We start from the raw sequence: 47,676 nt of genomic DNA, 5'->3' as shown, positions 1-47,676 counted from the left end.
AGCACCCTAACTTCACCAGAGCGAACCTTTGAAAATAGTTCATCTTTAGCTTTATCAGTGTTTGCATCATGTATAAATGATATTTCTTTTTCAGGAATTCCTTTTTCAAGTAGCTTATCTTTAATAACGTTATATACACTAAAACCTTCTTTTTTAGGAGTAGAAAGGTCACAAAAGATTAGTTGGGTAAGTTTTTCTTCCCTATGTTTATCCCAAAGGTTGAAGGTATTTTCAACGCAGTGAGCTATTTTTCCATTTGGATTATCTGGAAGAGATTCATCTATAAGTCTTTGGTCCATAGCAAGTTTTCTACCATCATTTGTTATGTTTAGCATATTATCAATACTAGGGTCTACTACTTTGTTTCTAACTTTTTCAGCTCTTTTAGCAAGCTGATTTACAAGCTCCACTTGTATTTCACTAGCAGGGACAGTAACGTTATGATAATTGGCTTTAGGTACTGGAAGGTTTAAAGATTCTCCTGTTTTAATGTCAGCAACTTCTTTAAAGAGATTCATAAGCTCAGGAATATTTGAAAACTTGGAAAATCTTGTTTTCATTCTATATCCAGTCCCTTCGGGAGCAAGTTCAATAGCCGATACAGTTTCACCAAAAGTTGATGCCCAGGAATCAAAGTGGGCAAGTCCAGCTTTTTGAAGGGTATTATATTGTAAATATCTTTGCACTGTATAAAGCTCGCTCATTGAGTTTGATACTGGAGTTCCTGATGCAAATACTATCCCTTTTCCTCCTGTTTTTTGGTCTAGAAATCTACACTTCATATACATATCACTAGACTTTTGAGCTTCTGTAGTGGTAATTCCTGCTACATTTTGCATTTTAGTGTATAGAAATAGGTTTTTATAGTAATGGGATTCATCAACATAGATTTTATCTATTCCAAGTTCTTCAAAACTTACAGTATCGTCCTTTCTTTCTGTAGACATTAGTTTTTCAAGTCTTGTTTCTAATTTCTTTTTAGTCATTTCCATTTGCTTTACAGTGAACCTTGCACCACTTTCAGCTTTTATATCTTTTATAGCACTTGTTATTTCATTTATTTCTTTTCTTACTGTTTCTTCTTGAAACTCTCTACTCATTGGAATTCTCTCAAACTGAGTATGTCCAATTATAACAGCATCATAATTTCCTGTAGCAATTCTACTACAAAACTTTTTACGGTTATGGGGGTTAAAATCTTCTTTTTTAGCAACAAGAATCTCAGCAGAAGGGTATAGCTTTAAAAAATCATTTCCCCATTGCTCAGTAAGATGATTAGGGACAACAAAAAGACTCTTGTTTGTTAGTCCTAGTCTTTTGCTTTCCATAGCGCTTGCCACCATTTCATAGGTTTTGCCGGCTCCAACTACGTGGGCTAAAAGAGTATTTCCTCCAAATAGAGTCCTTGCCACAGCATTTTTTTGATAGTCCCTTAATTTTGTTTCCGTATTCATTCCTGGAAAGGTTAGATGGCTACCATCAAATTCTCTAGTTACTATATTATTGAATCTATCATTATATATCTTAGTGAGCCTATACCTTCTGTCTGGATCATTCCATACCCAAGATGTAAATTCAGATTTTATTTCTTCCTGCTTTTGCCTCGCAAGCATTGTCTCTTTTTGATTTAGTACAGACTTTTCAGCTCCATCAATCACAACTCTATCGTAGATTTTCACATCTTTTAGGTTAAGAGTATCTTCAATAATGCTATATGCATTTATTCGCTCTGTCCCATAGGTTTTATGAACAAAAACATTATGATAATCCTTGTTTTTTCCTGATATATTCCATTTGGAAGTATATTCACTATATGAAACCTCTATTTCAGACTTTACAAAATAACTAGGCTTTAAAGTATCTGTTATAAAGTCCTTTATAATGCTAGGTGGAATCCATATACTACCAAGCTTTATATATATTTCATCAGCAGTAAGGTCTTTAGGCTGCACCTTTTCAAGAGCTGCCTTACTTCTTTGAAGCAGAGGAATTATCCTTTCTTTATTAGGATAATCTTCTTTTGAAAGCTCCGTTGATATCCTGCCGGATACAATATCTAATTTTTCTTTAACATCTCCAGAAAGATATTCATCAGCAGTTTTAAAAGCATTGTCATAGATATTTTCATTAATTGAAGTAGGGTCTAAGAATATGTGATTACTTAAATCTTCGATTATTTTTTCTTTAGGGTAAGAAGTTAGGCTCTGCATATACTCTAGATCTACTTTTCCTTTTTCAGTCATTGAAATATATAGAGCTTCATTAGAATTATCAGCCTTAGTAGGCTCTATATGTGGCTTTATAGTTCTTTTAGAAAATATGTCAGCCTTTGCAGTATAATTTCCATCATTATCAAATTCTTCTAAAGAGCAAAGAAGGGGATAAGCAGAATCATCTTTGAAAATCTTTTTATTGGACCTTGAATTTATATATCCATGTTTTTTAGAAAAATCATCATAAAGCTCATTTAATTCCTTTTGCTTATATAGTATATCAACCTCACTATAATCATTTTTTTGATACTCTATTAGTTCCCTTAAAGTATCTCTAATATCAATTAATGACTTTAGTTTCCTAATATCTATATCCTCTACAGGTATAGCTTTATTATTTTCTTTGAAAAATGCTTCACCATTTTCCATAAAATAGCTATAGTTCCTTATGTTTTTAAAATCAATTTTTTCTGTTATAACTTCATTTTCTGCAATTTCATCTATACTTTTGTTTTCAAATTCATTATCAAGACTTAGAAAACTAATAGCTGCCGACAAGGATTTTTTCAAATCCTGGCCATCAGGTGCAATGCAAGCAGTATCAAATCCAAATTGAGAGGATATTTCCTTCATTTCACCAAGAATCATATGGGGATTATCTACAAAATACTCATTCATTAAGATTCCATTTTCATCTGATTTAAGATTTATAAAGTTATTCTTTCCTTCATTCATTCCTATCTCTTCATCAGTTTTCTTTTGAAGAAAGATTATATCTGAAGTTACTTTAGTTCCAGTATTTTTAAAGGCATTATTAGGAAGCCTAACGGCTCCAATAAGGTTAGCTTTTTCAGATAGAAGTTCTCTAAGTTTGCTATCTTGTTTATCAAGTGTTCCTTTGGAAGTTACTAAAGCTACAATTCCACCAGGCCTTACCTTATCAAGTGTTTTAGATAAGAAATAGTCGTGAATAAAGAAGTTCAAATGATTATATTCTTTATCATTTACTTTGTATTGCCCGAAAGGGACGTTTCCTATAGCTAAATCAAAGGTATTATTTTCAAATCTTGTATTTTCATATCCTTTTATTTGAATATCTGATTCTGGATAGAGATAACTTGCTATTTTTCCAGTGACTTCATCAAGCTCTACACCATAAAACTTGCTATTTTTCATACTTTCAGGCAAATGTCCTATAAATTTTCCAGTTCCACAAGAAGTTTCTAAGATTTTTCCTTCCTTAAAACCAATATTCTCAAGAGCTTCATATATAGGAAGGATTACATCTGATGGAGTATAAAAAGAGGTTAAAACAGAGCTTCTAAGATTTTCATACTCAGTAGGGGAGAGTAGTTTAAGTAGCTCCTTATATTCTTCTCTATAGTTTTTAGAGTCAGGATCAAAAGCATCAGAAAGACCACCAAAACCGACAAATTTCGACAAAGCGTTCTTTTCTATATCACTTGGAAGTCTTTCTTCATTTTCTAATGCTTTAAGCACCTTAATAGCTTCTATATTATTTCTTAGATGCTCTTTAGGAGATAGGGAAGTATCTTCAGTAAGAATATAGTTTTTAAGATTTTCTTTAGGTTCTATATCTTTAGAATCTATAGGCTTATCTAGATTTATTTCCTTATTGTTCTCATTATTTGATATTTCCTCTAACGAATTCTCTTCATTTATATCTATATTATCAATATATTTATCAAATGCTTTTTCATCTATAAGTCTATCAATTCTTTTAATAACTTCATTCCATCTTAAAAGCCTTTTATCATCAGGGTTTAAAATGCCACGAGAAAGTACTAAGCCATTACTTCTGTAATCTGCATAGGTATTATCAGCATGAGAAAGGGCATAGTTGTGGCCACCAGTTCCAAATGTATCTTTAATAAATTTTTCTTTTTCTGATGAGTCAATGTTTTCAATGTAGAAGTCAATAATGTTAAAGGTGGATACTTTATCAACTAAATATTTATCTATTTCATCTTCTGTAACAAACATTTTTATTCTTTCTGCTTTTTCTTTATTTGATGAAAAATCTAGTTGGGTAAGAGTAAGTCCTTTTAGGTTTTCAACAAGGTTTTTATGGGAAGTATAGTTGTCATATTTTCTAGGATTCTTTATTTTTTCTTCTTCAAGTTTTATTTCTAAGTCTGATATTATGTCATTTACTTTTTCAGTATCTTTTAGTTTTTCCTTAATATTTTCTATAGCATTAGGGAAGTTATTTAGTAAACTACCTAAAAACTCAGGTTCTTCTTCTAAATAGTCACGATATGTGAAAAATAGCTTACTTGATATTTTCTCAATTTCATAGGTATCAACTTTTTCAAGGTCTTCTTTAGGTAGAAAATCTCCTTGAATAAGCAGCTCTTTGATTCTTTTGTCAGCTTCGCTCCATGAAAGACTAATTTTAGATGATACTAAAGCTTTATTTCCATAAGCTATATCTATTCCAGCTTCGCTGTACCAAACAGCTATTTTTTGATTATCAATAACTAAGCCTTTACCGCCTTTGAATTTCTCTTTTAAATACTCAATATTTCTTTCAGATGGGTAGTCTTTTTTATAAAAGGCACAGATATCAAAAGTTGATTGTTTTTCGTTATATCCAGTAGATAGCACCTTATCAATAATATCTTGAGACATAGAAAAAGCAGCAGGCTGTATGCCTACTGCTTTAATTTTATCTATTATAAAACCTATTTGCTCAGGTTCAGATTTTATCTGTAAACCATCTCGTCCCTGATTATTTCTTCCACTGTATCCTTTATATTGTTCATTTCTTGTACCCAAAGCATCTGGTCTTTCTTTTTGAGATGCTCTGTTATCTCTCTCTTTTTCTTGAGCTGCTCTATCATTGTCTCTTCTATTTCCTCGCAGCTCTTGTTGAACTCTGCCATTTTCGGAATCAGATTCCCATCCAGAAATAGTGCTGAATAAAGTGCTTTCTTGTTGCTCTTTATATACTCTAGTCTCATTCGTCCCCATTTCCCTATATCTATCTGCTGCTCCTCTTCCAGAAACTCGTTGGGAATCAGAAAATCTCCCACTAGAGAGTATGTCCCCCCGTCCTTCTCGAATAGGGACTCCTTCTCCAACGGAGTGTAAATCTCGTCCTCTAGATAATATTTCTTCCCTGTTTCCATCTCTACTATTTTCTTCTCTGACATTTTCTATTCCTCCCTTTTCTCTTTGAGCTTTAAGGTTAAGTAAATCAATCCTTTGAACTTCTTTTGCAATATCTACAAGGATATCTTTTGTGATTGAATGAATATGATTATTTACATATGTTACTGATTTTTCAGTATCAAAAGATGTAATATATGAAAGTTTTTGTTCTAATAGATAGTCAAAAGGTTCATATCCAAGTCTTTTTAATATCATATATGAAGAAGATTCTTCTATTAATTCTTTTAATGCATCTTTGTCATAGTTACTAGATAAACCTAAGTCTTGATGTAGAAAGGTAAATATTTCATCAATTTTTCCTTCAACTTCTTTTGATACAATTTCAATTACTGATTTAGGGATAGTTTTAGTAGGCACTCCATATTTTTTATTTATATTAAGGATTGCTTTTTTATGGATATCTTCGTCAAATTCCCATAGTTTAAAAGGTGTATTAGTTAAAGATCTTGTATCAGAAACATCAAACACATATCTTAATTTCAACTTCCCATTTTCTTCTTTAAGAAGGGGAATTCCTTCTGTTCCTTTTTTTACATACCTATTTACTTTTTCATTCCATAAACTGTACTCTGCACAAGCTATTGCAGAGGGTTTCTTAGCATATATTAAGAGCTGCTCTTCAAAAGAATACTTATATAGATTTGATGCAGTATCTAAGAATTTTTCAAACTCATTAGAGCTTGAATATATAGAAACTTTTCTTTTTTTCAGTTCCTCAATAGTTTTTTTCAGCTTATCACTCATATATTCCCTCCTGAAAAACACTATATTTAGTTAGTGACATTATAGTGTTTTAGTGTCTTAATGTCAAATGCTTGTATGGTTATTTTTTAAAGAATTTTAATATAGGAATTTTTTTGATTTTCTTTTTATTAAAATCCTATAAACTAATCTCTGTTTTTTTATTTTCTTTAGTTTGATTTTTTTCACTTTTATTCAAATCACTTTTATTTTTTCCATTAATATTTTCTTTTTCTACATCCTTTTTTTTATCATTAGAAAATAGTCTTTCAGCTGTTTCTATTAATGAATCAATTTTTTCATCAAGAAGGGTTATAGAATCATCATCCATAAATCTTTTAAAAACTTTATCCAAAACATTAAAATCATCTATTCCCTTTTCTAGTGAAATAACTGCTTTTACATAATTTTCATAATTACTATATATCATGTTTGATATATTTTTTTTAGCATCTTCAAAATCTGAATTTTGTAATGCTGAATCATCTATATTATTTTTATCTAAAGCTTTATCAAATCTAGCTTTACTATTATCTTCATTCCAATATTGATTTTCTATTCTTATAGAAGAATTATAATCATCCCAAAAATCAATGTAGGATTGTAAATCAGATATTGGAGTAGTTTCTTTAAATTTTTCATATTGTTTTTCAAATTTCTCATATTCTATTTCATAATTTAATTTAAGATCATCACAAAGCTCTTCAAACTCCTCATTAAACATGTTTTCTTTTTCTTCGAATTCTCTATATTCTCCTTTATAGATGCTATCTGATTCTTTTGCATTTACAACATCTATAGTGTAGTCAATGTTATTAAATAGCATTGAATCAACTTCTTTAGCAAAAGAAAGGATTTGTTCTTTTCCTATTATAAAGTGGTCACAAAACTGAAGTCCTAATTGCTCAGAAATAGTTGAAATTCTTTTAGTTATAATCATATCTTCATTAGAAGGTTTCGTAGTGCCACTAGGATGATTATGATACACAATAAACCCTGCAGATTCGTTTTTTAAAATCTCTTGAAATAAGATTCTAGGGTCAACAATACTAGAGGATACTCCACCTTTGAATATATTTATAGACTTTTGTATTTTGTAGTCGTCATCATATAATATGCATCCAAATATTTCTTGTTTTTCATGTTGAAAACCAAGCTTTAGGTTAGTTTTAATTTTTTCTATATCAGTAATTATATTTAGGTTTTGATTTTCTCGTTCAGCTAGGAAGCTGGAAAACTCATTATAGTTCTCATAATTGGAAAAATCTATTATTTCATTGTTTTCTTCATGAATAAATAGAGTTTCTTTATACTCAGGATAATTATATAATCCAGAGAAAGTGTTCTCATTTCTATATGATATAAATTCATTATCAGCTTCTATATATTTCATTTTATCTACCATTTCAATTCCTATAAATTTAAGGATTTCATCAATTCTGCTAACATTCTTTTTCGTAGATTTGTCGTGATAAGTTAGAAAGGCCCTTGATGCTCCAGCGTTTAGAGCTTCAGATATGGCTCTTTTAATATCATCTCTATGATTTATAGAGACTTTGGTAGAGTATATAGGAATATTCTTTGTGTTTACAAATAAAAGTTGAACTTTGCTCTTTGTAGGCTTATCTACTTTTCTTACATACTCATAAAATGTTTGGTCTGATTGTATAGGTTTTTCTTTTGAAACTAAACTACCCTTTGCATAATCCAAAAAATCAAGAAGTGGACGAATATCGTCCACTCCAGAGATTATCTTATTATATAATTGTTCTTTATTTTCGCATCCAAAAGCATTATATAGATTACTCATTTTCATCACCTTCTTCAAGGTTTACATCAAACATTTCAAGTATCTCTTTAACTTCTTTAACTTTTTCATTATCTGGATTTTCTTTGATATATTTCATTAATTCCATATGATTTTTCACACCAAAGAGTTCAAATAGCTTGTTATTCATTCTTAAATTCTCCTCTCAAATTAATATATATCTTTAATTATGAAAATTTGAACTTCATCAAATGATATTTTTGCTTTTTCTTTATATAAAAAAACTTAAAACAATACGATATATAATGTTTTAATAGTTTAACGTTATAAACTTAAGATGTCATAATTTTAAAACTTTCATCTTTAAAAACAAAATTTTAATTTTAATGTCTATTTTTAATAATGTTGCTAATGATTGAAGATGCTTCTGCTTTATTTAATTTGCTTTTTGGATTAAATATCCCAGATTCAGATACTCCCCTTATAATGTTATGTTCATATAAAGCTTTAATGGATTCTCTATACTCAGGATTTATTTGATTGATATCTGGAATTTCAACCAAATCATTTGAAGTGGATAATCCAAAATAATTTGCAATAAAATAAGCTGCTTCTTCACGAGTTAAAACCTTATCCTTTCCAAAGAAAGAATCTTTTTTTAGCTTTTCATAATAAGGTTTAGTCCAATCATCTACAAACTCATTAACAACAAATCCATCTGCTCTAAGCAGCAGCGCTAGAAGTTCTTTCTCTTTGATAAGGTCTGTAGGTCTATATGATAAATCTGCAAACCCATTTGTGATATCATTAATCACAGCTGTATACACGTTGTTATAGTACCAATTACTTTTTAGAACATCATAAAAAATAAGCTCATTTGTTAATGGATCTATAGGATATTTAGAAACATTTACAGGTACTTCAATGATTTTTTCAACTATCTTTTCTATAGGAACCTCTATGATTTTCTCTACTTTATCTCTTGATTTAACAATTTTTTCTACTTCAACTATAGTTTCCACAGGAACTTCAGTAATTTTCTCAATTATAGTTTCTATAGGTATTTCAATAATTTTTTCTATTATAGTCTCTATAGGCACTTCAATAATCTTTTCAATTTCAACTATATTTTCTACTGGTACTTCAATAATCTTTTCAACTTCTACTATAACCGTTTCACCTTTTGGTGGAATTTCTTCATAAATAAAAGTTATTGTTCCATTTCCCCCTTCTAAGTCTGGTTCTAGGAACAACTCTATATTATCACCTACAAAATCGTATTCAGTTCCATCAGGAAGTCTATATTTCACTACTTTATAGCCATCCCAATGCCTAGGTTTTATACTTGTTGGTAATTCATAAATAATATCTAATTGAGTATCTCCAATCATCCAGTTATAATTACCGTCTAGATCTTCTGCATCTATATATAAGGAGCCAACTTTAATTTCAGAAGCTGTTGATTCTTCCTCTTCATATACAAATTCAATGCCTAAAATAATAAAAGACTCTTCATCACCATCCCCATCATCTTCTGAGTAATCTTCACCCATTTTAAATAATTCTAATGTTACAAATTCAGTTAATAGTTCAAATGTTTCAGAGTAATTCATAAGATTGTCAACAAATCTATAACTTGTAGGTTTTAGCCCTTTTCTATGTGATGGATAAACATCTTTTTCTGTTAGCAGCTCATTTGTTATAGGATTCTCTGGTGGAAAAAACATAATATCAAAGGATAATTCTTCACCTTTATCTGTAACTTCACTTATAATCAAAGCAGAAAAATCATCAATACCAGAAACTCCACCATCTGGAACATAAATTATTTCTATATCAAAATCTCCTAAGCCTGAAAGAGACGTTAAATTAACATGTATAAAATCATTATCAAAATATTGAATAGAGCCACTTCCAATTCTAAAAGCTATAGGCCTTAGTCCTCTATAGTGTGCTGGATAAATCTCAGCAACTAAATCATCCATTCCTAAGAACTCATGATATGCAACATACTCTCTTATAGTAGAAGTCCCTTCATGGTTTTCTAAAACATCATGCATCCTAACAGGAGTAGCTGCTCCTATAGCTGGTTCATAAAATACCCTTATTTCAGGGGAAGGGCCAATACCATCTGATACTTCTTTTAAGTCTAAATCTAGATAAAGTTCTGCTTGGGATATAGGTAAAGGCATATCCCAACCGCCTAACATATATCCAGTGGGAATAAGCCCTGGATGATGGGTAAAGTAAAATCTGTAAGAACCTCCTGGTAAATAATCAAATTTTGTATATTCTCTTATGAGAGATCCAAAGTAAGTCCCATCATTTATACTTTCTGTAACTTGTATATATCCCATTTTAAAATAGAAATCTTCGGAATCTGTTGATGAAAATTCAAATTCAGTGGCAAAAGGTGTAAATAATCCTCCACTTATTTCAGGTTCCAAAGCTATATCTGTAGGTGTTTTGAAAATTTCTTTAGATTCATCTTTAATCTCTTGGAGTTCCTTTATATCACCTTCTTCAATTATTTCTTCATGATATTCTAAAGTTTCTTTTTCTTCCTCTTCAAATGTTTTTTCAAGGTCTTCTTCCCCTTCTTTCAAAGATTCTAAAGTACTTTCCAGATTTTCTTCCATATTCTCTACTATTTCTAAATCTATTTCTTGTGCAAAGGAGATTGATGGGAAATTAAAATTTAGTGGGAGTACTATTAAAACTGCAATGAAAATTGAAAATTTATTTTTTCTACTCATAATTATTTTCCTTTCTTTAAATTATTAAAGTATGATTTAACATATTTAGATTTAACGTGTTTAATAAATAGTGATAAATAAATAGGATTAAAGTTTTTTTCTTCCTTTTTCATTACTTCTAATGCTACAGAAATACTTAATGCATCTTTATAGGGTCTTTTATGTGTAAGGGAATCGTATACATCTGCAAGTCTTATAAGTTGAGACTCTATAGGTATAGCATTATCCTTTAATCCGTAGTAACCACTACCATCAAAATTTTCATGATGATATTTAATTATTTGTGATATTTTTTTTAAACATTTCAGTAGTTCTTCACCTAAAAGTACATGCTCTCTTACATATATCATTTCTTCTTTTGTCAACTTTCTTTTAGCATTTAGAACTTTTTTATTTAGTTTGAATTTCCCTATATCATGAAGCACAGCCCCTAGAAATAGTCTGAACCTTATCACATTAATTTCATTCTTATTTTCATTGACAAATGAAATTGAAATAAAAGACACCCTAAGCATATGCATTAAAGTTTCTATGGCAACCTCCCTTCTCAAACATTAGCTCATATTCTAATTTTTAAATTAAAAAGAGCACTAAAGTGTTAGTTCCACCATAATGCTCTTTAAAAATTACTTTTTATTTAGTTAGAATATTTATCTTTCTTTATTAAACTCTTCTTCGAAATCTTCCTCAAAACCCTCTTCAAAATAGAGCTCTGAGTCATTTTTCTTTTCAATATCTAATTCATTTGAAGTACTGGACGAAGTTGAGTACCTTTCAGTATAGTCACTGCTCTCTGTTTCCCCATAGTACCCATCTTCATAAGACTCTTCATATTCATCTGTATACTCATCACCTTCTTCCTCTTCCTCATGTTCATCTAAGTCTGCTGAGTTTTTATTTTTCAGATATACTTTCTTATAGTAACCAAAGCCGCCTATAATCATCGATAAAACAATTATAATAAACAAAGTGGGATCACCTTTTTTATTATTTTCTTCCCCCAAAAGTAATTTATCAGCCTCCTCTTTTCTAATTTCTTCTTCCAATTCAGCTTTTAATCTGGCTTTCATTTCTTCTTTTGTCTCTTCATTTTCTTTGAATTCTCCACTTTCTTTCCTAGCTTTATCAATCAAGTTTAATAAATCAGATTCTGAAACCTCTGTAAGCATCCTTACCTGTTGTTCATCTTTAGTGTAGTCAATAATTAAGTGAAATTCTTTCCCTGTAGATGTCTGAAATGATAAGAATTGTCTTTTTGGTGGAATATCTGTGTCAAATTGTTTACCATCTTCACCAACATTTTCTGTTATGTTCCCATTAGTTGTAGATGGCTTAGTAGCAGTTGTAAAATTTGGCTTTTCTACATTTCCGCCAACAGTGCTAGAGTTTCTAGCCCCAGAGTAATTAATATTACTTACTTGTTCATCTTGTGCATTTAATATTATTTTGTCTATTGGGTCCATTTCTTTGTTTTCATCAGATTTTGCATATCCTATACCAGAACTAAATACTATGAATACAGCTGTTAAAAAAACAAGTGATTTATGTTTCATCTATATACCTCTTTTCCTTTTAATTTTTTGATTTTCTTTATTGCTCTAAATCACTTTGTGACATTGAAGTTGTTTGGAGCATTTTATTTTCCCCTTCTTGATCTAATTGGTTATATATTATTATTTTGGAATCCTCTAAAGTTACTGCCTCTTTATTTTCTAAGACTTTTAATAGATCTTTTGGGGTCATTTGAATAACATTAAGAAATTCTCCTGTAATTATAGAGTTTAATTTAATAAGCTCATTTTCAAATTCCTCTATTTCTCTTTTTATATTTTCAAGTGACTTTTTTCTTTTCGTTAGCTTTATTTCAGTAGCTTTTATTGCATCTCTTATTTTTTTAGAATTTAGCATAGGTTTACCTCCATAAAAAAAGCACCATAATGCTTATATAAGCAATAGAGTGCTTTTGTATTATTTTGAAATCAAGGGAATACCCTTCCAGCTCCATAGTAATGCTTTTGCCAATAATTTGAATTCAGATTAGCATACTGGACAGGATCTCCAGCATGAATCATAGTTTTATTACCTACATATATTCCAACATGGGTGACTGGTCTTCCAGCGTTATATGTTCCAGTAAAGAAAACTATATCGCCAGGTCTTAGTTCTTCTTTTGATATCCTTTGGGTTGAGTTATATATACCTTGAGCTGTTGTTCTAGGCATATTTTTAACACCTGAATGGGTAAATGTCCAAGTAACAAAGCTGGAGCAATCAAATGTATTAGGTCCATTAGAACCGAATACGTACCTTTTACCAAGATGCTTTTGCGCTTCTTCTAAAAGTGCTTTTACCCAATCATCATAGTTTTCAAATTCAACCTCTGGGAAGTTGAAATTAGGATTACTATTATAATTGTTGTTTTGTGAAAAATCGAATATATAAGCATCAGACAAGGTATCTGTATATGATGGTAGATAGAAGTATGGATCTAGGAAGTTATCAAATTGGTCAATTAATTGAAGTCTTAAAAAAGAGACTATATTGCTATCTAAAGAAGGTTCTGAAATAGATGAAATTTCTTCTCCTGCTAATACTCTTTCTCCTTCTTCGAATAGAAAATTTGAAACATTAGAATATCTAACTCTATTTCCAGCAAAGGTTCTAATTTCAAGGTACTCTCCAAAACCATCACTTCCGTAATGAACTATACCATCTACAAGTGCAAAAACTTTGCTATCCATAGGTTGGATATCCATAGCTGGGTAGAAAGTCTTTTGCCCTGTATCTGGGTCTAAGCTATATCCAAACTTCTTTATAACATCCAATTTCCAATCATCTACAACTGGATTTTTCATAAATGTAAAGCTTCCTTTAGATTCATAAAGCATCTTATATGAAATTTTCTCTTTGATTCCAAGAAGTCCAAATTTTGAATCTATTACATCTTCAAGGGGTTTTGTTTTTAATGTGGTTCTTAAAATTGTAACAGTATAAGTATCTTCCCCAGAACCTCTGGTTTCTGTTTTTGACTTTCTTTCAAGTGTATACATTCTTTTAAATAAATCTTCAATTTCTGATTTTACTTTACTGTCTTCTAATTTAAAGCCATCAGAAAATTTAACTGATAGATATGATGCTATCATGTGGGGGTCATGTCCAATATTATCTAAGCTATATTCATATTCATCATATCCAGGGTGGTTTATTTCAGTATCTAATACATCAATTGCAAGGTCCACTTCAAGCTCTGAAAAATATCCGTTAGTTTTTGTTATTTCAACATCTGATGATTGATATATTATAGATGCAATAACGGCTCCGCCTAATGAAGTTATAGAAATTAAGATCACAAAGATAAAAGCAAGAAGTAATGAAATTACAAATGGCAAGCTTAATAAAGATGAGAGGGCAGTGACTACTCTTACCATTGCTGCTTTAGAAGATTTAATCATTGCAATAAATCTGTTTTGATTTATTTGTATAGTCTCTGATGTCTTTTGCATTTCATTACTTTTAAATGCTTTAAAGTACTGTTTTTTATACATATTCTTTTGGATTTTTTTCTTTTCTTCAGTGGATAGTTTAGTTAAATTTCTTTTCTTATCATGCTGTATAAGTTCTTTATTTTTCTGATTTAAAGCACTTTTCCTCTTGTTTATATCTTTTTGAGTTTTTCCTTTTTTAGCAAAATTACTAAACTTTCTTATAGAGTTAATCTTTGAAGAAATTATGCTAGTTCCTTCTCTAAGAAATTTAGAAGTATCAGCTTGAAGGTTTTCTTCTCTTTCAACTGAATCTGCTAGAGAATCCTTAGAAAATTTAGCAGTATGACTTCCTGCTCCAATAAGAAATTTCACAGGCTTTTTTGCATTATTTTGTTCTTCGAACTTTAGCTTAGAGTTTTGTTTTAATTTTTTATGTCTTTCGATTTCTTCCTTGTACTTGATATTTTCTTTACTTATTTTTTTATTATCTATATACCTTATACCTTTTTGAAGCTTTTTATTAGAGCTACTAACAGTTTTAAAAGTGTCAGATTGAAGAGAATTATCATCAGAATCTAATGTATCTTCAAATTTATCCCTTAAGGCATCTCTTTGTCTAGATTTAAGCCTATTATGCTTTAAAGATACTTTACTTTGAATATGCTCTAAACTTCTAATAGAAGAGGTGGATAGTCTAACAGTTTTATTATGAATCTTCTTTTTATCAGAAACACTTTTTAGCTTAAATCTGGATTCTTTTCCCTGAGATTTAGTATTTTTATAGACTAAATCATCAGTACTTTTATTGCTATTTCTATATTTGTTACTTATTGCCTTATTACTTAGCCTTGAGGAATTTTCACTTTTGCTATGTTCAGTTTTTAGCTTAAATCTGGATTCATTAGTTTGATTCTTCCTATTTGAAAATCTTAATTCATCAGCATTTCTACTTCCTCTAAATTTAGTCTTATTTGACTTTGAATCAGATTCAATATTTATATAATCCTTTTTATCAGAGTATTTAATAGAGCTTTTTTTAGATAAAGAACTGATAGTTTTATATGAAAAGTCCTCTATATTAGCTTTATTTGATTTAGAGCTAGAGGATTTGCTAGTAGTTTTATTTAGGGAATTATTAGAAGATGAAGCACTATTTATTGTATTGATATTAACTTTTGAATCCTTAATACTTTTATCCCTAGATTCTGCTATGCTCCCTTGCTCATAGCCTGGGTTGTTGATTTTTGAATATGAGTCTACTGATTGATTTTTTACAATTTTCTGCTGTCTTTTTTGCCTTTTATTTTTTGCATTTTTTTTAATATTATCTGTTTTTAAGTCAAATTTATCCTTCTTTCGTTCAAGGGATATGTCTTTTATTCTATTACTGATATTTTCTTTAGTGCCTTTTGTAACATTTAATTCTTCTAAGCCATCTTTAGTCATTTTATTGACTACTTTATCCCTAGAAGTAAACTTCTTGGCCATAAAAAATCAGCTCCTTATCTATGAACTAACTTCTTCTGGCTTTGTGGTCATTACTTTATACAGGATTGTTTCTTTAGGGAACTTATCTATAAATGGTATAGTTACATTTCCAAAGAAAAGTAAGCCTTCACCTGGATTTGTATGAGTTACATAAGATAGTTGATGGTCTGATATATTAAGTCTTTTAGCAAGCTCTATTCTATCTCCGGCGGCTTGAGATAACATATATATAAACTCACTATTTTCAAATATATTTTCTATTTCCCTAGATGATAATAAGTCTTTAACATTTTGGGTTATTCCAGTTGGAATTCCTCCCCATTTTCTAAACCTTTTCCATATCTCTACAGAGTATGAAGCTGTTTGAGGTTCTTTTAATAGAAGGTGAAACTCATCTATATAGTATCTTGTCGCTTTTTTCCCTCTATTCATGGATACTCTGTTCCATACCTGATCTTGAATGATTAACATTCCTATCTTTTTTAGGGCTTTACCAAGTTCTTTGAAGTTATAGCATACAAAACGATTATGAATATCTATGTTTGTCTGATGGTTAAATACATTTAGTGAGCCAGTAACATAAATCTCAAGAGCTGTTGCTATCCTTTTAGCTTCAGGTTCTTCTTGGGCAAGTAAAGACTTATATAAATCTTCAAGTATAGGCATATTCTCATTTATAGGGTTATCTAAATAGTTTCTATATACAAGTCTTACGCATCTATCGATTATGGATATCTCTTTACCGTCTAGTCCCATCTTTGTTCCTACAACAAGTTCACAAAGTGAAAGGATAAAGTCTGATTTTAATGTAAGTGGGTCATCATCTTCTGAGTAGTTGAGGTTTATATCCATAGGGTTTATATAGTCTTTCGACTTAGGAGAAATATTAATTACTTGTCCTTTTAAAGTATTAACAAGTGGAGCATATTCACCTTCTGGATCTCCAACTATGATATCATCACTTGTTCTTAAAAAAGAGTTTGTAATTTCTCTTTTAGCAGCAAAGGATTTACCGGCTCCAGGTACTCCTAGAATTAATCCGTTAGGATTTTTAAGAGCTTTTCTATCAACCATTATGATGTTATTACTTAGGGCATTAAGTCCATAATAAAGGGATTCTCCAGGCATAAAAAGTTCCTGAGTGGTAAAGGGAACAAAGATAGCTGTGCTAGAGGTTGTTAAGGTTCTTTTAATTTCTATCTTATTTTTCCCAAGGGGAAGGGAAGAAATTAATCCTCTTTCTTGCTGATAATCTAGTCTTTTCATCATGCAATTATATTTGGTGCATATTGATTGGACTTGAGCTATTGTATTTTCAAGCTTTTGCCTTGTTAAAGCAGTATTCATAACAGTTATGGTAGTAACAAACATTCTTTCATTTCTATTTTGCAGGTCGTCTAAGAAGTTCTCGGTTTCTTTTGTAAATGTTTGAATATCTGAAGGAATGATATCCATATCATAACCAGCTCTTACAGCTTTCTTTTGTTCTTCGATTTTCATTTTGTTTAAATCAGATTGCTTACTTTTAATCATTTTGATAGCCTTGTTTTGATCTATTGAATAGATATGAAAATTTATAGAGATATTTTCATCTATATCAAGTAAATCCGCTAGCATCCTATCATTCATCTCTGGGGAATTAATTACTATATGAGATATTGATGAATACATATCTCCCATTCTAAAAACTTTTCTATCCCCAAAATTAAAAGAAGATGGAACTATATAGTCTTTTGTAGACATTCCACCTTTTTTGATACTATTCCATGTGAAGTTGAATTTACTCTGAGAATCAGGGTTCATAATATTAAAAAGAAGTTCTAATCTTTCTTTTCCATCTAAAGCTATAGCTCTTGCTCCTAATACTTTGAAATTGTTTAGTATGTCTGATTCTATTCTTTCTAGTCTTTGTTTTGCCATTTTTAGATTATCAGCTTCAATGGTGAAGGTAATATACTTAGTCTTTATAAGACCGTTATTTCCTTTACTTAGCTGGTTTTTTAGCATATTTGAAAATTCTTCTCTGATTTCATTAAATTCATCAGTAGAGTGGGGCATTTCTATATTTTTCTTAAAATCTTCAATATTTCCTTTTTGATTTATAAAGGATAACTGAAACTCTATTGATGAATCAAAGTAGTTTAGAAAGTCACAGTAGTTTTCAAATATTATAGTCTTATCATCATTTTGAGCAAGTTGATAATTAATATCAAAAAACTGAATAGTTTTGTTATATTTTTTATCACCTATGTGGCAAATTCCATCTGGAAGCATTCTTTTATACACTATCGTGTCTTGAACTGTTTGAATAGGTGGTTTTCTTTTCTTAAAAAGATTTGAAAATATTCCATTTGAATCTGACCTATCTTTTGCTAGAGAAATTTTATCTTTACGCTGAAACTCTGCTTTGCTTTTTTGCAATTTGTTTATTTGCTTTTTTTGCTTTTGATTTTGTTGCAAGTAAGTCAGCTCCTTTCACTAAAGCTTCATACGAGTTTGAATTCTTATATATCCTAACTTCTGGATTTCTTATTTTACTTTCATAATAGTACTTAATTAGCTTTTCAAAAGTAAGGCCATCTTTTTCATATATACCAAGAAAGAAAAACGGCATTACTCCAGCCATCATAATAAGAAGGGCTATATCGTTTGGAAATAAGTTTTTAGCATTGATATAAATTAAAAATCCAATAACTCCCCCTAAAGAAAAACTAATTAGCTGCCTTTTCGTTAAGTTAAGAGCCACCTTAGTCTTTACCTTAGATAAATCTTTTGGAACAGGCACAAATGCCATTTGATCACCATCCTCTTTATTGAAATTTGTAAATAAAAAAAACCACTCATTTGAGTAGTTTTAAATATTTTACTTATAGCCATACTTTTAGGAAATATATTAATGTCCCTGAGAATATAGCAAAAGCTTGTGGCATTATTTTTATTATAAAAAATATTGTTGTAAAAACAAAAGAGCATAAGAGTAAAATCGAAATATTCATTAATCTCATATTAGGATCATTGATTATTAATGTTATACCAATAATAACTACAGCAATTCCAATAACACTTAAAATTGTTAATAGATAGTTGCCTAAAATGTTAAAGCTAATAGATATTATATAAAAAACAGCAATTAATGGGATGAACAATATTTTTATTGGAATAAAGAGTAAATTTCCTAAAATTCTAAGGGGCATCGACCCTTCCTTCATGTATTTTAGTTTATTTTCTATTTTCTCATCCATAACTACCCTCTTTTCTTATTATAAAGTTATAACATTATAGTATATTAACATTATAACATTAAAATGTTAATTAAGAAAAGTTTTTAATGGGCATTTAAAACTGATTTAGCAACACTATTAGATTTAATAAGTGAAACTAGTAAAACCACAGATATTCCTATTAAAAATCCTAAACTTTTTGTAAAATCAAATGCCCCACCTCCAATCTCTGATAAAAAGGTTTTTACAAGTTCAGAGTAGATTCCAAACCCTATAACTATCAATACCCCCTGAAGAGCATAAGCTAATATAACTTTCGAATAATTTATTCCTATATTAGACCATTCTTTATTACCAAATGTAGAAAAAGGTACTGGAGCCAGTGAAATATAAAAATATATTTCTATCATTCTTATTGCAAGTATTATATATACTCCAATAGATAATGCACCAAATATACCTCTAAATATCCAGGTTAAAATTAATAATGTTGCTAATTCATTTACTTTTAATTCTTTTAAAGACTCAATAAATTCAGAAGACTCGATTTGGATAACAGTACTTGTAGATGATACAATCCCAAGTGTACTTGATGTTAAGTTTGTCCCTAAATCAAAAAACGCCATTACGAAGTTAAACGTATTGGAGAGTAGATAAACAGCTATTGCTGCTTTAAATATATACTTAAAAAAATTAAAGGTATCTATGTCATGCATATTGTTTTTTTCATTAACCATCTGTATTAGTTCATAACACAAAATAAATGTAATAATTAAGGATGCAATTGGAAGAATTACATTATCAGATACACTTCTAACTAAACTATATGCATTTGAGTTCCAAGTTAAAGGGGAGACTCCAGCATTAGATGCAACATTTGCCAGTGTTTCATTAAAATAATCAAACATTCCAGTGGTATTGATTATTACCCATTCTATTAGCATATTCCTTATATACTCTATTATTTGATCTATTACCCACATATATTCACCATCCTAGTACAAAAAAAGCAACCAAATTGGTTGCTTTTTATTAATCTATAAATTCAAGATTTGCTGTTTTCCATTTTTTCAAGGAAATATTTACCCAAAATAAGTAAATACCTAATGTGATTATACTTAGAAGCAGCCATTTAATCCACTGGCCAAACAATCCTAATGCTGTACCTTTAAAATGAAGCCTTCTACCATCTAAAACTGTATGTTTAGCTTCCCAAGAATAAATCATCGTTATAGCCCATGGATAACATATTCCCAGTGTAAATACTGTTACAAGTATGCCTAGCAGATTCCACCCTATTAACTGTAAGAGTCCCCCATCAAAATAGTAGCCTTTCTCATTAATCATTTTCTCCATTATAATTCCCCCTAGTCTTATATTTGTTTACATCGTATCAAATATAAGACTATAAGGTCAATCAAGTAAAATTTTTACTTTAGAATAGATTGGATAGATTAGGAATAACTTGCTGGGCTAGTAGTATTATTCCTCCCCCAGCCATAAGTTGTTTTATCCCTTGTGACTTTGCTCCAGGATTATCCCCACCATATCCTTCTAGTAAGTTTACTACTCCCCATACTCCAAGTCCAGCTCCTAAAGCTGTTACTAGTGTTTTTAAGGCTTCTATTGCACTATTAAAAAATTCCATAAATATCCTCTCCTTATTATATGCTTTTTAATAAAATTTCAAACTTTTTTGTGGATGTTGCACCTATTTCATATTGAGCTTGTCTTATACTTTCTTTCTTTTTAGTTTGTCTTTCGTATTTGATATACTTTTCTACATCAAATATGTTTTTCTTGTCATAATCAGAAAGAATTTTATAATTTTCATGATTACAAATGTCATATTTTTTTGATAAAAAGGGTCTTACACCTCTAAGTTGCATAATACATTTTTCCCCATCTAATATTGCTATCTCATCTTGACTCATTAAATCTTTTCCAACCTTTTGATAGTTCATTCCATAGCTTTGTTGCTGCCCTCGATTTTCTGATGTATTGTAAAGATCTATTGTTTCCTTGCCAAGAATCTCAGCTAAATCCTTTAAAGTATCTTTTTCTTTTCCATCTAGAAATAAGGTAGTATCACAGTTTCCTTCAATCGTATTTGCATGGTCCTTATATATTGCTTTAAGCTGACTCTTTGACTGAAGTACTACTGATGCTGATATTTCCCTTGAACGAATTGTGGCTATTAATTTTTCAAAGTTAGGAATTTGGCCAATATTTGCAAACTCATCTAAAAGGCAACGAACATGATATGGTAGTTTCCCTCCATACTCATCATCTGCTTTTTCACAAAGTAGATTAAATAGCTGAGTATAGAGCATTGCAACAATAAAATTAAAGGTGGAATCAGTATCTGAGATTATAATAAAAAGTGCCGTTAGTTTATCCCCTAGCTTATCAAGTTCTAGCTCATCATCTGATAGCATTTCCTTTAACTCTTCAATATCAAAAGGGGCAAGTCTTGCTCCGCATGAAATTAATATAGATTTTGCTGTTTTCCCTGCTGCTAGTTTATATTTTTTATATTGCCTTACTGCAAAATGATTAGGCTGTGGCTTTGCAATTATTTCTCCTGTTATATAATCCCTCCCTGTTTCAAGTTCCTTAAAAAGTACATCTACTCCATTTACAAAGCCTTCATTTTCTTCGTGTGTTTCAGAAGAATCAATCATTGAAATAAGCGTATTGAAGTTTTTTTCTTCTTTTGGTGATTCATAAAAAATGTATGAAATTAAGGCTGTATATAGAAGTCTTTCAGCTTTAACCCAAAAATCCTCAGATGCTTTTTCACCTTCACCCTTTGTGTTTAAAATTATTGTATTAACTAGCTTTAAAATGTCCTTTTCTTTTTTTATATAGGCAAAAGGGCTATATCTCATTGATTTTTTAAAGTTAATTGTATTTAGTACCTTTATTTTGTATGGTTCATATACCGGTTTATTGTTTTTTGTCACTTTTCTTCCTTTTTCATCTTCTTTAACTCGTCCTTTTGAAAGCATTTTTCCAGTTTCAAGAAGTACTGTACCTTTAGGATCAGTTACAACATATGAACTATGCATTTGCATTATATTAGGCTTTACAAAGAACCTAGTTTTACCTGACCCAGAACCTCCAATAACTAAAATATTTTTATTTCTGGCAGTATGATGTGGATGACCAGGTACAGCATAGGGCCTAATTGTTAACTTTTCTGTTTCTGTTAGTAGAATATTTTTTCTAGGGATTAAGTCTATATATGGCAGAATTTCTTTTTTAGTTCCCCATCTAGCAGAACCATATTCCTGACCTTTTCTAAATTTTTTCTTGTCTAATTTCCTAAGATAAATAATCATAAAAAAAACTCCTGTCGCTATAACTCCATTTAATAAATCTTTGGAATTAAAACTCAGAAGTATTGAAGAAAAAGCTTCTTGGAAATTCAAAATTGCATAAAAAATTCCTTTATCATCTACTCTTGAAAAATAGCTAATTTTATTTGAAAAATAGAAAATTAGAATATAAGGGAGACTAGAAATAATAGCTTTTTTCTTGTCTATATACGCTAACTTATTTGTGGTATCAACCCTTACAACTTGAAGAATCTTTTTATAGTCCATCATCTTATCAATTCCTGCTTTTTCTCTTTTACTTTTTCTTTATTTTTGTTGCTTAAATTTGCTTTCTCTTTAGCTTTTTCTAATTTTTCAAGAGTACTTTTTTTATCATTTTCATGATTTTCTGGCATTACTTTTTCAGTTTTTTTTAATTTATTTTGATTATCTTCATGTTTAAATTCTTCAATGTCTTTAAATCTATCTGCCCTTATAAATCTCTTTAAAGCTTGTTCTATTAGTTCAGAATCTCTGGCTAGAAAAAATATGTTATATCTACCCTCAATCAAACAATCTTTTTTTAATGAATATTCTACTTCATGGTGTTTCATTATTTTTTGAAATAATCTAAGATCATTTATATCGCAATCATTGCTAGAAAGTGGAAGTCCCTTGCTATATAAAGTCTTAAGATTTTTAGAATCATTTTTCCAGGAAATATTTTTTTTAAACAAGTTTTCAAATAAATTGATAAGTGAAGATGCTACAATTTCTGTTGAATTTAAGGTTAATCCATATAATCTTTTAGTAGATTTATCTATCGTCATTCCAGTTTTATTTATTATTTCATTAGTTTTTTTAGAAGCCCTATAGACATCCTCGACTGTTTTGACTGAGTCCTTAAGAGTATCTTCCTGATTCATAAAATCACCATCCTTTCTCTTTTTAAAAAATTGATAATTAAGGTGGAACTCTCCAAACAAAATATATTAACATATAAAAATCCTCCTTAAAGTTTTAAATATTTTAAATAAAGTTATTCACTTGAAAATAACTCATGATTTACCTTAGATGTATAATAAAGATTCATAGTTGACGGAGCATTATATAGCGCTGTAATTATGTATGATCTTATGTCTTTAATTTGAGTTGTATTTTTTGATAAACAATCAATTACAAATTCAATATGCATATGGTTAAGCTTTAAAAACCTAGATTTTATAATCCTATTTGATGTATATGACCCATTAACTCTAAATTTTTCTTTTGCTGAAGAAACTGTATCTATTATTATCTGAGTTATCTCCTCTACTAAATCCGCATCATTTTTGCTAACTAATAAATCATATTCAATATTTTCTTTGATAATTTTTTCATAGTTCTTGTATTCTTTATCCAGAATCTTTTTATCATTAGAAATTTCATTTTCTTTCATTCCTTCATTCATTTTTTCAATTTCTTTATAATCTTTGTTTTTATTATAGAAAGAATGATTTATATATAATTTATCTATATCGTTATCTATATATTTATTAAGTGTCGTAATATTTCCGGTTCTAGAGTCGGAGTTATTACGATTTAATTGATTATCATCTAGTGAGTCGGAACTATTACGGTTTAATGTTATATCAAGGTTTTCAGCACTTTCACCTATTTCTTGTAATTCTTTGAAATCTAATATATCTTCATCTTGATTTTCCTTTATAATTTTTTCAATATCTGGATAGGTTATATATATTAGATTAGGCCTACCTTTTCCTTGTCTTACCTCAATTAGCAAATTGTATTCCTTTAACTCATTTATGGCTTTGGTTATAGTTTTATCTGAGGTTCTTAATGTCTTTTCCATTTCTTCACGTTTCATAATTAGATATACATTACCTTCTTTATCAAACCATCTATTTTTCATTGATAATTCATGCCTACTTTTTAAAAGAGAATATAGAATAATTGCTTTATCTGAAATCTTAGGGAAATCTTCTAAAAAGAAAAAACTTGGCAATTGATGAAATGAATTGTTGTATATATCATTAACTGAAAATTTCTTTTGATTGTACATTTTTACCTCCTATTCTTTAATTAATTTTCTATTTGCAGATTCTCATAGGATCTCTTGTATTGAATTGTGTATAATTACTAAGTATAATTATCTATATAAAAAAATGGAGGTCCTCTGATGTTAAGTTATAGTCCTTTATTAAATCTTCTTAAAACCAAAAATATTAATAAATACGAGCTAGTTGATATGAAGATAATGTCTTCTGCAACACTAGCTAAAATTTCTAAGGGTGAATACATATCTCTTAAAATAATTGATGATTTATGTAATTATTTAGATTGTGATATTCAAGAAATTATTGAACACATAAAATCTTAAATAATTTTATTTTTTGTTCTTTTTTTCAAACAAAAAAAGACTAATTATAAAATAGTCTTTTTTCATCACAATTAGGTATAACGCCTAGATTATATTTATATAACAAATTAAAAATTATAAAAGTTCTCTCCAAGTTCTCTCATTTTATTTCTAAACGCGTTTTTTTGAAAAATATTGTAGTAGTTGATAATGCTTATTCAAATAGTTGCATTAACTGAAAACACTCAATTATAGGTCTCTAAAACTCCATTGAATTCCGTTACAGTTTTATATACTCCATTGGTTATAAGAAACTCAAAATCCGCCATAGGTGACTATGTGGGGGTTCAAATCCCTTCGCCCGCACCACGTTATTATTATATTTTATTGATTTCGAGTATATTTATTTTTGATATATAAATTTAAAATTGAGTCTATAACTTCAACCTTACCTTTGGGCTAAGGTTTTTATTTTTGTAATAAATTAACTCATGTTATAGATTATATAAATTTTTTCTATCTAACTTTCTTTGTCTTTAAATTAACTAAAGTGTATAATCAATATATAATAAACAAAAAGGAGAGTTCTTATGGATTTCAGACAACTCGAATCATTCATAGCAATTGCAAAAAATAAAAGCTTTTCCAAGGCTGCTAAGGAACTTTATCTGACCCAGCCTACAATAAGCAATCACATTCAAACTCTTGAAAAAGAAATCGGAACATCTCTTTTAAATAGAGCAAATAGAGATATCACCCTAACAAAGGCGGGGGAGATTTTTTATGATTATGCAAACAAAATAATAAATCTCAAAAAAAATGCCCAATATAACATGGGAGAATTTGTGGGAAAAATAGAAGGAACTATTGAAATAAGTGCAAGTACAATCCCAGAGCAATATATTGTTCCTAAAATAATAAGAGAGTTTAACAAAACATATCCAGAGGTAAATTATAAAATCAATCACGGAGACTCTCTTCAAATAATCGAAAATATAAAAAACAGTAAGATTGATTATGGATTTACAGGTACCTATCTGAAGGACAGTGACCTAAATTATGTCCCTATAATAGAGGATAAACTAGTGCTTATAACTCCAAAGGCTTATATAAGTTCTTCATCTAGTTCTTTAATGATTGAGCAGGTAATGCAGGTTCCTCTTATCCTAAGAGAAGAAGGGTCAGGTACTCTAAATCTCTTTAATAAAGAGCTAAAAAAAAATAAAATCAAATCTGATTCATTTAATGTAATTGCATTTGCAGAGAACACTCAAACAATAAAGGCTATGGTTGAAGAAGGCTTAGGCTGCTCTATAATATCAAGCAAGGCCATAGAGAAGGAAAAGAAGCTTGATTTATTTGATATATATGAAATTGAAGATTTGAATCTTATAAGAAATTTCTATTTTGTATATTCCAAGGATAGAATTCTAGCCCCTTTAGAAAAAAGCTTTATTGATTTTATTGAAAACTTATTTCCTAATAAATAAAGAGCCTGCCCATTAAAATAATCTAAGGTTATTTTAATGGGCAGCTCTTTTTAGTTTTAAAATACTTTACTATTTAAAAATCTTACTTATTTTAAATATTTTTTATTTTAAAAATGCATTATATGCTTTAAAGGTCATGTATATATCTGCTTTACTCACAAGTTCTACAGGAGCATGCATGCTAAGCATTGGAACCCCACAGTCTACAACCTCAGCTCCATACTCTGCAAGTATAAAAGCTATGGTTCCACCTCCACCTTGGTCCACTTTCCCAAGCTCTCCTATTTGCCATACAATATTGTGTTCATCAAAGGTTTTTCTGATTTTTGCTAAGAATTCTGCATTTGCATCATTGCAGCCACCTTTTCCCCTTGAACCTGTATACTTAGTAAGAACTACTCCATTTCCAAGCATTGCTGCATTTCTTTTATCGAGTACTTCCGGAAACGTAGGGTCAAAGCCTGCAGTCACATCTGCCGAAAGAACTTCCGAATTTGCAAGTGCACGTCTCACTTTAAGGTCTGAATACTCTCCTTCAAGGGCTATAAGCTCAGCTACCATATTTTCAAAAAACTTTGAACTCATGCTCGTATTTCCCACAGATCCAATTTCCTCTTTGTCTACAAAAAGAGCAACCGCTGTTTTTTCAGGAGATTCAATTCCTAAAATAGCCTCTAGTCCAGCATAAGAGCATACTCTATCATCGTGTCCATGCGCAGATATCATAGATTTATCAAGTCCTACATGTCTAGCTTTTTCAGCCGGAACTATTTCCAGCTCAGCTATCATAAAATCTTCTTCTGTAATCCCATATTTTTCGTTTAGCAGCTTTAATATGTTTTCTTTAATAGGATCCTTCAAATCTTTTTCCCTAGAAGGTTTGTGCCCAATCACAACATTAAGCTGCTCTCCAGTGATTCCTTCTGATAGTTTCTTTTGCATCTGATCTGCCGAAAGATGTATAAGAAGGTCATTTATATAAAGTACGGGGTCTTTTTCATCTTCTCCAATTGAAATATCTACTTGCTTGCCTTCCTTGGTAAAGATGACTCCATGAATACTAAGCGGAATACAAGTCCACTGATATTTTTTTACCCCTCCATAATAATGGGTTTTTAAAAGGGCCATATTCCCATCTTCATATAGTGGAAACTGTTTTAAATCAAGTCTAGGAGCATCTATATGTGCTCCAACTATCTTCATTCCTTTTTCAAGCTTTTCTTTACCAACTACCATCATAGCTACTGATTTATTTTTATTATTTAGATATATCTTCATTCCTGATTCGATTTTTCCATCTTTAAGAACATCTTCATAATTTATATAACCATTTTCCTTTGCAAGTCTTATAATTTCGTTAGCACATTCTCTTTCAGTTTTTGACTTATCCATAAAGCTCATATATCTGTCCCCATAATCCATAAGTAGCTTATATTCTGATTCTTCAATTGTTTTCCAAACGTTTTTAAATTCATATTTTAATTCCATATGTAAATCCCCCTTGTTAATATTTTAAATTTTAAGAGTATACAGACTTTTCTTTCACAAAAAAATTATACCATATAGCATAATCTATAAGTATAATTTTTTTTGTATATTTTTATTTTTAATTAAAGCCATGTTTCAGATAAGATTGAACAGAAGGATTAGGCACTTCTTCTAATATACTTGTTATTATTAAGCTAGGGCTATCTAATAAACTTATGTCTTCCATAGAAACAGTTGTTGCAAGCTGCTTTACTACACGAACATTAGGCCTAAATGGAAAATCCTTTGGAATCGAAGATACTACTCCAATTCTAGAGTCACTTAGTCTCACTAAAGAACCTACAGGATAAGGTATGATTTTTTTAAAGAAAAATTTTACAACATCATAATCAAATACAACTCCAGCAGAACCCAAAATATACTCTACTGCATCAGAAGGAGAGTTTTTCCCTTTTGAGTAGCTTCTTGCTATCAGGTTATCATAAGTGTTGCAAACCGCTAAAACTTTAGATAGGTAATGAATATTTTCTCCTGTAATTTTTCTTGGTTCTCCAGTTCCATCAACTCTTTCATGATGCTCAAGTATAAGTCTTCTTATAATTGGCTCAATATCTGAAAAATTTTTAATATGTTCAAACCCTTTTTCTACATGACCTGTGTCTTCTAAATCATCTTCAAGTGAAACCTCTTGTTCAAATATTTTTCCTATATCATGAAGCAGAGATCCTGCCATTATGATTTTTAAATCTTCTTCGGAATATTTTAGAAAATTTGACATAATTGAAGCGCATAGACAAGTGTTCATACTGTGCTCCAGTAACTCAATACTCTTATTTTTAATCAAAAATAGGTTATTTGAAAAGTCTATATTATCCATTAATTCATTTAAATTTTTCATAATTTTATTTTTAAAGGAAAGCTTCATAGAAGTTATTAGTTTTGATTCTTCGCCCCAATAAAAATTTCTCTCTATCATATAGTCCAGCTTTTCCTTAAATATCTTGATTATATCGTCGTTATTTAATAAATACTTTTTATTTTTTTCACTCATATAAACTCCTCCATGGTACTTTAGAGCTTTTAAAGATATCTTCGACCATGAAGATATCTGCTGTCATAATATTTATTATCTAAACGGCTTATGATAACTTCTCCTCCACCTGATGAGGCATGTATGAATTCACCAGAGCCAATATATATACCCACATGGGTTACTTTTTCAGGCATAAAAGGCTTTGGTTCAGAACTAATTATTTCTTCTTCAAAATTGTCTGTTATATCATTGATATTTGATATACTTCTTGTATCAAAAAATACCAAATCTCCTTTTTGAAGTCTATTTCTATCTATAAGTATGCCGCCGTTTCCCTGAGCCTCAGAAGTCCTAGGTATATTTATATTAAGTTTTTTGAAAATTGTATAAGTATATCCTGAACAGTCATAATAATCAGGACCTGTAGCTGCAAATTTGTAGGGCTTTCCAAGTTCTTCAAAAGCATATCTTATAATTGCAGTTGATTTATCATCTTCGTTTTCAAAATATATGTCGCTAAATAAATCAAGTTTATAGTCTGTCTTATATACTTTTAGCTCTTCTTGAATCAATACTTGCCTTAAATCAAAAAAATATGATTCCAAATCCCCTGAGTATCCCCATGAAATTTTAGGAATTGAAGCTACTGCTACGAGAGAAAATGCAACGATATTTTTTTTCACCCTTAAGTCACCCTTTTTATTTTTATTTGTATTATAAATAGTCGTCTACAGAATCTTGGCTTAATATTTTAATGGTTTTGCCTTTTATTTCTATTATATTTTCTTCTTTCATTTTTATTAGTTCTCTTGAAAGTGATGGCCTTTCTACTCCAAGTATTTCAGAAAATTCTTGTTTTGTTATATTAATCGACATATTTTTTTTGTCTTTTGACTCTTTTATAATATAAAATAAGATTTTTTGTCTTATACTCTTTAGAGAAAGGAGTGAAAGTTTATTATTTAATATAAGAATTTTGTTTGATAGTACCTCCATAAACTTCTCTACAAACTGTACATGGTTTGAGCACATCATAAGAATGTTCTCTTTTGATATAAAAAGTATTTTTGAATCAAGAAGTGCTTCCACTGTAGCTGGATATTCGTGAGTCGTAGAAAACACTATTGCTTCCCCAAACATATCTCCATGTTTTATTTGAGTAATGGTGATTTTTTTCCCCATTATAGCTCCTTTATGAATTTCTACTTCACCCTCTAGCACTATACCTATCCCTGTACATTTGTCACCTTCCCAGAAAAGTACTTCTCCTTTTTTGTAATCTACAGTCCTAAAAGGGACTTCTTTTATTATTTTTTCTATTTCTTCCTCTGAAATAGATTTGAAAATCTTTGTTCCTTTAAGCTGACTTATAAAACTAGCGTTCATTTTTTCCTCCAGATAAGTGAAGTCTTTCAAGAGGTATCATTAGCTTTTCTATTTTAAAGTTTAGCCTATCAATTCTCTTATTGAGTTTGTATGCATTATAGATAGCAAGTATGATATATGCCATTATAAGAACTGCTATTAATACCATAAAAATAATTCCAATTCTCATTTTTTTTCCCTCCTACAATAACTAACCCACTTCTACTTCATTTTCTTCATAAGAAATATAATCACTATAGCTTCCAACATAAAGCCTTGTAAGAATTCCAATTTCATCCATAGCTATTATATTGGCTGGGGCTGTAACACCTGAGCCACAGTATACTACAATCTCTTTATAAGGGATAATCTTAGAGTATAGCTTTTCAAGTTCTTTCTTTGATTTTAAATAGCCATTTGAATACGCATCATTGTAAAATATATTAATAGAAGTAGGTATTCTTCCTGGAATCTTATCTATGGGTTCCATTATGCCCAGATATCGTTCATTTGTTCTTGAATCAACAATCATAGAGTATTCATTTGACTCATCTATCATTTTTTTGACTTCTTCTATATTCACTACCATTGACTGATTAATCTGGGCGTAAATTTTCCCTAAGCTTGGTTTTTTTGTGTTATGTTTACTTTCTATAAGTTCTTCATAGTTCCAAGACTTAAAGCCACCATCAAGCACCTTCACATCTTCTATTCCAATATATTTGAGCATCCACCACAGCCTAGGAGCCACAAACATATCATCATCGTATACTACTATTTTACTATCATTTGAAATACCAATATTTTCTAACTTGCTTATAAAATCAGCCAAAAAAGGGAGGGGATGTCTTCCGCCATGCTTTTCTACTTCTCTGGAAAGGTCTTTTTCAAGATCAAAATAGTGAGAGTTTTTGATATGACTTTTTAAATAGCTCATATGACCAAAATTCGAATCCGAAAGGTCATATCTGCAGTCAAGTATAATGTGTTGATTAAAAGATTCTTTTAGCTCCACTGAAGTGATAAAATTCTTCATAGGTAAATCCCCTTTCATAAAAACGTTCTAGCTGAATCAAAAACCGCTTAATAGAATTAATATTACGTATTATATTTTAACTTTTGTTAAAAATTCAATGTTTCTTAATGATATATTACTATAAATATCTTTAGAAGGAAAATCTTTTCATTGAAATTTGAATTATGGCCAAAAATATATATCTTTATGATAAAATATATCTTATATAGCTCACATATTCCCTATTTGAGTCACTTTAAATCAAAATAATCCTACAAAACTAATGCGAATGGAGTGAACCAATTGAAAAAAATACTTATTACTATCTTTGCCATATCTGCTATACTCACTGGATGTTCTTCCGAATCGACTTTAGCCACTGAAGAAGTCCCTGCTTCTGAAGAAGCTATCATAGAAGATAACTTAGATCAACCACTTGAAGTCCTTTCACTTGATGATATGGCAAATTTAAAGATTGACGAAAGCGGAGAAGTTATGGTTTTAATGTACCATAACATAGGAGAAGAAGAGGCTACGTGGACTAGGACACCTGAAAACTTTAGAAGAGATTTGGAAACACTCTATAACTCTGGTTTTAGGGCTATTTCCCTTGAAGATTATGCAAATGGAAATATATCTACTGAAGCAGGCTTTACTCCTGTAGTATTTACATTTGATGATGGAAATGAAAATAATTTTAGATATATAAAACATGGAGAAGAAAATATAATTGATCCTAAGTGTGCTGTTGGGATAATGGAGGATTTTAAAAAGGAATATCCAGATTTTAATATGACTGCCACCTTCTTTTTAAACGGTCTTGCATTTGGTGATTCTTCCACTGAAAAAGAAAAACTAACTTTTTTGATAGAAAACAATTACTCTATAGGAAATCATACAATGGGTCATCCTAACCTTAGAGATTTGTCTTCCGAAAATATTCAAAAGGAAATTGCAACCCTAAAGGAAAGATATGAAAATATGCTTCCTAATTTAGATATAAATACTCTAGCTCTCCCATTTGGCGGAAAACCCTCTGCCGATGATTACACTCTAACGTATAAAGGAGAATACGATGGAGTAATCTATGAAAATGTCGCTGTACTTCTTGTAGGATGGGATCCATACTTTTCTCCTTATCATAAGGAATTTGATTTTTCAAATATAAGAAGAGTAAGAGCAAGTGAAATGAATGTTGATGGAGTTGGACTTTACGATTGGCTTTATTCATACGAAAAAGGCTCTAAAAGAAGATATATAAGTGATGGAAATCCAGATACAATTGTGGTTCCTGATTCCAGAATGGATTTGATTAACCAGTCCAGATTTACAGACAAGGAGATTTTCAGCTACGAAAAAAATTAATTATTAGATTATTTAGGTTGAAATCTATACTAGCAAAATTTTGAATGTGAAATTTATTGAATCAAATAAAAAAGTAGAGCTTAGGGCTATTTCCTAATCTCTACTTTTTTGTTTGATCATTTCCATATGTATCTATCTAAGTATGAAAGTTCAGAAAAATTATTATCATATTTTTCTTTTCCTTTTAAAATATGATATAGCTCTCTAGCTTTTTCCTTTTCTCCTAAATTATAATATGTAAGAATCACAGCAGATAATTCTTTAGTATAGGGAAATTTTTCTTTTTTAAGATATTTTAATATAGGCTCAAAATTTTCTTTGGATTTGTTATAATTCTTTAGCCTATAGTATAAAATTCCCTTTTGCAAATAAATGCTACTTCTTTCAATTTCATTAAAACTTGGATTTGCTAGAGCTTCATCAAGAACTTTGATTGCTTTTCTCTTGCTTGAAAAATAAATCACATAATTTGCTGCTCTTTTATGATAGTCATGAACTGTCTCCAGTTTTCCAAAGAAGGCCCTATACACAACTCTTCCTATAATTACGATGCTTATAATATATATGATATATATATGTATTATAACCAACTCCTCTAAATATATTTTTAAAAAACAAAAGAGAGAATAATCTTCTCTCTTGTTAATATCTCTTAAGTAATCTTAAGCTTCTTCTTCAAACTGGTCTTTTCCTACTCCACAAAGAGGACAAACCCAATCTTCTGGAAGATCTTCAAATGTAACACCTGGATTGATTCCGTTATCTGGATCTCCTACCTCTGGATCATAAACATACCCACATACTGTACATACATATTTAGTCATTAATAACTCCTCCTTAATTTTTATTTAGTTAAAGCCAATAAGTATTTACCCATATTAAAAATAATTAAACATTATTTCAGTATAAATGGGAGACCTTTAATGGCCTTATATAAAGAGATATTCTCTTAATTCTACACTAAGATAATACCACATTTATGGTTTGCTTAAACACTAATAATCATGAAAATGTAACATAATTTAATATCTCCATTCTGAAAAATGAATAAACAAAAAGGCTTAATTATACCAAATCCATATAGGCTATGCTTATATGGATTTAGTATAGAAAAATGTCTTAATGGGTTTTAAATCGTATTTCTGAGGAGATATTATCTGTTCTGTACTACCAACAAATAATATTCCATCTTGGTTTAAAGAGCGGCTAAAATTCTTATAAATCTGAGCCTTAGCTTCTTCTGTAAAGTATATTAAAACATTCCTGCAAACTATTAAATCACAGTGCTCCACAAATTTATCTTTTAGAAGATTGTGCTGCCTGAAAGTAACTCTGCTTTTAATATCTTTACTTATACTATAGTCTTTATCAGTAATCTTTGTAAAATGCTTCGACAAAAGTCCTGCTGGAACATTTTTTAAGCTATTTGAAGAATATATTCCGTTTTGAGCTCTTGCCATCGCTTCTTTATCAATATCTGTCGCTACTATATTAATTTTTTCTAAAGGCATCAACTGGCTTAATATCATAGTTATAGTGTACGGCTCTTCTCCTGTAGAGCAGGCAGCACTCCATATTTTTATATCTTTTTTTCTTTTTAGTAGATTTACGAAAACCTCTTGTTCAACTATCTTCCATTGTTCTGGATTTCTAAAGAATTCAGAAACATTAATAGTCATATAGTTAATAAACTCTTTAAATAAATCTTGATTTTTATCAAGCTCTTTAAAGTATAGGTTTAAATCACTAAAGCCATTTCTGCTGGCCAAGGATTCTATTCTTCTTTTCATCTGCTTTTCTTTGTATAAGCTTAAGTCTATCCCTGTCTTTTTTAATATTTTTTCCTTAAACGACTCATATTGAGACATCCCTTTACTCCTCTTCTGCGACTTCTGTTTCTTCGTTTTTAACGTCTTCTAGAATCAGACTTAATTCAATTTTTTTGGATTCTTCATCTATGCTTAGAATTTTCACATTGATTTTTTCTCCAACTTTTAAAATCTCATTAGGATTTTTAATAAAATCAGAAGATAAGTTTGATATATGAACAAATCCATCTACAGTAGGGTGAAGGTTAATAAATGCACCATATTCTTTAATATTTTTAACTTCACCTTCAACTATATCTCCTACCTGAACTCTTGATAAGAATTCATTCCATGGATGATTAGTAAGAGCCTTTATACTTAAAGAAAGTCTTTCAGTCTGTTTATCAAAGCTTATAACCTTAACAGTTACCTTATCAGAAACCTTAAACATGTTTTTAATATTTTCATTTCTATCCCAAGATATTTCGCTAACATGAACAAGTCCAGTGAACCCGCCGATATCCACAAAAATACCATAGTCCTTGATATCTTTTATTACTCCTTCAAATTCTTGGCCTTCTGCAATTGTATCAATAATTTCACTCTTCATTTTTTCTTGTTCTTTTAGAAGAATATTTTTTCTTGACATTATAAGTCTTCTCTTTTTAGGATCTATATCAATAACTTCAACCTTAAAAGACTTTCCTATATATCCTTTTAATACTTCTTCTCCAATGAACTTAAGCTCTATATGGCTAAGAGGTATAAATCCTCTTAAAGATCCTTTGAACGAAGCTATAAGACCTTTAGGGTTTGATTCTACTATTTTAACATCAACAATGTCTCCAGAATTAATCTCATCCCAAACCTTAAGCTCATCAATTCTTTTTTTAGAAAGTATGATATCTCCAGTGTTTTTATCTATCTTTACAACCTGAACTTCTACTTCATCTCCAACTTTAATAGATTCACCTTCAAGGATTTGATCTTTAGGTAATATTCCATCAGTCTTATAATTTAAATCTATATAGAAAGAATCTGGCTTTTCTATCATAACTGTTCCTTTAACTAGGCTTCCTTTATATACTTCTTGGTAGTTCTTTTCTTCTTCCATTAATAGCTTTTCCATTTCGCTACTCATTAACTCCAACTCCTCTAAATTTATTTTGTGAACACAGTACAACCATACTTTATATTATAAACTACTTCCAGTACAATTGCTCATATTAATTTTAGCAAAGTATTGCCTTAATTAAAACCTTTAAATCAATACTTTATTATATGTCTGAAAGTTTTTTTATAACTTCATTTATTATAAAATCCGGGGTTGAAGCTCCAGCTGCAATTCCCACAGAATTATAAGCACTAATCTTTTCTATTTCTAGGTCGTCTACAGTTTCTATAAGATAGGTATCACAGTTAACCATACATATATCTGCTAGTTTTTTAGTGTTTGAGCTATGCTTTCCACCTACTACAATCATTGCATCCACTTTTTTGGAAAGCTCAATAGAAGAACTTTGTCTTTTCTGAGTTGCTAGACATATCGTATTATTAAAATCTATATCTTCAATCTTTCCTTCCAAATACTTTTTTATCTCTTCATATATTTTAAAATTCATAGTTGTCTGAACAACTACAACGTATTTTTCTTTGTTAAAGCGTATCTCCTCAAAATCAGAAATGGATTTTCCAATTATTGCACTGTTATTGCACCATCCATTTATTCCTATTATTTCTGGATGGTCTTTGTCTCCTATTATAATAATATTATTTCCACTTTTATGCATTTTATAAACTATTTTTTGAATTTTTTTTACAAAAGGGCAGGTTGCATCCACAAGAGAAATAGAATTTTCTTCAGCATAATCATATATACTTTTTCCAACTCCATGGGACCTTATTATTACAACTCCACTTTCAATGTCTGCTATTTCCTTAATTACTTTTAGTCCCTTTTCTTTGAGCACTTCGACTGCCTGGTCATTGTGTATCAAAGGGCCTAAAGAATAAATATTTTTAGCAGAGTTTTTTTCTAAATTTTTTATAGCAGTATCTACGGCTCTTTTAACTCCATAACAGTAACCTGCGTGCTCAGCAATAAAAATTTCCATAATCATCACCCTAATTGTCTTTTATTTTACTCATTACCTGTTTTGCAACTTCCATATAGTTGTCTGGTGAAGCTATTTTTAAATCCTCAGGAACTATATACGCATCTAATACAGTAACCTTTATCTTAGAAAAAATCTTATATGAAGATTCTATTCTTACAGGAATTATTTTCGCATCTGTTTTTATTGCAAACATTCCAAGGCCAGCCTTAGATGTATTATCTTCTTCACTTTTTATTCTTGTGCCTTGAGGAAAAATCCCCAATACTTCATTTGATTTAAGTGCCTTAATAGCCTTTTTTATTGCCGTAATATCACTTTTATTTCTATCAACTGGTATAGTTCCAATTTTTTCAAATAGCCATCCAAGAGGACGTGGCTTAAAAAGCTCTTTCTTTGCCATAAAATGAATATCTCTGTTTTTAAATACAATAGCTAAAACAACAGGATCAAAGTTGTGTATATGATTAGAAGCAACTATAAGGGGTTCTCCTTCTGGAAGTTTCCTATCTCCCTCAATCTGTAGCCTATATAAACTGACAAGCAGTGGTTTCACTAAATTGGTCATAAATCTAAACGAAGTCATTTTAAGCTCCTTTAACTATTCTTATTATTTCACTCACTACCTCTTCTATCCCTTTATCGCTTGTATCAATCTCTATAGCATCATCCGCTTTTTTTAATGGAGATATTTCCCTAGAGGTATCCTTTAAATCTCTTTCTATTATAGATTTTGTTATTTCCTCAAGACTAACTTTTTCTGCTTTATCTTTTATTTCTTCATATCTTCTTAAGGCTCTTACATCTGGTCTTGCAGTTAGGAAAAATTTAAAATCTGCATTCGGGAAAACTACAGTTCCAATATCTCTTCCATCCAAAATTGCTGATTTTCTTTCTCCTATTTTTCTTTGAAGGTAAACAAGTTTATCCCTTACCTCTTTAATAGCTGATACCTCAGATACCAAAGATGTAACTTCACTTGTTCTTATCAAATCACTTACATCCTTTGAATCAAGGTATATGTGATTATTTCTAAAGTCAATCTCTGTTTCCAAAAGACATTTAACTACATCTTGAAAATCACTTGTATTTATACCCTTATTAAGGAGTTTATAACTTACTGCTCGATACATTGCTCCAGTATCTATATATTCTATGTTAATAATCTCTGCTATTTTTTTTGCAATTGTACTTTTCCCAGCTCCTGCCGGTCCATCAATGGCAATTATCAAATGAATCACCTCTATTAAATTTATTTTATCTTTTCTTCAGATGGGCAAAGATCTGGCCTTAGAGTCTTTGCTTCGTTTAAGTATATATGAGTTATATCTTTTTTTGAAATATCAGTATAAACATACATAAGTATCCTTATACATTTTTTCATGGAACCCTCCACATATTTTTCTTCAAAATTTAAAAAAGGAGTATCTTCCATTGAATATACTTCTCTTATTGCCTTTGAGGGATATATTTTGTCTAAGTCATTTGTCATAGTTATAATAATACTTACTATATTATCTTCTTCTATATTATTTTTATTTAAAATTTCACCAAATAGCTTTATCGTATTGTTTTTTATTTCCTTGGCTGAATTTTCCTTTACAGTTGTAGCTCCTCTAATCGCTCTTATTTTCATAAAATTCCTCTAATCTTCAAGATGAGACATATCATTTATAGAAAGTATTTTAGGTTCTTTATTTTCTGTTTTTATTTTATTTAGGGCTAGGTTTCCTTGATGAATATTAAACATCTTATTCATGGGTGCCTCTAAAAAATGTATTAGCATTAGCTTTATTACCATAGCATGGCATACTATTAGAATATTTTTCCCACTATGCATTTGATCTATATTCCAAAAAGTTTTTTGTATCCTTTCCATTGCCTTTGTCATATTTTCTCCACCTATGAAAGTAGTTTCCTCTGGATTTTCTTTCCAATTTTCATATAGTTCGCTGTAGTTTGATTTGATTAAATCTATTGTCATTCCTTCCCATACTCCAAAGTCGATTTCTCTAAATCCTTTTTCAAGATGAATATCTAAACCTAATTCCAACAAATTAGCTGTTTCATGTGCTCTTTTCAGGTCCGAAGAATAGATTAAATCTATATTAAGATTTTTTAATCGTTCTCTTAAAAGCACTATATCCTGCTTAGCTTTTTCAGTCAAAGGGGAGTCTTTCTGTCCCTGAGTCCTATGTTCTTGATTCCATATAGTCTTTCCATGTCTTACTATATAATATGTATTCATAAGTACTCTCCTATTATTTTCCAATATAAAAAAGAGAAATAAAATTATTTCTCTTTTTTATATATTATACTATAATATAAAATTTGTGGAAAATATTTTATTTTTCATCATAAATCTTGTATTCTTTCCAGATGTCCTCAAGCATATCAAAATACCTTTTGATATCATCTTTTTTTCTCATTCCCACAGCAACAATAAGTGCATTCGCTACACTCAGTGGAGCAACAAGTGAATCAACAAAAGATGCCATATTGCTTCTTGTAATTAAGGTTTCATCTGATAATGTAGCAACTGGTGCAAGATGACTATCTGTTATGGAAACAATATCCGCTCCTTGTTCTTTTGCATATTTGAGAAGTTCAAAAGTACGTTTTGAATATCTTGGAAAGCTAATCCCTATCACAAGATCTTCTTCTCCTACTTTAAGAATTTGTTCAAAAACATCACTTATTCCATAGTTGACAAGAACTACATTATCTAAGATTAAGTTGAGATAAAAACTCAGGTATTCTCCAATAGCTGCAGAGCTCCTAAGCCCTACTATATATATTTTTCTAGACCTTAGAAGCTTATTGATTACATTTTCAAAAGACACAGGATTTATTTCATCAAGAGTTCCTTTTATATTTTCTACATCAGCTTTTAATACTTTTTTTAGGATTGCAAAATCACTAGAGTACTCCTTTGACATTTCAACCCTTTGAACTGTTGTAAGTTTCGTTTTGATAAGTTCTTGGAGGGATTTTTGCAACAATGGGTAGCCACTATAGCCTAAAGCATTGGCAAATCTTACTACTGTGGACTCACTAACCCCTACAGTCTCTCCTAGCTTTGCAGCAGTCATAAAAGCCGCTTTGTCATAATTCGAAAGAATAAATTGAGCTATTATTTTTTGGCCTTTGCTAAGTTTCGAGAACCTGCTTTGAATCAATGAAATTAAATCTTTTTTGCTTGAGTCGTTCCCCATATGTAAATCCCCTCTTCACTTAATTTTGTACAAGGATAGTGCCTGCTTCAAAAGCCTTTTTATTTAAATCTTCAGTGCCTTGAGGTACTCTGCTAAGAACTGCATCAAGGACAGACTGCTTTTCGATTCCATCAAGGAGTTCTGTTAATACCCCAAGAGCAACAATATTGGCAACCATTGATTTTCCAATTTTTTCAGATGCAGTTTTTAGTATAGGAAGGCTATAAGTAGCTTTCACTTTAACACTTTCATCAACTTCAATACTATCATCAATGACAATAATTGAATCACCGTCTAAATCATGGACATATTTTTCATAGGCCTTCTGAGAAAGGGCTAAAAGTATGTCTGGTTTTCTAACTTTTGGAAAAAATATTTCATTCGAGCTTATAATTACCTCTGCTTTACTAGCTCCTCCTCTTGCTTCTGGTCCGTAAGATTGGCTTTGCACTGCATTTAATCCCTGATTTATACTTGCTTCTGCCAAAATTATACCTGCAAGAATAAGCCCTTGTCCACCTGATCCACTAAGTCTTAATTCTTTTCTCATTATTCATCTCTCCCAGCAGAAAACATTTCCATTATTTTATTATACTGTTCATTGTACTCAGGTTCTATAGTATTTTTAAATTCACCCATAAAAAGCTTTCCTTCTAGTTTTTCAGGGGCAAGTTTATCTTTTACCTTTATATCCACAAAAGTATTTTTTAGACCTTCAAGAAGCTCAACTGCTCCACCTTTTTTGTTCTTTCTTCCGTAGTAGGTAGGGCAAGTTGACATACCCTCTATAAGAGCAAATCCTTTGTGCTGTATACCTTTTTTAACGTAATCTGTCATCTGCTTCGCATGATATGCTGTAGATCTTGCAACATATGTTGCACCAGCCCCTTCAGCAAGCTTACAGATATCAAATGATTTGTCTATATTTCCAAAAGGTGCAGTAGTCCCTTTATCCCCCATTGGAGTCGTTGGAGAAAACTGTCCTCCAGTCATTCCATATATATTATTATTGAATATTATTGTAGTTATATCTATATTTCTTCTACAAGCATGGATAAGGTGGTTACCACCTATTGCCGATGCATCTCCATCTCCAGAAACTACTATAACATGAAGGTCTGGATTCGCAAATTTAACTCCTGTTGCAAATGCAAGAGCTCTACCGTGAGTTGTGTGAAGAGTGTTAAAATCCATATATCCACTTGCTCTAGATGAACATCCTATTCCAGATACTATACATACTTTATCTTTATCTAATTTTAGTTCTTCTATAGCTACTGCTATTGATCTCATCATTATTCCATGACCACAACCAGGACACCATATATGGGGCAACCTATCTGTTCTCATTGAGTTTGAAATTACTGTACTAGACATTAAATTACCTCCAAACATTTTTCAACGATTTGTTCAGGAGTTATTATCTCTCCATTAGCTTTATTTATTCCTTTAACAATATCCTTGTTTTGAGCTGCAAGCATTACAGGCTCTATCATTTGTCCAAGATTCATCTCTACAACAAATATAAATTTTTTGTTTTGAGAAAGCTCATTCAATCTAGCACTAGGGAATGGCCATACTGTTTTAGGTGCAAACAGACCCACATTATATCCTTTTTCTTTTAAAGTAGCCATGGCTTCTTTAGATGCTCTTACCATACCACCAAATGAAACAAGAAGTACATCTGCATCTTGGGCATTTATTTCTTCATATATAAGTATATCATCAAGATTGTTATCAATCTTTGCCATTAATCTATTAAGTAATCTTTCTGCTTCATCTGTATTGTTTGTAGGAAATCCAGTCTCGTCATGGAATAATCCAGTCACATTGTATCTATATCCCATTCCAAAGTTTGCCATAGGAGGAACAAGATCTTCTGTATATTCAAATGCTTTGAATTCCTCTGGAGAAACTGTTGGTAATTTTCTAGGTATAACCTCAAGTTCACCAGGCTCTGGTATTTCTATTTTCTCTCTAAGATGACCAATAAGTTCATCCATTAAAAGTATTACTGGCATTCTATATTTTTCTGAAAAATTAAATGCCTTTACAGTAAGTTCAAAGGTTTCAGCAACTGATGTTGGAGAAAGTGCAATTACTGGATGGTCTCCATGAGTTCCCCATTTTGCCTGCATATAATCTCCTTGAGCTGGCGATGTAGGCAGCCCAGTACTAGGTCCGCTTCTTTGAACGTTTACAACAACACATGGAGTTTCTGTGATGGCTGCATATCCTAAGTTTTCTTGTTTTAGGGAAAATCCTGGCCCACTCGTTGCAGTCATTGCCTTAGCTCCAGCAATAGCTGCTCCAATAGTAGTTGCCATTCCGGCAATTTCATCTTCCATCTGAATAAATTTTCCACCGATTCTAGGAAGCATTTCTGATGATACTTCTGCAATTTCAGTTGATGGGGTTATTGGATAACCTGCAAAGAAATCCATTCCAGCGTATAACGCACCGTGAACACAGGCTTCATTTCCTTGTAACAACTTTATTTTTCTACCCATTTTTTACACCTCTTCCAAATATATAGCATAGTCTGGACATCTAAGCTCGCACTGTCCGCATTTGATGCAGTCCTCTGGTCTTAATATAGCAATTTTATCATTTTCCAATCCTAATACTTGCTTTGGGCAAAATGCAACACATATGTTACATCCCTTACACCACTCTGGTTTTGTTACCAAAATTTTACTCAATTTTCACATCTCCTCAAAATATAGTTAGATGATTTTTTATCAATTACCTAATTAAATTTTATCAAAATTATAGATATTTTGCAATTTATATTTCATATGATTGTAAAGAAGTTTCATTTGCAATTTTAGCTGCAAAGATATCCTTTTCCCAGTAGTTTGAAGATGATTAGCCGCTCAAAAATGAAGGTTGGCGGATGGTTTCTTTCATAAATGCAAAATACTTCCAAATAGACACCTTAATTTCAAACTAAAATAGGGTGTCTATATTTGGAAGTATCTAAGAGAATACTATTTCTTTTTATACTGGATGAGTTACATCTTCTGAGTTATATAATGTACCTTCTATCTTATATTTCTCGGCCCACTTTCCCTCTAAGAATTTTTTTGAAACATCTGGGAAAAGTGCATAAGAAAGAATATCTTCATCTGTTGTTGCAAATTCTTTTATTTCATTTTTTATTTTATCAAACTGAGGCTCAATTAAATCAGCTGGTCTGCATGTAATTACTTCATCTTGGCCTATTATTTTAGTTTTTACTTCTTCGTTAATTTCTGCAGGTGATTTTCCATAAAGCCCTTTAACGTAGTCTTTTATTTCTTTAGGAACAAGCTTATATCTTTCTCCTGTAACTACATTCATAACAGCTTGAGTCCCTACCATTTGACTAAGAGGAGTAACAAGAGGTGGGAATCCTAACTCTTCTCTTACCTTTGGAACCTCTCTTAAAACATCTTCATATTTTTCTTCCATATTTTGTCCTTTAAGCTGAGATAGCAGGTTTGATAGCATTCCACCTGGAACCTGGTATATAAGAGCATTAGGATCAACAGAAGCCACTTTATGATTTAACATACCATTTGACACGTATTTTTCTTTTAGAACTTTAAAGTAATCTGCAATTTCTGAAACAACCTTTAAATCTACATCTACATCATATCCAGAGTTAAGTAGTGTAGCTACCATAGATTCTGTAGGAGGTTGAGATGTTCCCATAGCAAAAGGTGATACCGCAGTATCTATGATATCTGCTCCAGCTTCGATGGCTTTAAGATACATCATTGACGCTACTCCACTTGTGTAATGGCTATGAACCTCTAGCTCAAGGTCTACGTTTTCCTTTAATGCCTTTACAAGATCAAAAGCATCTTGAGGAAGAAGTATTCCAGCCATATCTTTGATACAGATAGAATCAGCTCCTATGTCTCTCATTTGCTTTGCAACCTTAACATAGTAGTCCACATTATGAACAGGACTTGTTGTGTAGGATATTGCACACTGAACATGTCCCTTTTCTTTTTTCGTAGATTTTACAGCGGTCTCAAGATTTCTTACATCGTTGAGTGCATCAAATATCCTAATAATATCTATTCCGTTTTCTATTGATTTTTTAACAAACATATCTACTATATCATCTGAATAATGCTTGTACCCTAAAAGATTTTGACCTCTTAGGAGCATCTGAAGGTTTGTATTTTTTACTGCTTTTCTAATTATTCTCAGTCTTTCCCATGGATCTTCATTAAGATATCTTAGACATGAGTCAAATGTAGCCCCACCCCACATTTCTATAGAGTAATAGCCTGCCTGGTCTATTTTTTCAAGTATCGGGATCATCTCTTTTGTGCTTAATCTTGTTGCGATTAAAGACTGATGAGCATCTCTTAATATAGTGTCCGTAAACTTAATTTTCTTCATTATTTATCCTCCTAAACATTATTGTTACTGCTGGAACCACAACACCCTTTTGTAAAAAATTCCTTAATATCTAAAAATAAGTAATTTGATTCTTCTCCCTTTAAATCTATCATAAAATGTCTAAAAAATAAAGGATTAAAACCTATTTTGCAATAAAATGATTCTTCTCCTTCATTTTTCACTACAATATATTCTATGCCTTTTAGGTCTACAAAGTTGATGAGGCTTCTGATTAAGCCATCTTTTAGCAAAGGGGAATCATCAAACATTTTAAGGAAATTAACCTTGCATATCTTGCCTTCAATTTCATAAATACAAACCCCTAGGATGTCTTCGTCTTCAGTGCAAGCAAAAATACTAGAATTGGGATGTTTTTTTATTAGTTCATCCATATCAATCGTATCTTTCAATAGAATATTATTTTCAAATGGACTAAAACATATCATGGCAATTATCTCCTTTTTATTTAATTTCTGCAATTTTTTTTAGATAATTTATTTCTTTCTCTGTTAAGGCCCTGTAGCTGCCTTCTTTAAGAGTGCTTAACTCAAGCTCACCTATTGCTACTCTATTTAAATCAATAACTTTTTTTCCAAAATAACTGAACATTTTTCTTATCTGTCTATTTTTCCCTTCTCCTATTATTACTTCATATAAAGCTTGGAATGATAATCTTTTGAGTCTACATGGAGCTGTAATATATCCCCCTATATCTACACCTGACATAAATTCCTTTGTTTCACTTTCATTTAATGGTTTATCTACCTTCACTTCATACTTTTTATAAATATTATGCTTTGGATGGGTCAGCTTATATGTTAAATCTCCATCATTAGTCATTAACAGTAGCCCTCTACTGTCATAATCTAGTCTTCCCACAGGATAAATCCTATCATTAGAATCAAAAAAATCTATCACAGATTTTCTACCAAATTGGTCTTTTGCTGTGGATATATATCCAACTGGTTTATTTAATATAAAATATTTATAGCTTTCGACAGGTCTAATTACCTTATTGTTGACCTTGACTATATTATTATCCTGTACTTGAATAGCTAAATCCTTTATAATCTTATTATCAATACTTACTTTTCCTTCTAGAATAAGCTCTTCAGCTTTGCGTCTAGATGCTACTCCACAGAGTGCTATATACTTGTTTATCCTCAATTTCAACACCTACTTTAATCATTATTAATTTGTTTTAATACATATAATTATAGCTTTCATTTTTTGTTTTGAATATAAATACAAATTTTTCACAGGGAGAATTGTCATGAATATAGGAGAAAAGATAAAACGACTTAGAATACTCAATAATCTTACTCAAGAGGAGCTTGCACTTAGATGCGACTTAACCAAGGGTTTTATTTCTAAACTAGAAAGAGATTTAACTTCTCCTTCTATAGCTACGTTAGTTGATATACTTGAAGCATTAGGCACTGATTTAAAGGATTTCTTTAACGAGAGCTCAAACAGCAAGATTGTTTATGGAAAAGAAGATATATACGATGCATATTATGAGCACAATAAGTCAAAAATATACTGGCTCATACCAAATTCCCAAAAAAACTCCATGGAGCCTATACTTATAGAAATAGAGCCTGAGGGGGTTACAGAAATAGATAGACCACATCCTGGAGAAGAGTTTGGATATGTTATGAAAGGCTCAATCACAGTAGTAATAGGAAATAAGAAACATAAAGTCAAAAAAGGGGAGAGTTTTTACTTTACTCCAGACAAAGAGCATTATATTGTAAATAGTGGTAGTAGTACAGCAGAAGTACTTTGGGTTTCTACTCCCCCTTCGTTCTAATTACTGGTCACTGAGGCTTTCTTCAAAAAAATCCTGTAAAGGCGGCAAATCCTTGATTGAACTTATGGAAAAATGCTCCAAAAATTTTTCTGAGGTTTTATATATTATAGGCTTGCCTATTTTATCTAGCCTTCCCGCTTCTTTTATAAGACCAATTTCAATGAGAGTACTTATTGGTTTATCACATTTCACGCCTCTGATTGATTCTATCTCAGGCTTTGTAACAGGCTGATTATAAGCTATTATTGCTAAAGTTTCCAGTGATGCTTGGGTCAAAGATTTTCTTTTTATTGGATTTAAGAAATCATTAATGTATTCATAGTTAGCCCCTTTAGTGGAAAGCTGATACCTGTCTTCCAGTATTATCAGTTCTATTCCACTTTCAAGGCTTTCATATTTTTTAATCAGGATATTTATAAGACTTGTAAACTCACTCGTTTTAATAGAAAAATTCTTTGACTGAAGATATTCAATTAAGTCTTTTTTCGAAATAGGATCTCCATATGCAAATAGTAAAGATTCTATAATAGAAACCATTTTTAGAGTATCTTTATTTTCTGTCTGCTTTAAATAAAACTGCCCACCTTGATTCTCTCTAATAGAATTGTCCAACCTCCATCAGCCTTTCTATATGAATTCTATCTAAATGATTAATCTGCATCAAGCTCACATCCCTTGTCTTTGCAAGCTCCAAAAGGGATAACATCGTTGCCACATGATCATCCTTCATGTTGTGTTCTACAAGTTCATCAAAATAAACTCTGTTTTTAACAACAAGTATCTCTTTAATTTCATTGATTTTTTCTTCAATTGATATAATTTTTTTCGTAAAACTTATATCTCTGTCATTTTCTATTGTTTCCTTTTTATGAGGAATTACCTTAATAAGCTTATCTAAAGTAATCTCTGAGATATCTACAAATTCTTCATAATATATCTCCGCCTTAGGCTTTTTGTATGTAAGGTGAGAAGAGCCATATTTTTCCCTTAAAAAATTTGAAGCATTTTTAAACTTACTATATTCCTTTATATTTTCAAACAATTCTTTTCTAGGATCCTCTTCTTCATTTTCACTAGATATATAAAGCATATATTTTGACTTGATTTCTAAAAGTCTTGATGCCATAAGTACAAATTCACTGGCAATTTCCATATCCATTTGAGAAATATTTTCTATGGACTGTAGGTACTGCTGGGTTATTTCAGATATGGAAACTTCATATATATCTAGTTTTTTCTTAGTTATAAGGTCAAATATAAGATCCATTGGGCCTTCATAAAATGATGTATTTATAAGATATGACATATGTCTCTCCTTATATTACAATGTTTATCAAATAGTTTAGAAAGCTAATTATAGCTGTTATTACAGGACTTAATAAGAAACCTATGCTACCACTTATAAGAAGCAGTAAAAGTATTATAGAGCCATAGCTTTCATACTGGTAAAATTTATACCTAAGTTTTAAAGGCAAAAATGAGTATATTATTTTTGAACCGTCAAGAGGTGGTATAGGCAACAGGTTGAAAGCTGCAAGCATGATGTTGATTCTTACAATTCCATTCATGACTTGGTAGTAAGCTGGGACATCTATAACTCCAATTGAAAAATAGGTTATAAAATGAAAAACAAGGGCAAGTATAAGATTCATAGTGATACCTGCAATAGATACTAAAAACAGTCCTACATTTCTATTTTTGAAGTTGTTTTCATTTATAGGAACCGGCTTAGCCCATCCAAATCTAACTAAAAGAAGCATCAAAAACCCCATAGGGTCAATATGCTTTAGTGGGTCTAGACTCAATCTTCCAGATCTCTTTGCTGTGTCATCTCCCATAGCAAAAGCTGCTGCTCCATGGGCAAATTCGTGAAAAGTAAGCGCTATAAGAATTCCTGGCAATATAGTTAAAAAATCAATAACCATAATATATCTCCTCGTATAATATGTTTAGACCCAGTTTTTATGGTCTAAGCATATTTATTTTTTTCTTTAACTTACCAATTTTTAATTGAGATATCCTAATG

Annotated in this window: 48 protein-coding genes; 4 read left to right on the top strand and 44 right to left on the bottom strand. The window is 30.6% G+C overall.

Going from position 1 to position 47,676, the window contains the following annotated elements; translation table 11 throughout:
* The 18 genes from J2Z35_RS14990 to J2Z35_RS10015 all read right to left on the bottom strand — a co-directional run.
* Window positions 1-1,454, bottom strand: a 1,454-nt coding sequence (locus tag J2Z35_RS14990; RefSeq protein WP_408627194.1) for a DEAD/DEAH box helicase family protein, incomplete at its 3' end; no start/stop codon positions are given.
* 3,485 nt (window positions 1,455-4,939) lie between these two features.
* On the bottom strand, window positions 4,940-5,365 hold the full coding sequence (locus J2Z35_RS14985; RefSeq protein ID WP_408627193.1) for a TnpV protein: 426 nt from the start codon (window positions 5,363-5,365) through the stop codon (window positions 4,940-4,942).
* 923 nt (window positions 5,366-6,288) lie between these two features.
* On the bottom strand, window positions 6,289-7,959 hold the full coding sequence (locus J2Z35_RS10090) for a JAB domain-containing protein (protein ID WP_209661278.1): 1,671 nt from the start codon (window positions 7,957-7,959) through the stop codon (window positions 6,289-6,291).
* Entirely contained in the window at window positions 7,952-8,107 is a 156-nt protein-coding gene (locus J2Z35_RS10085) for a hypothetical protein (RefSeq protein WP_209661277.1), read from the bottom strand. Before J2Z35_RS10085 ends, J2Z35_RS10090 begins: the two co-directional genes overlap by 8 nt.
* A gap of 193 nt (window positions 8,108-8,300) precedes the next feature.
* Complete coding sequence (locus J2Z35_RS10080; protein WP_209661276.1) at window positions 8,301-10,673, bottom strand: S-layer homology domain-containing protein; 2,373 nt, start codon at window positions 10,671-10,673, stop codon at window positions 8,301-8,303.
* 2 nt (window positions 10,674-10,675) lie between these two features.
* Entirely contained in the window at window positions 10,676-11,224 is a 549-nt protein-coding gene (locus J2Z35_RS10075) for an HD-GYP domain-containing protein (RefSeq protein WP_209661275.1), read from the bottom strand.
* A 99-nt stretch (window positions 11,225-11,323) separates the two neighbouring features.
* Window positions 11,324-12,226, bottom strand: coding sequence for a CD1107 family mobile element protein (locus J2Z35_RS10070; RefSeq protein ID WP_209661274.1), 903 nt, complete (start codon window positions 12,224-12,226; stop codon window positions 11,324-11,326).
* A gap of 37 nt (window positions 12,227-12,263) precedes the next feature.
* The gene (locus tag J2Z35_RS10065) at window positions 12,264-12,581 is read right to left on the bottom strand and encodes a hypothetical protein (protein ID WP_209661273.1); all 318 of its coding nucleotides are present in this window, start codon (window positions 12,579-12,581) and stop codon (window positions 12,264-12,266) included.
* A gap of 71 nt (window positions 12,582-12,652) precedes the next feature.
* Window positions 12,653-15,646 (bottom strand): CD1108 family mobile element protein, encoded by a 2,994-nt coding sequence (locus tag J2Z35_RS10060; RefSeq protein ID WP_209661272.1) that lies wholly within the window; start codon window positions 15,644-15,646, stop codon window positions 12,653-12,655.
* Window positions 15,647-15,664: 18 nt separating this feature from the next.
* Window positions 15,665-18,106, bottom strand: coding sequence for a VirB4-like conjugal transfer ATPase, CD1110 family (locus J2Z35_RS10055; protein WP_209661271.1), 2,442 nt, complete (start codon window positions 18,104-18,106; stop codon window positions 15,665-15,667).
* Complete coding sequence (locus tag J2Z35_RS10050) at window positions 18,036-18,440, bottom strand: PrgI family protein (protein ID WP_209661270.1); 405 nt, start codon at window positions 18,438-18,440, stop codon at window positions 18,036-18,038. The genes J2Z35_RS10055 and J2Z35_RS10050 overlap by 71 nt, the downstream gene beginning before the upstream one ends.
* A 73-nt stretch (window positions 18,441-18,513) precedes the next feature.
* Window positions 18,514-18,888, bottom strand: a complete 375-nt coding sequence (locus J2Z35_RS10045) for a hypothetical protein (RefSeq protein WP_209661269.1) — start codon at window positions 18,886-18,888, stop codon at window positions 18,514-18,516.
* Window positions 18,889-18,971: 83 nt separating this feature from the next.
* Window positions 18,972-19,850 carry a VirB6/TrbL-like conjugal transfer protein, CD1112 family gene (locus tag J2Z35_RS10040; RefSeq protein WP_209661268.1) on the bottom strand — a complete coding sequence of 293 codons (879 nt, stop codon included), beginning with the start codon at window positions 19,848-19,850 and terminating at the stop codon, window positions 18,972-18,974.
* 49 nt (window positions 19,851-19,899) lie between these two features.
* Window positions 19,900-20,223: a YjgN family protein gene (locus J2Z35_RS10035; protein ID WP_245330844.1), complete on the bottom strand. Its 324-nt coding sequence runs from the start codon at window positions 20,221-20,223 to the stop codon at window positions 19,900-19,902.
* A 79-nt stretch (window positions 20,224-20,302) separates the two neighbouring features.
* Entirely contained in the window at window positions 20,303-20,515 is a 213-nt protein-coding gene (locus tag J2Z35_RS10030; protein WP_209661267.1) for a Maff2 family mobile element protein, read from the bottom strand.
* A gap of 16 nt (window positions 20,516-20,531) precedes the next feature.
* Window positions 20,532-22,460, bottom strand: a complete 1,929-nt coding sequence (locus tag J2Z35_RS10025; protein WP_456298338.1) for a VirD4-like conjugal transfer protein, CD1115 family — start codon at window positions 22,458-22,460, stop codon at window positions 20,532-20,534.
* Between the two features lie 14 nt (window positions 22,461-22,474).
* On the bottom strand, window positions 22,475-23,113 hold the full coding sequence (locus J2Z35_RS10020; RefSeq protein ID WP_209661266.1) for a DUF3801 domain-containing protein: 639 nt from the start codon (window positions 23,111-23,113) through the stop codon (window positions 22,475-22,477).
* 113 nt (window positions 23,114-23,226) lie between these two features.
* Entirely contained in the window at window positions 23,227-24,249 is a 1,023-nt protein-coding gene (locus tag J2Z35_RS10015; RefSeq protein ID WP_209661265.1) for a DUF6017 domain-containing protein, read from the bottom strand.
* A gap of 117 nt (window positions 24,250-24,366) precedes the next feature.
* Between J2Z35_RS10015 and J2Z35_RS10010 the strand changes: the two genes are divergently transcribed.
* Window positions 24,367-24,567, top strand: coding sequence for a helix-turn-helix domain-containing protein (locus J2Z35_RS10010; protein WP_209661264.1), 201 nt, complete (start codon window positions 24,367-24,369; stop codon window positions 24,565-24,567).
* 569 nt (window positions 24,568-25,136) lie between these two features.
* Window positions 25,137-26,036 (top strand): selenium metabolism-associated LysR family transcriptional regulator, encoded by a 900-nt coding sequence (locus J2Z35_RS10005; protein ID WP_209661263.1) that lies wholly within the window; start codon window positions 25,137-25,139, stop codon window positions 26,034-26,036.
* A gap of 102 nt (window positions 26,037-26,138) precedes the next feature.
* On the opposite strand, the gene J2Z35_RS10000 is transcribed toward J2Z35_RS10005, so the two are convergent.
* The 6 genes from J2Z35_RS10000 to J2Z35_RS09975 all read right to left on the bottom strand — a co-directional run bounded on the left by J2Z35_RS10000 (window position 26,139) and on the right by J2Z35_RS09975 (window position 30,958).
* Window positions 26,139-27,524: an aminopeptidase gene (locus J2Z35_RS10000; protein WP_209661262.1), complete on the bottom strand. Its 1,386-nt coding sequence runs from the start codon at window positions 27,522-27,524 to the stop codon at window positions 26,139-26,141.
* A 118-nt stretch (window positions 27,525-27,642) separates the two neighbouring features.
* Window positions 27,643-28,575, bottom strand: a complete 933-nt coding sequence (locus tag J2Z35_RS09995; protein WP_209661261.1) for an HD-GYP domain-containing protein — start codon at window positions 28,573-28,575, stop codon at window positions 27,643-27,645.
* 29 nt (window positions 28,576-28,604) lie between these two features.
* Window positions 28,605-29,240 carry a C40 family peptidase gene (locus J2Z35_RS09990; RefSeq protein ID WP_209661260.1) on the bottom strand — a complete coding sequence of 212 codons (636 nt, stop codon included), beginning with the start codon at window positions 29,238-29,240 and terminating at the stop codon, window positions 28,605-28,607.
* 31 nt (window positions 29,241-29,271) lie between these two features.
* On the bottom strand, window positions 29,272-29,943 hold the full coding sequence (locus J2Z35_RS09985) for a Crp/Fnr family transcriptional regulator (protein ID WP_209661259.1): 672 nt from the start codon (window positions 29,941-29,943) through the stop codon (window positions 29,272-29,274).
* Window positions 29,933-30,112, bottom strand: coding sequence for a hypothetical protein (locus J2Z35_RS09980; RefSeq protein ID WP_209661258.1), 180 nt, complete (start codon window positions 30,110-30,112; stop codon window positions 29,933-29,935). The genes J2Z35_RS09985 and J2Z35_RS09980 overlap by 11 nt, the downstream gene beginning before the upstream one ends.
* A 21-nt stretch (window positions 30,113-30,133) precedes the next feature.
* Entirely contained in the window at window positions 30,134-30,958 is an 825-nt protein-coding gene (locus J2Z35_RS09975) for a sulfurtransferase (RefSeq protein WP_209661257.1), read from the bottom strand.
* 282 nt (window positions 30,959-31,240) lie between these two features.
* On the opposite strand from J2Z35_RS09975, the gene J2Z35_RS09970 reads away from it, so the two are divergent.
* Window positions 31,241-32,302 (top strand): polysaccharide deacetylase family protein, encoded by a 1,062-nt coding sequence (locus J2Z35_RS09970; RefSeq protein WP_209661256.1) that lies wholly within the window; start codon window positions 31,241-31,243, stop codon window positions 32,300-32,302.
* Window positions 32,303-32,418: 116 nt separating this feature from the next.
* Here the strand turns inward: J2Z35_RS09970 and J2Z35_RS09965 are convergent, their stop codons facing one another.
* The 17 genes from J2Z35_RS09965 to J2Z35_RS09885 form a co-directional block, all read right to left on the bottom strand.
* Complete coding sequence (locus J2Z35_RS09965; protein ID WP_209661255.1) at window positions 32,419-32,832, bottom strand: hypothetical protein; 414 nt, start codon at window positions 32,830-32,832, stop codon at window positions 32,419-32,421.
* A gap of 132 nt (window positions 32,833-32,964) precedes the next feature.
* On the bottom strand, window positions 32,965-33,126 hold the full coding sequence (gene rd / locus J2Z35_RS09960) for a rubredoxin (RefSeq protein ID WP_209661254.1): 162 nt from the start codon (window positions 33,124-33,126) through the stop codon (window positions 32,965-32,967).
* A 267-nt stretch (window positions 33,127-33,393) separates the two neighbouring features.
* The gene (locus J2Z35_RS09955; protein WP_209661253.1) at window positions 33,394-34,170 is read right to left on the bottom strand and encodes a CheR family methyltransferase; all 777 of its coding nucleotides are present in this window, start codon (window positions 34,168-34,170) and stop codon (window positions 33,394-33,396) included.
* A gap of 4 nt (window positions 34,171-34,174) precedes the next feature.
* Window positions 34,175-35,251, bottom strand: a complete 1,077-nt coding sequence (locus J2Z35_RS09950) for a 30S ribosomal protein S1 (protein WP_209661252.1) — start codon at window positions 35,249-35,251, stop codon at window positions 34,175-34,177.
* A gap of 136 nt (window positions 35,252-35,387) precedes the next feature.
* A complete protein-coding gene (gene ispH / locus J2Z35_RS09945; protein ID WP_209661251.1) occupies window positions 35,388-36,224 on the bottom strand; it encodes a 4-hydroxy-3-methylbut-2-enyl diphosphate reductase in 837 nt (278 codons plus the stop codon).
* A gap of 10 nt (window positions 36,225-36,234) precedes the next feature.
* Window positions 36,235-36,810 carry a lysophospholipid acyltransferase family protein gene (locus J2Z35_RS09940; RefSeq protein ID WP_209661250.1) on the bottom strand — a complete coding sequence of 192 codons (576 nt, stop codon included), beginning with the start codon at window positions 36,808-36,810 and terminating at the stop codon, window positions 36,235-36,237.
* A gap of 1 nt (window position 36,811) precedes the next feature.
* Window positions 36,812-37,456, bottom strand: coding sequence for a (d)CMP kinase (gene cmk / locus J2Z35_RS09935; protein WP_245330843.1), 645 nt, complete (start codon window positions 37,454-37,456; stop codon window positions 36,812-36,814).
* Window positions 37,457-37,476: 20 nt separating this feature from the next.
* The gene (aroH, locus tag J2Z35_RS09930; RefSeq protein WP_245330842.1) at window positions 37,477-37,860 is read right to left on the bottom strand and encodes a chorismate mutase; all 384 of its coding nucleotides are present in this window, start codon (window positions 37,858-37,860) and stop codon (window positions 37,477-37,479) included.
* A 9-nt stretch (window positions 37,861-37,869) separates the two neighbouring features.
* Window positions 37,870-38,472, bottom strand: coding sequence for a histidine phosphatase family protein (locus J2Z35_RS09925; protein WP_209661248.1), 603 nt, complete (start codon window positions 38,470-38,472; stop codon window positions 37,870-37,872).
* 97 nt (window positions 38,473-38,569) lie between these two features.
* On the bottom strand, window positions 38,570-39,439 hold the full coding sequence (locus J2Z35_RS09920) for a MurR/RpiR family transcriptional regulator (protein ID WP_209661247.1): 870 nt from the start codon (window positions 39,437-39,439) through the stop codon (window positions 38,570-38,572).
* A gap of 19 nt (window positions 39,440-39,458) precedes the next feature.
* The gene (locus J2Z35_RS09915; protein ID WP_209661246.1) at window positions 39,459-39,989 is read right to left on the bottom strand and encodes a 2-oxoacid:acceptor oxidoreductase family protein; all 531 of its coding nucleotides are present in this window, start codon (window positions 39,987-39,989) and stop codon (window positions 39,459-39,461) included.
* On the bottom strand, window positions 39,989-40,816 hold the full coding sequence (locus J2Z35_RS09910) for a 2-oxoacid:ferredoxin oxidoreductase subunit beta (protein WP_245330841.1): 828 nt from the start codon (window positions 40,814-40,816) through the stop codon (window positions 39,989-39,991). The genes J2Z35_RS09915 and J2Z35_RS09910 overlap by 1 nt, the downstream gene beginning before the upstream one ends.
* Window positions 40,816-41,949, bottom strand: coding sequence for a 2-oxoacid:acceptor oxidoreductase subunit alpha (locus J2Z35_RS09905; RefSeq protein ID WP_209661245.1), 1,134 nt, complete (start codon window positions 41,947-41,949; stop codon window positions 40,816-40,818). The genes J2Z35_RS09910 and J2Z35_RS09905 overlap by 1 nt, the downstream gene beginning before the upstream one ends.
* A gap of 3 nt (window positions 41,950-41,952) precedes the next feature.
* Window positions 41,953-42,141 (bottom strand): 4Fe-4S binding protein, encoded by a 189-nt coding sequence (locus J2Z35_RS09900; RefSeq protein ID WP_209661244.1) that lies wholly within the window; start codon window positions 42,139-42,141, stop codon window positions 41,953-41,955.
* Window positions 42,142-42,439: 298 nt separating this feature from the next.
* Window positions 42,440-43,837, bottom strand: a complete 1,398-nt coding sequence (locus J2Z35_RS09895) for an oxaloacetate decarboxylase subunit alpha (RefSeq protein ID WP_209661243.1) — start codon at window positions 43,835-43,837, stop codon at window positions 42,440-42,442.
* Between the two features lie 11 nt (window positions 43,838-43,848).
* The gene (locus J2Z35_RS09890) at window positions 43,849-44,283 is read right to left on the bottom strand and encodes a hypothetical protein (protein ID WP_209661242.1); all 435 of its coding nucleotides are present in this window, start codon (window positions 44,281-44,283) and stop codon (window positions 43,849-43,851) included.
* A 16-nt stretch (window positions 44,284-44,299) separates the two neighbouring features.
* The gene (locus J2Z35_RS09885) at window positions 44,300-45,004 is read right to left on the bottom strand and encodes a pseudouridine synthase (protein WP_209661241.1); all 705 of its coding nucleotides are present in this window, start codon (window positions 45,002-45,004) and stop codon (window positions 44,300-44,302) included.
* 106 nt (window positions 45,005-45,110) lie between these two features.
* On the opposite strand from J2Z35_RS09885, the gene J2Z35_RS09880 reads away from it, so the two are divergent.
* Entirely contained in the window at window positions 45,111-45,650 is a 540-nt protein-coding gene (locus J2Z35_RS09880) for a helix-turn-helix domain-containing protein (RefSeq protein WP_209661240.1), read from the top strand.
* Here the strand turns inward: J2Z35_RS09880 and scpB are convergent, their stop codons facing one another.
* From scpB to J2Z35_RS09865, 3 genes are read right to left on the bottom strand one after another with little or no spacing between them, the layout of a single operon-like run.
* A complete protein-coding gene (scpB, locus tag J2Z35_RS09875) occupies window positions 45,651-46,262 on the bottom strand; it encodes an SMC-Scp complex subunit ScpB (RefSeq protein WP_330623428.1) in 612 nt (203 codons plus the stop codon).
* Complete coding sequence (locus tag J2Z35_RS09870) at window positions 46,246-46,956, bottom strand: segregation and condensation protein A (protein ID WP_209661239.1); 711 nt, start codon at window positions 46,954-46,956, stop codon at window positions 46,246-46,248. The genes scpB and J2Z35_RS09870 overlap by 17 nt, the downstream gene beginning before the upstream one ends.
* Window positions 46,957-46,966: 10 nt before the next feature.
* Window positions 46,967-47,575: a site-2 protease family protein gene (locus tag J2Z35_RS09865; RefSeq protein WP_209661238.1), complete on the bottom strand. Its 609-nt coding sequence runs from the start codon at window positions 47,573-47,575 to the stop codon at window positions 46,967-46,969.
* Between the last annotated feature and the right edge of the window lie 101 nt (window positions 47,576-47,676).

The organism is Acetoanaerobium pronyense (genome assembly GCF_017874355.1).
In the GTDB taxonomy this organism is placed as follows: domain Bacteria; phylum Bacillota; class Clostridia; order Peptostreptococcales; family Filifactoraceae; genus Acetoanaerobium; species Acetoanaerobium pronyense.
Note: the sequence above shows the minus strand (reverse complement) of the source record. Positions and strands in the feature narration are given on the sequence as shown.

What these genes read in the sequence shown, in the direction of transcription:
- J2Z35_RS14985 (WP_408627193.1), bottom strand. Translation starts at nt 5,365, where the DNA reads ATGGAAACAGGGAAGAAATATTATCTAGAGGACGAGATTTACACTCCG.
- J2Z35_RS10090 (WP_209661278.1), bottom strand. Translation starts at nt 7,959, where the DNA reads ATGAGTAATCTATATAATGCTTTTGGATGCGAAAATAAAGAACAATTA.
- J2Z35_RS10085 (WP_209661277.1), bottom strand. Translation starts at nt 8,107, where the DNA reads ATGAATAACAAGCTATTTGAACTCTTTGGTGTGAAAAATCATATGGAA.
- J2Z35_RS10080 (WP_209661276.1), bottom strand. Translation starts at nt 10,673, where the DNA reads ATGAGTAGAAAAAATAAATTTTCAATTTTCATTGCAGTTTTAATAGTA.
- J2Z35_RS10070 (WP_209661274.1), bottom strand. Translation starts at nt 12,226, where the DNA reads ATGAAACATAAATCACTTGTTTTTTTAACAGCTGTATTCATAGTATTT.
- J2Z35_RS10065 (WP_209661273.1), bottom strand. Translation starts at nt 12,581, where the DNA reads ATGCTAAATTCTAAAAAAATAAGAGATGCAATAAAAGCTACTGAAATA.
- J2Z35_RS10060 (WP_209661272.1), bottom strand. Translation starts at nt 15,646, where the DNA reads ATGGCCAAGAAGTTTACTTCTAGGGATAAAGTAGTCAATAAAATGACT.
- J2Z35_RS10050 (WP_209661270.1), bottom strand. Translation starts at nt 18,440, where the DNA reads ATGGCATTTGTGCCTGTTCCAAAAGATTTATCTAAGGTAAAGACTAAG.
- J2Z35_RS10045 (WP_209661269.1), bottom strand. Translation starts at nt 18,888, where the DNA reads ATGGATGAGAAAATAGAAAATAAACTAAAATACATGAAGGAAGGGTCG.
- J2Z35_RS10040 (WP_209661268.1), bottom strand. Translation starts at nt 19,850, where the DNA reads ATGTGGGTAATAGATCAAATAATAGAGTATATAAGGAATATGCTAATA.
- J2Z35_RS10035 (WP_245330844.1), bottom strand. Translation starts at nt 20,223, where the DNA reads ATGGAGAAAATGATTAATGAGAAAGGCTACTATTTTGATGGGGGACTC.
- J2Z35_RS10030 (WP_209661267.1), bottom strand. Translation starts at nt 20,515, where the DNA reads ATGGAATTTTTTAATAGTGCAATAGAAGCCTTAAAAACACTAGTAACA.
- J2Z35_RS10020 (WP_209661266.1), bottom strand. Translation starts at nt 23,113, where the DNA reads ATGAATCAGGAAGATACTCTTAAGGACTCAGTCAAAACAGTCGAGGAT.
- J2Z35_RS10015 (WP_209661265.1), bottom strand. Translation starts at nt 24,249, where the DNA reads ATGTACAATCAAAAGAAATTTTCAGTTAATGATATATACAACAATTCA.
- J2Z35_RS10010 (WP_209661264.1), top strand. Translation starts at nt 24,367, where the DNA reads ATGTTAAGTTATAGTCCTTTATTAAATCTTCTTAAAACCAAAAATATT.
- J2Z35_RS10005 (WP_209661263.1), top strand. Translation starts at nt 25,137, where the DNA reads ATGGATTTCAGACAACTCGAATCATTCATAGCAATTGCAAAAAATAAA.
- J2Z35_RS10000 (WP_209661262.1), bottom strand. Translation starts at nt 27,524, where the DNA reads ATGGAATTAAAATATGAATTTAAAAACGTTTGGAAAACAATTGAAGAA.
- J2Z35_RS09995 (WP_209661261.1), bottom strand. Translation starts at nt 28,575, where the DNA reads ATGAGTGAAAAAAATAAAAAGTATTTATTAAATAACGACGATATAATC.
- J2Z35_RS09985 (WP_209661259.1), bottom strand. Translation starts at nt 29,943, where the DNA reads ATGAACGCTAGTTTTATAAGTCAGCTTAAAGGAACAAAGATTTTCAAA.
- J2Z35_RS09980 (WP_209661258.1), bottom strand. Translation starts at nt 30,112, where the DNA reads ATGAGAATTGGAATTATTTTTATGGTATTAATAGCAGTTCTTATAATG.
- J2Z35_RS09975 (WP_209661257.1), bottom strand. Translation starts at nt 30,958, where the DNA reads ATGAAGAATTTTATCACTTCAGTGGAGCTAAAAGAATCTTTTAATCAA.
- rd (WP_209661254.1), bottom strand. Translation starts at nt 33,126, where the DNA reads ATGACTAAATATGTATGTACAGTATGTGGGTATGTTTATGATCCAGAG.
- J2Z35_RS09955 (WP_209661253.1), bottom strand. Translation starts at nt 34,170, where the DNA reads ATGTCTCAATATGAGTCGTTTAAGGAAAAAATATTAAAAAAGACAGGG.
- J2Z35_RS09950 (WP_209661252.1), bottom strand. Translation starts at nt 35,251, where the DNA reads ATGAGTAGCGAAATGGAAAAGCTATTAATGGAAGAAGAAAAGAACTAC.
- ispH (WP_209661251.1), bottom strand. Translation starts at nt 36,224, where the DNA reads ATGGAAATTTTTATTGCTGAGCACGCAGGTTACTGTTATGGAGTTAAA.
- J2Z35_RS09940 (WP_209661250.1), bottom strand. Translation starts at nt 36,810, where the DNA reads ATGACTTCGTTTAGATTTATGACCAATTTAGTGAAACCACTGCTTGTC.
- aroH (WP_245330842.1), bottom strand. Translation starts at nt 37,860, where the DNA reads ATGAAAATAAGAGCGATTAGAGGAGCTACAACTGTAAAGGAAAATTCA.
- J2Z35_RS09925 (WP_209661248.1), bottom strand. Translation starts at nt 38,472, where the DNA reads ATGAATACATATTATATAGTAAGACATGGAAAGACTATATGGAATCAA.
- J2Z35_RS09920 (WP_209661247.1), bottom strand. Translation starts at nt 39,439, where the DNA reads ATGGGGAACGACTCAAGCAAAAAAGATTTAATTTCATTGATTCAAAGC.
- J2Z35_RS09915 (WP_209661246.1), bottom strand. Translation starts at nt 39,989, where the DNA reads ATGAGAAAAGAATTAAGACTTAGTGGATCAGGTGGACAAGGGCTTATT.
- J2Z35_RS09910 (WP_245330841.1), bottom strand. Translation starts at nt 40,816, where the DNA reads ATGTCTAGTACAGTAATTTCAAACTCAATGAGAACAGATAGGTTGCCC.
- J2Z35_RS09905 (WP_209661245.1), bottom strand. Translation starts at nt 41,949, where the DNA reads ATGGGTAGAAAAATAAAGTTGTTACAAGGAAATGAAGCCTGTGTTCAC.
- J2Z35_RS09895 (WP_209661243.1), bottom strand. Translation starts at nt 43,837, where the DNA reads ATGAAGAAAATTAAGTTTACGGACACTATATTAAGAGATGCTCATCAG.
- J2Z35_RS09890 (WP_209661242.1), bottom strand. Translation starts at nt 44,283, where the DNA reads ATGATATGTTTTAGTCCATTTGAAAATAATATTCTATTGAAAGATACG.
- J2Z35_RS09880 (WP_209661240.1), top strand. Translation starts at nt 45,111, where the DNA reads ATGAATATAGGAGAAAAGATAAAACGACTTAGAATACTCAATAATCTT.
- J2Z35_RS09870 (WP_209661239.1), bottom strand. Translation starts at nt 46,956, where the DNA reads ATGTCATATCTTATAAATACATCATTTTATGAAGGCCCAATGGATCTT.
- J2Z35_RS09865 (WP_209661238.1), bottom strand. Translation starts at nt 47,575, where the DNA reads ATGGTTATTGATTTTTTAACTATATTGCCAGGAATTCTTATAGCGCTT.